The sequence below is a fragment of the Rhodococcus sp. As11 genome, assembly GCF_048957735.1.
Taxonomy (GTDB): domain Bacteria; phylum Actinomycetota; class Actinomycetes; order Mycobacteriales; family Mycobacteriaceae; genus Rhodococcus; species Rhodococcus gordoniae.
Genome location: NZ_JARDJE010000009.1, coordinates 169,871 through 227,541 on the forward strand (window position 1 = coordinate 169,871; position 57,671 = coordinate 227,541).

The 57,671-nt window shown below is 67.5% G+C and carries 47 protein-coding genes, 1 tRNA gene and 1 pseudogene (2 of these 49 running past the window's edge); 21 read left to right on the top strand and 28 right to left on the bottom strand.

The genetic code is table 11. The features are described 5' to 3' along the window. Positions 1–314 carry the end of an aminodeoxychorismate/anthranilate synthase component II gene (locus PV766_RS14370; protein WP_255161944.1) on the top strand. It extends 349 nt beyond the left edge of the window, so only the last 314 of its 663 coding nucleotides appear in the window; its start codon lies beyond the left edge, outside the window; the stop codon is at positions 312–314. 69 nt (positions 315–383) lie between these two features. Here PV766_RS14370 and pknB read toward each other — a convergent pair whose 3' ends face one another. From pknB to PV766_RS14405, 7 genes are all read right to left on the bottom strand, one after another. Continuing rightward, on the bottom strand, positions 384–2,288 hold the full coding sequence (pknB, locus tag PV766_RS14375) for a Stk1 family PASTA domain-containing Ser/Thr kinase (protein WP_421097257.1): 1,905 nt from the start codon (positions 2,286–2,288) through the stop codon (positions 384–386). Continuing rightward, positions 2,285–3,859, bottom strand: coding sequence for a serine/threonine-protein kinase (locus PV766_RS14380; protein ID WP_421097258.1), 1,575 nt, complete (start codon positions 3,857–3,859; stop codon positions 2,285–2,287). The genes pknB and PV766_RS14380 overlap by 4 nt, the downstream gene beginning before the upstream one ends. Before the next feature lies 1 nt (position 3,860). Continuing rightward, on the bottom strand, positions 3,861–5,345 hold the full coding sequence (locus tag PV766_RS14385; RefSeq protein WP_421097259.1) for a peptidoglycan D,D-transpeptidase FtsI family protein: 1,485 nt from the start codon (positions 5,343–5,345) through the stop codon (positions 3,861–3,863). Beyond that, positions 5,342–6,790, bottom strand: a complete 1,449-nt coding sequence (locus PV766_RS14390; protein WP_026002729.1) for an FtsW/RodA/SpoVE family cell cycle protein — start codon at positions 6,788–6,790, stop codon at positions 5,342–5,344. The genes PV766_RS14385 and PV766_RS14390 overlap by 4 nt, the downstream gene beginning before the upstream one ends. Next, the gene (locus PV766_RS14395; RefSeq protein WP_421097260.1) at positions 6,790–8,325 is read right to left on the bottom strand and encodes a protein phosphatase 2C domain-containing protein; all 1,536 of its coding nucleotides are present in this window, start codon (positions 8,323–8,325) and stop codon (positions 6,790–6,792) included. Before PV766_RS14395 ends, PV766_RS14390 begins: the two co-directional genes overlap by 1 nt. Then, a complete protein-coding gene (locus PV766_RS14400) occupies positions 8,322–8,783 on the bottom strand; it encodes an FHA domain-containing protein FhaB/FipA (protein WP_006550946.1) in 462 nt (153 codons plus the stop codon). Before PV766_RS14400 ends, PV766_RS14395 begins: the two co-directional genes overlap by 4 nt. Positions 8,784–8,940: 157 nt before the next feature. Further along, positions 8,941–10,257 (bottom strand): DUF3662 and FHA domain-containing protein, encoded by a 1,317-nt coding sequence (locus tag PV766_RS14405; protein ID WP_255161953.1) that lies wholly within the window; start codon positions 10,255–10,257, stop codon positions 8,941–8,943. A 202-nt stretch (positions 10,258–10,459) separates the two neighbouring features. Here PV766_RS14405 and PV766_RS14410 point away from each other — a divergent pair. Next, positions 10,460–10,542, top strand: a tRNA-Leu gene (locus PV766_RS14410). 310 nt (positions 10,543–10,852) lie between these two features. Here the strand turns inward: PV766_RS14410 and PV766_RS14415 are convergent. Beyond that, on the bottom strand, positions 10,853–11,488 hold the full coding sequence (locus tag PV766_RS14415; RefSeq protein WP_371053425.1) for a pentapeptide repeat-containing protein: 636 nt from the start codon (positions 11,486–11,488) through the stop codon (positions 10,853–10,855). 543 nt (positions 11,489–12,031) lie between these two features. Between PV766_RS14415 and PV766_RS14420 the strand changes: the two genes are divergently transcribed. From PV766_RS14420 to PV766_RS14450, 7 genes are all read left to right on the top strand, one after another. Beyond that, complete coding sequence (locus PV766_RS14420) at positions 12,032–12,673, top strand: dihydrofolate reductase family protein (protein ID WP_421097261.1); 642 nt, start codon at positions 12,032–12,034, stop codon at positions 12,671–12,673. A 45-nt stretch (positions 12,674–12,718) separates the two neighbouring features. Continuing rightward, positions 12,719–12,925: a hypothetical protein gene (locus PV766_RS14425; RefSeq protein WP_006553307.1), complete on the top strand. Its 207-nt coding sequence runs from the start codon at positions 12,719–12,721 to the stop codon at positions 12,923–12,925. Between the two features lie 257 nt (positions 12,926–13,182). After that, a complete protein-coding gene (locus PV766_RS14430; protein WP_064064481.1) occupies positions 13,183–13,539 on the top strand; it encodes a metal-sensitive transcriptional regulator in 357 nt (118 codons plus the stop codon). Between the two features lie 40 nt (positions 13,540–13,579). Further along, positions 13,580–13,786 carry a heavy-metal-associated domain-containing protein gene (locus tag PV766_RS14435; RefSeq protein ID WP_421097262.1) on the top strand — a complete coding sequence of 69 codons (207 nt, stop codon included), beginning with the start codon at positions 13,580–13,582 and terminating at the stop codon, positions 13,784–13,786. Beyond that, positions 13,783–14,745, top strand: a complete 963-nt coding sequence (locus tag PV766_RS14440; RefSeq protein ID WP_421097263.1) for a hypothetical protein — start codon at positions 13,783–13,785, stop codon at positions 14,743–14,745. The genes PV766_RS14435 and PV766_RS14440 overlap by 4 nt, the downstream gene beginning before the upstream one ends. A gap of 26 nt (positions 14,746–14,771) precedes the next feature. Further along, entirely contained in the window at positions 14,772–17,054 is a 2,283-nt protein-coding gene (locus tag PV766_RS14445) for a heavy metal translocating P-type ATPase (RefSeq protein ID WP_129975025.1), read from the top strand. Positions 17,055–17,100: 46 nt separating this feature from the next. Continuing rightward, complete coding sequence (locus tag PV766_RS14450; protein ID WP_129975023.1) at positions 17,101–18,099, top strand: MDR family oxidoreductase; 999 nt, start codon at positions 17,101–17,103, stop codon at positions 18,097–18,099. Positions 18,100–18,114: 15 nt separating this feature from the next. Here PV766_RS14450 and PV766_RS14455 read toward each other — a convergent pair whose 3' ends face one another. The 4 genes from PV766_RS14455 to PV766_RS14470 all read right to left on the bottom strand — a co-directional run bounded on the left by PV766_RS14455 (position 18,115) and on the right by PV766_RS14470 (position 23,061). Then, on the bottom strand, positions 18,115–19,374 hold the full coding sequence (locus PV766_RS14455) for a glycosyltransferase 87 family protein (protein WP_421097264.1): 1,260 nt from the start codon (positions 19,372–19,374) through the stop codon (positions 18,115–18,117). A 275-nt stretch (positions 19,375–19,649) separates the two neighbouring features. Further along, entirely contained in the window at positions 19,650–21,128 is a 1,479-nt protein-coding gene (locus tag PV766_RS14460; RefSeq protein ID WP_371053422.1) for an MFS transporter, read from the bottom strand. Positions 21,129–21,349: 221 nt separating this feature from the next. Next, entirely contained in the window at positions 21,350–21,778 is a 429-nt protein-coding gene (locus tag PV766_RS14465) for a RidA family protein (RefSeq protein WP_129975017.1), read from the bottom strand. A gap of 35 nt (positions 21,779–21,813) precedes the next feature. Beyond that, positions 21,814–23,061, bottom strand: a complete 1,248-nt coding sequence (locus PV766_RS14470; protein ID WP_421097265.1) for an NAD(P)/FAD-dependent oxidoreductase — start codon at positions 23,059–23,061, stop codon at positions 21,814–21,816. A 191-nt stretch (positions 23,062–23,252) separates the two neighbouring features. On the opposite strand from PV766_RS14470, the gene PV766_RS14475 reads away from it, so the two are divergent. After that, a complete protein-coding gene (locus tag PV766_RS14475; protein ID WP_421097266.1) occupies positions 23,253–23,888 on the top strand; it encodes a TetR/AcrR family transcriptional regulator C-terminal ligand-binding domain-containing protein in 636 nt (211 codons plus the stop codon). 41 nt (positions 23,889–23,929) lie between these two features. On the opposite strand, the gene PV766_RS14480 is transcribed toward PV766_RS14475, so the two are convergent. The 5 genes from PV766_RS14480 to PV766_RS14500 form a co-directional block, all read right to left on the bottom strand. Next, the gene (locus PV766_RS14480) at positions 23,930–24,646 is read right to left on the bottom strand and encodes an SOS response-associated peptidase (protein WP_255161967.1); all 717 of its coding nucleotides are present in this window, start codon (positions 24,644–24,646) and stop codon (positions 23,930–23,932) included. Between the two features lie 96 nt (positions 24,647–24,742). Further along, positions 24,743–25,465, bottom strand: coding sequence for an ABC transporter ATP-binding protein (locus PV766_RS14485; RefSeq protein WP_421097267.1), 723 nt, complete (start codon positions 25,463–25,465; stop codon positions 24,743–24,745). Beyond that, complete coding sequence (locus tag PV766_RS14490; RefSeq protein ID WP_421097268.1) at positions 25,441–26,331, bottom strand: ABC transporter permease; 891 nt, start codon at positions 26,329–26,331, stop codon at positions 25,441–25,443. Before PV766_RS14490 ends, PV766_RS14485 begins: the two co-directional genes overlap by 25 nt. Before the next feature lie 25 nt (positions 26,332–26,356). Continuing rightward, positions 26,357–27,706, bottom strand: coding sequence for an LLM class flavin-dependent oxidoreductase (locus tag PV766_RS14495; RefSeq protein ID WP_129975005.1), 1,350 nt, complete (start codon positions 27,704–27,706; stop codon positions 26,357–26,359). A gap of 21 nt (positions 27,707–27,727) precedes the next feature. Beyond that, positions 27,728–28,783: an ABC transporter substrate-binding protein gene (locus PV766_RS14500; protein ID WP_421097269.1), complete on the bottom strand. Its 1,056-nt coding sequence runs from the start codon at positions 28,781–28,783 to the stop codon at positions 27,728–27,730. A gap of 218 nt (positions 28,784–29,001) precedes the next feature. Here PV766_RS14500 and PV766_RS14505 point away from each other — a divergent pair, with 218 nt between their 5' ends. The 4 genes from PV766_RS14505 to PV766_RS14520 all read left to right on the top strand — a co-directional run bounded on the left by PV766_RS14505 (position 29,002) and on the right by PV766_RS14520 (position 34,177). Next, the gene (locus tag PV766_RS14505) at positions 29,002–30,423 is read left to right on the top strand and encodes a wax ester/triacylglycerol synthase domain-containing protein (RefSeq protein ID WP_421097270.1); all 1,422 of its coding nucleotides are present in this window, start codon (positions 29,002–29,004) and stop codon (positions 30,421–30,423) included. Positions 30,424–30,472: 49 nt separating this feature from the next. Beyond that, positions 30,473–31,219, top strand: a complete 747-nt coding sequence (locus PV766_RS14510; protein ID WP_220666333.1) for a Clp protease N-terminal domain-containing protein — start codon at positions 30,473–30,475, stop codon at positions 31,217–31,219. 86 nt (positions 31,220–31,305) lie between these two features. Further along, on the top strand, positions 31,306–31,962 hold the full coding sequence (locus PV766_RS14515; RefSeq protein WP_033098111.1) for a superoxide dismutase family protein: 657 nt from the start codon (positions 31,306–31,308) through the stop codon (positions 31,960–31,962). Positions 31,963–32,059: 97 nt separating this feature from the next. Then, positions 32,060–34,177, top strand: a complete 2,118-nt coding sequence (locus PV766_RS14520) for a catalase (protein WP_421097271.1) — start codon at positions 32,060–32,062, stop codon at positions 34,175–34,177. Positions 34,178–34,289: 112 nt separating this feature from the next. Here PV766_RS14520 and PV766_RS14525 read toward each other — a convergent pair whose 3' ends face one another. From PV766_RS14525 to PV766_RS14550, 6 genes and pseudogenes are all read right to left on the bottom strand, one after another. Then, on the bottom strand, positions 34,290–34,559 hold the full coding sequence (locus PV766_RS14525; protein ID WP_129974995.1) for a YbaB/EbfC family nucleoid-associated protein: 270 nt from the start codon (positions 34,557–34,559) through the stop codon (positions 34,290–34,292). Positions 34,560–34,611: 52 nt separating this feature from the next. Continuing rightward, positions 34,612–35,406: a hypothetical protein gene (locus PV766_RS14530; RefSeq protein ID WP_421097272.1), complete on the bottom strand. Its 795-nt coding sequence runs from the start codon at positions 35,404–35,406 to the stop codon at positions 34,612–34,614. A 4-nt stretch (positions 35,407–35,410) separates the two neighbouring features. After that, the gene (locus PV766_RS14535) at positions 35,411–36,157 is read right to left on the bottom strand and encodes a hypothetical protein (RefSeq protein WP_231913201.1); all 747 of its coding nucleotides are present in this window, start codon (positions 36,155–36,157) and stop codon (positions 35,411–35,413) included. 53 nt (positions 36,158–36,210) lie between these two features. Further along, entirely contained in the window at positions 36,211–38,577 is a 2,367-nt protein-coding gene (locus tag PV766_RS14540; protein WP_421097273.1) for a hypothetical protein, read from the bottom strand. Further along, positions 38,578–38,814: a hypothetical protein gene (locus PV766_RS14545; protein ID WP_421097274.1), complete on the bottom strand. Its 237-nt coding sequence runs from the start codon at positions 38,812–38,814 to the stop codon at positions 38,578–38,580. It lies immediately after the preceding gene. Positions 38,815–38,988: 174 nt separating this feature from the next. Further along, positions 38,989–40,018 (bottom strand): annotated as a pseudogene (locus tag PV766_RS14550) (FAD-dependent monooxygenase). Positions 40,019–40,086: 68 nt separating this feature from the next. On the opposite strand from PV766_RS14550, the gene PV766_RS14555 reads away from it, so the two are divergent. From PV766_RS14555 to PV766_RS14565, 3 genes are all read left to right on the top strand, one after another. Continuing rightward, the gene (locus tag PV766_RS14555; RefSeq protein WP_371053419.1) at positions 40,087–40,650 is read left to right on the top strand and encodes a TetR/AcrR family transcriptional regulator; all 564 of its coding nucleotides are present in this window, start codon (positions 40,087–40,089) and stop codon (positions 40,648–40,650) included. Positions 40,651–40,950: 300 nt separating this feature from the next. Next, entirely contained in the window at positions 40,951–45,546 is a 4,596-nt protein-coding gene (gltB, locus tag PV766_RS14560; RefSeq protein ID WP_371053418.1) for a glutamate synthase large subunit, read from the top strand. Then, positions 45,539–46,990: a glutamate synthase subunit beta gene (locus PV766_RS14565; protein ID WP_421097275.1), complete on the top strand. Its 1,452-nt coding sequence runs from the start codon at positions 45,539–45,541 to the stop codon at positions 46,988–46,990. The genes gltB and PV766_RS14565 overlap by 8 nt, the downstream gene beginning before the upstream one ends. A gap of 172 nt (positions 46,991–47,162) precedes the next feature. On the opposite strand, the gene PV766_RS14570 is transcribed toward PV766_RS14565, so the two are convergent. The 4 genes from PV766_RS14570 to PV766_RS14585 form a co-directional block, all read right to left on the bottom strand. Continuing rightward, the gene (locus tag PV766_RS14570) at positions 47,163–48,146 is read right to left on the bottom strand and encodes an NAD(P)H-dependent flavin oxidoreductase (RefSeq protein ID WP_421097276.1); all 984 of its coding nucleotides are present in this window, start codon (positions 48,144–48,146) and stop codon (positions 47,163–47,165) included. After that, positions 48,143–49,876 carry a class I adenylate-forming enzyme family protein gene (locus tag PV766_RS14575; RefSeq protein WP_421097277.1) on the bottom strand — a complete coding sequence of 578 codons (1,734 nt, stop codon included), beginning with the start codon at positions 49,874–49,876 and terminating at the stop codon, positions 48,143–48,145. Before PV766_RS14575 ends, PV766_RS14570 begins: the two co-directional genes overlap by 4 nt. A 51-nt stretch (positions 49,877–49,927) precedes the next feature. Continuing rightward, positions 49,928–51,121, bottom strand: a complete 1,194-nt coding sequence (locus PV766_RS14580) for an acetyl-CoA C-acyltransferase (protein WP_421097278.1) — start codon at positions 51,119–51,121, stop codon at positions 49,928–49,930. 75 nt (positions 51,122–51,196) lie between these two features. Further along, a complete protein-coding gene (locus PV766_RS14585; RefSeq protein WP_421097279.1) occupies positions 51,197–52,171 on the bottom strand; it encodes a winged helix-turn-helix transcriptional regulator in 975 nt (324 codons plus the stop codon). Positions 52,172–52,318: 147 nt separating this feature from the next. Between PV766_RS14585 and PV766_RS14590 the strand changes: the two genes are divergently transcribed. The 4 genes from PV766_RS14590 (at position 52,319) to PV766_RS14605 (ending at position 56,926) form a co-directional block, all read left to right on the top strand. Beyond that, positions 52,319–53,539, top strand: coding sequence for an acetyl-CoA acetyltransferase (locus PV766_RS14590; protein WP_129974977.1), 1,221 nt, complete (start codon positions 52,319–52,321; stop codon positions 53,537–53,539). A 17-nt stretch (positions 53,540–53,556) separates the two neighbouring features. Next, the gene (locus PV766_RS14595) at positions 53,557–55,074 is read left to right on the top strand and encodes a carotenoid oxygenase family protein (RefSeq protein WP_371053414.1); all 1,518 of its coding nucleotides are present in this window, start codon (positions 53,557–53,559) and stop codon (positions 55,072–55,074) included. Between the two features lie 43 nt (positions 55,075–55,117). Beyond that, positions 55,118–55,888: a hypothetical protein gene (locus tag PV766_RS14600; RefSeq protein WP_421097280.1), complete on the top strand. Its 771-nt coding sequence runs from the start codon at positions 55,118–55,120 to the stop codon at positions 55,886–55,888. Between the two features lie 132 nt (positions 55,889–56,020). Continuing rightward, complete coding sequence (locus PV766_RS14605) at positions 56,021–56,926, top strand: cutinase family protein (RefSeq protein ID WP_421097286.1); 906 nt, start codon at positions 56,021–56,023, stop codon at positions 56,924–56,926. Positions 56,927–56,955: 29 nt separating this feature from the next. Here the strand turns inward: PV766_RS14605 and PV766_RS14610 are convergent, their stop codons facing one another. Further along, a protein-coding gene (locus tag PV766_RS14610; RefSeq protein ID WP_421097281.1) for an SDR family NAD(P)-dependent oxidoreductase crosses the window boundary here: on the bottom strand, positions 56,956–57,671 show its 3' portion. It continues 196 nt past the right edge of the window; only the last 716 of its 912 coding nucleotides appear in the window; the start codon falls outside the window, past its right edge; it ends in the stop codon at positions 56,956–56,958.

The window sequence follows — 57,671 nt, forward strand, 5'->3', positions numbered from 1 at the left end:
CCGGTGCGGGTGTGCTCGCGGGCCTGCCGAACCCGTTCACCGCGACCCGCTACCACTCGTTGACCGTGCTGCCCGAGACGATGCCCGCCGAACTGGAGCCGACCGGTCATACGGAGACCGGGATCGTCATGGCCCTGCGTCACGCCGAGCTGCCGATCCACGGTGTGCAGTTCCATCCGGAGTCGGTGCTCACGCAGGGCGGTCACCGGATGCTCGCGAACTGGCTCACGGTCTGCGGTGAAGCCCCCGACGAGGCGCTCGTCGCCCGGCTCGAGGCGCAGATGGCCCGCGCCCTCGACGGCGGAGCCGCCTGAGCATCCCCGTTCGACGAGAAAGGCGCCGGTCCCTTCGAGGACCGGCGCCTTTCGTGGTTCACGAGCCGCTCAGCGGATACCGAGCACACCGACTCCCACGGTGATGGGCTGGTTCTTCGAGATCTCCGAACCCGGTGGCTGGGCCTGCGTGATCACCGTGCCGACGAGATCGACGTCGAGCGTCGCCTCCCGTGTCTGCTGGAGCTGGGAGGCGTTGCCCGTCCAGCCGGCGCTGCGCAGGGCGGTCAGCGCGTCGGAAACCGAGCGGTTGGTGATGACGGGCATCTCGATGCGGTCGCCGTTGGACACCCGCACGGTCACCGTCGAGCCCTGTTCGGTGGAGGCGCCACCGGCGGGGCTCGTCGACACGACGGTGCCCTCGGTCTCGCTGGAGTCGATCTGCTCGACGACCACCGTGAAGCCGGCACCTTCGATGTTGTCGCTCGCCACCTCGACGGTCTGGCCCACCACATTGGGGACACGCACCAGTTCGGGGCCGGATCCCAGGGTGACGGTGATCGGGCTGTCGCGGTCGACACTCGCGCCTGCGCTGGGGCTCTGGTCGACGACGAGATCCTCGTCGGCGGCGGCCGACGGAGCGCGGCCGACATTCGGGTCGAGCCGCAGACCGACGGCGGACAGCTCCTGGGCTGCGCGTTCCTGCGTCATCCCTTCGAGCCGCGGAATCTGCACCTGCTCGGGCCCGCTCGACACCTCGAGCGTCACGGTCGAGCCTTCCTCGGCCTGGCTCCCGGGCACGGGACGGGTGTTGATGACGTTGCCCTTCGCGACCACCGGATCGCTCTTCTGCTGGATCGAGACCCGGAAACCGGCGTTCTGCAGCCGGCTCTCGGCGACCTCGGCGGGGACGTTGCGGACGTCGGGAACCGCGACCTGGGCGGCCGTCGAACCGGGTCCGAGCGACCAGAGGAAGACACCGACCACGCCGACGACCGCCACCGCGGCGATCCCGAGCAGCACCTTCTTGAGAACCGAACCACCCCCGGAATCGTCGGCGGGTGCTCCGGCCGCACCGGCGGGCGCGACGCGGTTGTACCGGCCGGGGTTGTTGTCGGCGGAGTCGAGCAGCGTGGTGCGGTCCTCGTCGGTCATCACCATCGGCGCGCTCGGACGCTGTCCGCTCAGCACGCGGATCAGGTCGCTGCGCATCTCCGCGGCCGACTGGTAGCGGTTCGCGGGGTTCTTCGCCATCGCTTTGAGGATCACCGAGTCGAGCTCGGGCGGCACGGACGAATTCACCGACGACGGCAGTGGCGGATCCTCCCGCACGTGCTGGTAGGCCACCGCGACGGGCGAGTCGCCCTTGAACGGGGGTTCGCCGGTGAGGATCTCGAACAGGACGCAGCCCACCGAGTAGACGTCCGACCGGGCGTCGACCTGCTCACCGCGTGCCTGTTCGGGCGAGAGGTACTGCGCGGTGCCGATCACCGCGGCCGTCTGTGTCATCGGACTCGCGGCGTCGGAGATGGCACGGGCGATGCCGAAGTCCATGACCTTCACCGCCCCGGCCTTGTTGATCATGACGTTGGCCGGCTTCACGTCGCGGTGCACGATCATGTTGCGGTGGCTGAAGTCCAGGGCCGCGCACACGTCGGCGATGACCTCCATCGCCCGCTTGGGGGTCATCGGTCCGTCGGCGCGCACGAGGTCGCGCAGCGTGTCGCCCTCGACGTACTCCATGACGATGTAGGGCAGCGGTCCGGCCTCGGTCTCGGCCTCACCGGTGTCGTAGACGGCGACGATCGCCGGATGGTTCAGTGCAGCAGCGTTCTGCGCCTCGCGTCGGAAACGCAGGTAGAACGTAGGGTCGCGTGCAAGATCGGCACGCAACACCTTGATGGCCACATCCCGGCCGAGCCGCAGATCCCGCGCGAGATGCACCTCGGACATACCGCCGAAGCCGAGGATCTCACCCAGCTCGTAGCGGGAGGAGAGCTTGCGGGGTGTGGTCATGACGTTCCTTGGGTGTTCGTACCGTTGCTGGTTGCGGATGAATTGTCGTCCCCTCCACCTGCGGCCTCGGGGTCGGTCTCGCTGCCGCCGCCACCCTCCGTGCCGCCCGTGCCGCCGTTGCCGCCACCCGTGGCCTCCGTGGGGGTGGTCGTCGTCGCGGTGGTCGTCGGCTCCGCCGTGGTGGTGGGCTGTGTGGTCGTGGGTGGCACGGTCGTCGGCTCCACCGTGGTCGTCGGCGGCACCGTCGTGGTCGGCGTCGGGGTGGGGACGAAGGTCTCCGTCTCGACGGGCGGTGGCAACGGCACGAACGTCGTCGTGGTGGTCTGCGGCGGCCGGGTCGTCGTGGTGGTGGTCGCGCGGGTCGTGGTGAGCTGTGTCGTCGGCGACGGGGCGCGTGCGGGTTCTTCGTCGTCGCCGCCGAACAGCACGATGCCCAGGGTCACGAGGGCGAGCACGACGGCCGCACCCGCGGCCCAGGCCAGCGCGGTGGGGCTCGGCATACGCCGACCGCGGTCGTCGGCGGGCATACCCGAGGTCGGCGGACCCATCACCGGCGGGCGTCCGGCGGTGGGCGGTTGCGCGGAGCGCGGCACCGACGAGTACGCGGTCTGGTCGTACTGCTGGGTCGGATGCAGTGCACGGGTCGCGGAGGTCGGGGCCGTGGTCCCGGGAACGCCGGGCGGAAGAACCCGGTTGGCGCTGGTCACGGGCGGCACGTTGCCGGGCGGCGGCACGGGCCGGCCCGAGCGCACCGCGGCGACGGCGTTCGCGAATTCGCCACCGTTCGCGTAGCGGTAGGCGGGGTCCTTCGACATCGCGATCTCGATGAGTTCGCGCACCTCGGCCGGAAGATCCGTCGGCAGGGGTGCCGGGGTCTCCTGGACGTGCTTCATCGCGACCGTCACGACGCTGTCGCCGAGGAACGGACGCCGGCCCGACAGCACCTCGTAGCCGACGACGCCCAGCGAGTAGACGTCGCTCGCGGACGTGGCCTCCTGGCCCAATGCCTGCTCGGGCGCGATGTACTGCGCGGTGCCCATCACCATGCCGGTGCGGGTGACCGGGGAGGCATCGACCGCCTTCGCGATACCGAAGTCGGTGATCTTCACCTGGCCCGTCGGGGTGATGAGGATGTTGCCCGGCTTGACGTCGCGGTGGACCACGCCGGCGTTGTGTGCCGCCTGCAGCGCGCGTCCGGTCTGCTCCAGCATGTCGAGCGCATGCGGCAGCGACAGGCGTCCCAGCCGGGACAGGACGGCGTTGAGCGGCTCGCCGTGCACCAGCTCCATCACCAGATAGGCGATGGACTGGCCTTCGGCGTCGGTGGTCTCGCCGTAGTCGAACACCCCGGCGATACCGGGATGGTTGAGCTGTGCGGTGGTGCGCGCCTCGAACCGGAACCGGGCGAGGAAGTCCTCGTCGCCCGACAACTCGGCCTTGAGGACCTTCACCGCGACCCGCCGGTCGAGCCGGGTGTCGAGTCCTTCCCACACCTGACCCATTCCGCCGGTCGCGATGAGCCGCTGGAGACGGTAACGGTCGGCGATCATGGCGCCGCTGCTCAGAGCCATGTCAGCCTCCCTGTAATCCGGCCGAGATGACGGCCCGGCCGATCGGGGCGGCCACCGAGCCGCCGGTCGCGGCGAGAGCTCGGTCGCCGCCGTCCTCCACGAGCACCGCCACGGCGATGCGGGGTTGTTGTGCGGGTGCGAACGCGATGTACCAGGTGTGCGGCGGGGTGTTCCGCGGATCGTTGCCGTGCTCCGCGGTGCCCGTCTTCGACGCGATCCGCACACCCTGGATCGCACCGCCGCCACCGGCGTTGTTCTCGGCGCCGATCATCAGGTCGGTGAGGGTCGCGGAGACCTCCGGCGAGATGGCCTGACCGAGCGACTCGGGTTTGGTCTCCGCGAGTACCGACAGATCGGGGCCTTGGCGCCGGTCGACGAGATACGGCTTCATGCGGACACCACCGTTGGCGATCGTCGCGGCGATCGACGCGTTCTGCAGCGGAGTGAGCGCCACGTCGCGCTGACCGATGCTCGACTGGCCGAGCGCCGCGCCGTCCGGGATGGGGCCGACGGTGCTCGGCGCGACGGGCAACGGGATGTCGAGGGTCTCCCCGATGCCGAGCTTCTCCGCCTGGCCGACGAGGGCCTCGCGTCCGTCGTCGATACCCATCTCGACGAAGGCCGTGTTGCACGACCGCGCGAACGCCTCCCGCAACGTCACCGTCGGTGCGCCACCGCACGCCGCCCCGCCGTAGTTCTCGAGGGTGGTCGCGGTGTCGGGCAGGGTGATCTGCGGTGCCGCGGTGAACTGCGTGTCGGGGGTGACCCCGTTCTCGAGCGCGGCCGCGGTCACCACGACCTTGAACGTCGAGCCCGGAGGATAGGTCTGGGAGATCGCGCGGTTGAGCATCGGCTTGTCGGGATCGGCGTTCAGCTCGTCCCAGGCCTGGGAGGTCGCGGCGCCGTCGTGCCCCGACAGGCGGTTGGGGTCGTAGCTCGGGGTGCTCATCATCGCGAGGATCCTGCCGGTGCTCGGCTCGATCGCGACCACCGAACCCGTGTAACCCTTCGCGGTCAGCTCGTCGTAGGCCACCTGCTGCACCACCGGGTCGATCGTCGACACGACGTTGCCGCCGCGCGGGTTGCGACCCGACACCAGGTCGAACAGGCGACGGCCGAACAGCAGGCTGTCGGAACCGTTGAGCAGCGAGTCCTCGGACCGCTCGAGTCCGGTGCTGCCGTACTGCATCGAGTAGAAGCCCGTCACGGGCGCGTAGGCCAGCGGACTCATCGGCTGGGTCGGCGGTGCCGGGTATTCGCGCAGGTACTTGTAGCGGCTGTCGGTGGGCACCGACACCGCGAGAGCCTGCCCGGCCGCGGCGATCTGTCCGCGCTGACGGGAGTACTCGTCGATCAGCACACGCGAGTTGCGCGGATCGGTGCGGAGATCGTCGGCCTTGATGACCTGCACGTAGGTGGCGTTTGCGAGCAACGCGACGACCATGAACATCACGGCCATCGCGACCTTGCGGAGCGGACCGTTCATTCGCGCCCCATCATTTCGGTCCGGGCCTCGGCGATGGGCGTGGGTGCCTTCTTGCGGGGGATCGCGGGTTGGCGGGCAGCGTGCGAGATCTTCATCAGCAGAGCCAGGAGCAGATAGTTTGCGAGCAGAGACGAGCCACCGTAGGACACGAACGGTGTGGTCAGACCGGTCAGGGGAATCAACTTCGTGACCCCGCCGACCACCACGAACAGCTGGACGGCGAGGGTGAACGACAGGCCGGCGGCGAGCAGCTTGCCGAAGCTGTCGCGCACCGCCAGCGCCGTACGCATGCCGCGGACGACGAGGATCAGGAACAGCAGCAGGATGGCGGCGAGACCGATCAGGCCCAGCTCCTCACCGATCGCCGCGACGACGAAGTCGGTCTTCGCGAACGGCACCTGCCCCGGCCGTCCGCTGCCCAGGCCGGTGCCGGCGACTCCGCCGGTTGCGAGACCGAACAGGGACTGGGAGATCTGGTAGCCGGTGTTGTTGTAGTCGGCGAGCGGATCGAGCCACGTCTCCACACGCACCCGCACGTGGCCGAACATCTGGTACGCCGCGTAGAAGCCGACGGCGAGCAGCGAGAACCCGATGATCAGCCAGCCGACGCGTTCGGTCGCGATGTAGAGCATCACCAGCACGGTGGTGAACAGCAGCAACGACGTGCCGAGATCCTTCTCGAAGACCATCACGCCGATCGAGATGATCCAGGCCGCCAGGATCGGGCCGAGATCGCGGGCCCGGGGGAAATCCATGCCGAGGAAGTGCTTGCCCGCCGTGGTGAACAGATCGCGTTTCGCCACGAGGACCGACGCGAAGAAGATGATCAGCAGGATCTTCGCGAACTCACCGGGCTGGATGCTGAAACCGGGCAGCCGGATCCAGATCTTCGCGCCGTTGACCTCGGAGAAGCGGCTCGGCAGCAGGGCCGGGATCGCGAGTGCCACCAGGCCGACGAGGCCGAGCGTGTAGCTGAAGCGCGCGAGCAGCCGGTAGTCGTGCAGGAACACGAGGACGACGATGAACAATCCGATACCGAGCGCCGTCCACAGCACCTGCTGCGTCGCATCGGGCGACGGTGGCGGCAGACCCATGTAGCGGGCGTTCTCCTGATCGGACAGATCGAGCCGGTGGATGAGCACGAGCCCGAGACCGTTGAGCAGCGCGACGATCGGCAGCAGCAGGGGATCGGCGTACTTCGCGAAGCGCCGGACCGCGAGGTGCGCGGCGAGGAACAGCGCCGCGAACGTCACCCCGTACTTGAGCAGGTCGAGGGTGAGCGCCTGCTCCATCGAGACCTCGACGAGCATCAGCGACACCGTCGTCACACCGATGGCCGCGACGATCAGGGCCAGTTCGGTGTTGCGCCGGGTCGACTGGACCGGAGCCGGGGCGAAACCTCCCGGAGGACTCGGGAAGGCCCCCACACCATGGGACACCGACATCAGGCGCCCACCCTGCAGTTCTGACCGGGGATCTGGGGCGCGGGTTCGGGAGCCGGTTCCGTGTTCGGAGCGGGTTCGCCGGGGGCCGGCTCCCCGGGGGGCGGCGCACCGGGTTGCGACGCCGGTGCGGGCTCACCCGGTTGCGGTGTGGGCTCGCCGGGCGCCGGAGGCTGCACCGCAGGTGTCTCGGTGGGCGGAGTGCCGTTCGGTCCGGGCGCCGGCGTCGGCTCTCCCGGGCCCGGAGCGGGCCCGCCGGGGGTGGGTGCGGGTTCCTCCGGAGTGCACACCGGCAGCAGATCCAGCTCCGCGAGCCGCTGCATCTGCTCGCGGGTGTCGTCGAGCGAACCCGACGGAAGGCCGGCACGGACCTGCTCGCGAGCGGCGGGCCACAGGTCGTCGACGAGCATCACCCGGCACGACGCGCTGTTCGGATCGACGAGCGTGAGGTCGCCCTCGTCGGTGATGCACCCGACGCGCGCCGCCTCCTGCAGCGAGTAGCCGAAGACGTCGCCGGGGATACCGCGCAGCACGGTCACGCGACCGTCGTCGGCGCCGACGTAGTAGTTGTTGCGGATCAACTGCCGGCCGACGAACAGACCGCCGACCAGCACCGCGATCACCACGACGGCGGCGACCGGCCACCACAGGCGACTGCGCTTCTTCTTCGGCGCCGGCTCCGGGGCCTTGTTGATGACCCGCTTGGGGGTGGCGCGCGGTGGCCGCATCGCGGCGGCCCGACCGGCCGCGGTGTTCGGCGGGGGAGTGTCCTCGTCGTCCGCCGATGCGGCACCGGCGACGATGGGATGCGACTGGCCGTAGTCGAGATCGATGACGTCGGCGACGACGACGGTGACGTTGTCGGGGCCGCCGCTGCGCAGTGCCAGCTCGATGAGCCGGTCGGCGCACTCGTCGTGCGTGCCCTGCCGCATGGTGTCGGCGATCGTCTCGTCGCTGACGACGTCGGACAGGCCGTCGGAGCACACGAGGTAGCGGTCGCCGGCGCGGGCCTCGCGCACGGTGAGGGTGGGTTCGACCTCGCTGCCGGTCAGCGCCCGCATGATCAACGACCGCTGCGGGTGCGTGTGCGCCTGCTCCGGGGTGATGCGCCCCTCGTCGACCAGCGACTGCACGAAGGTGTCGTCGCGGGTGATCTGGGTGAGCTGGTCGTCGCGCAGCAGATAGGCGCGGGAATCGCCGATGTGGGCGAGTCCGAGCTTGCTGCCTGCGAACAGGATGGCCGTGAGCGTCGTGCCCATGCCGTCGAGTTCGGGCTCTTCTTCCACCTGATCGGCGATCGAGGCATTGCCTTCGCGGACGGCCGCGGCGAGCTTGCCGAGGAGGTCGCCGCCGGGCTCGTCGTCGTCGAGATGGGCGAGCGCCGCGATCATCAGCTGTGAGGCGACCTCACCTGCTGCGTGACCACCCATGCCGTCGGCGAGGGCGAGCAGGCGGGCGCCGGCGTAGACGGAGTCCTCGTTGTTGGAGCGCACGAGGCCGCGGTCGCTGCGGGCGGCATAACGGAGTACGAGGGTCACGGGCGGAGCTCGATCACGGTCTTGCCCACCCGAACCGGGGTTCCGAGTGGGACACGGACGGCGGTGGTGACCTTCGCGCGGTCGAGATACGTGCCGTTCGTCGACCCCAGGTCTTCGACGTACCAGTCGGAACCTCGGGGCGACAACCGTGCGTGGCGCGTGGATGCGTAGTCGTCGGTCAGCACGAGTGTGGAGTCGTCGGCACGGCCGATGAGAACCGGTTGGGTGCCGAGCGTGATCCTGGTGCCTGCCAGCGCGCCTTGCGTGACCACCAGGTACTTGGCGGTCTTGTTACGGCTCAGCGTCGGCAGCACCGACTGCTTGGGGGAGTAGCGCGGGAGCGGGCGTGCGGCACCGGCATAGATGTCGGACCGGAGCGTGCGCAACACCGCCCATACGAACAACCACAGCAGGAGGAGGAATCCCGCTCGGGTCAGCTGCAGAATCAGCCCCTGCACGGTGCATCCTCCTTCGGGGTAGTAGACCGGTCGTGGTCTTCCGGGTCGTGCGGTCACTCACAATACGGACACCGGACGACTCCATGCAGCGTCCGACGCGCTGCGACACGCGTCGGACGGTATGAAGGGGTCCGGTGGGTCTTTCGATACCGGCTGATCAGAGGATGCGCACGAGGATCTCGGAGTGCCCGGCGCGAATCACGTCACCATCGGCGAGCTGCCAGTCCTGAACGGACGCGCCGTTGACCGTCGTGCCGTTCGTCGAGCCGAGATCGGAGAGCATCGCGACCTGGCCGTCCCAGCGGATGTCGATGTGGCGACGCGAGACACCGGTATCGGGGAGGCGGAACTGTGCGTCCTGGCCGCGGCCGATGATGTTGCTGCCCTCGCGGAGCTGGTAATAGCGGCCGCTGCCGTCCTCGAGCTGGAGGGTCGCGGTCAGCACACGACCGGCCGCCGGCGACTGGTAGCCGCCCTGCTGGTAGCCCTGGTCGTAGCCGGGTGCCGCAGCGGCGTAACCCTGGTCGTAGCCCTGCTGCGCGCCGTACTGCTGGTCGTAGCCCGGCTGTGCGTAGTTCTGCTGACCGTAGGCCTGCTGGTCGTAGCCGCCCTGCTGGTAGCCCTGATCCTGGTAACCCTGGTCGTAACCGGGCTGCGCGTAACCCTGCTGGTCGTAGCCGGCCTGCTGGCCGTACGCCTGCTGGTCGTAGCCGCCCTGCTGCGGGTAGTCGCGGCCGTAGTCCTGGCTGTACGCCTGGGGCTGGGCATCCTGGGCTCCGTAGGCCTGCTGGTCGTAGCCGGCCTGCTGGTAGTCCTGCTCGCTGTAGGCCTGCCCGTACGCCTGCTGGTCGTATCCACCCTGCTGGTCGTAGCCGCCCTGGCCCTGGTCGTAACCGGCGTTCCCGTAGCCCTGGTTGTAGCGCTGCTCCTGGCCGACGTGCGCGTGACCGTTGCGTGCGTACTGCGGTTCCGCCTCGGCGGGGTCACGGCTGGGGTCGTAGCCGGGGTTCTGCGTCATGGGGCCAGCTCCTGGTTCAGAGGTCGCGGGTGGGCGGTTCTGTGGGTTCCGTGGTGACGGAGCACGCGTCGCTGAGCGCCCCGCATCGGGATCTACCGAGCCGCGAGTCCGGAACTGCCCGGTGTGCAGTGCCGACGACGACTCGAAGACGACTTGGATCTCACCGTATGTCTGCCATCCCTGTTCTCGGATGAAGTCCTCAAGGTGACGGGAGAACGCCTTCACAGTCAAGTCCCGATCCGCTGCGAGGGCATTGTGATCGGTTTCGCTGATCGTGATGACGTAATGATTCGGCGCCAGCATATGACCCCGATCGAGCTGTCGGACGCCGTCCGTTGCCTCCTGCTGCAGCGCCGCCTCGACTTCCTGGGGCACGACGCCGCCGCCGAACACGCGGGCGAAAGCGTCGCCGATCGCGGCCTGTAGTTTGCGCTCGAAGCGCTGGGCGATGCCCATGGCGACCCCCTTTCCGTACTCAGCGTGTCGCAATGCAGATCTCGTCACTGCATGGTATCCACTTTTCCCCGGATTCGACCCTGAGGCATGCGGCACGTCTCCGACGGATATCGTCAGCGATCGAGTCGGCGGGGCTCACAGCCGTCTGACCAGGCGAATAGTTGTTTCGCTCCGGTGTGTGTTACTGTTTTCGGCGTTGCTCGGGCGAGTGGCGGAATGGCAGACGCGCTGGCTTCAGGTGCCAGTGTCCTTCGGGACGTGGGGGTTCAAGTCCCCCTTCGCCCACAGTGTGCAGTTCCACGAACTGCGACGGACGAGGCCACGAACTCTTCGGAGATCGTGGCCTCGTTTTCGTTTGCCCGGTCCTGATACCGATGTCCTTCCTGCCCGCGTTGTACTGGGGGCGGTGACGACCCTGTGACCCACACGGCAGCTTGCTCCGAGTACGGGGCGGAGCGACCCGCCGCCGTTGTGGCTGCCGAAACGGATCGTGGACACCGGTACATCCGAGCCCACCACATGCCGGTGTGCCGCCGCATCGGGTTCCCCTGAGCGGGAGGGAGGGCGCGAGTCGCCGCGCCCTCCCTGCACTCGGTCAGTCGTCGAGCCGACTCCGCGGTACCGGTATGCCCGTGGGTACTCGGGTGCGTCGATTGCCGTGCGCGGCGGCGAGTTGCGGTCCCGTGAGATACAGGGCGAGGGAGAGATCGGCGTCCTCCACTCGCGCACCGCGCAGGTCCGCGCCGAGCAGGTCCGCCCCCGCGAGGTCGCATCCTCGGAGATCGGCGCCGATGAGCAGTGCGTTCCGCAGGTCGGCGCCGCACAACCGGTGGCCCCGCAGATCGGTTCCGGCGAGGTCGGCGCCCGGGACGAGATCGGGATCGATTCCCTCGTCGTCCGCGAAGTACGAACCCCGCACCTCCGCACTGACCTCCATGAGGACCGGCCGAACGGATGCACGTATCTCGCCGATCTCGAGGGACTCGAGTTCGTCCACGCCCCTGCGAGTCAGGACGGCAAGGGATTCGACGAGCTCCCGCGCGTCGTCCGCGAGCTCCGGATCGTAGGTGCGCTGCTGGGCCTCGAGCAGGTGCCACATCATCTCGTGCAGCTCTTTCACCACGGCGAACGCCGAGAACATCCGGTAGCGGGTGTCGGGTCGGTCCCGCCGACTCACGCCGGCGAACAACCGCTGGGAGACGGCTTGTCCCGCACCGAAACAGTCGAACACCGTACATCCGCGGAAACCACGGGACGGCAGCGTCTCATGGATGGTGCACGCGAAGCGCGCGTCGAGATGCCGGCACGGCGAACCGGCGGGCTTGTCCTCGGCGAAGTCCGACGACCGTGTGAATCCGAAAGCCGTGCAACACAATGCGAAGCAACGGCTGCAGTCGCCCCGGAGGTCGGATCGATGAACGGCCGGTAATGGGGACGAGTGAAGTGATGGGGTGGACATGTGAACTCCGAAAGTCGATTCCGATGCATGAAGGACTGCACGATGGGATCGGGGAACCCTGGCGCGGGTTCCCTCTCGGGGCACACGGAATCACCGCCGCCTGCAGGCGCGGTTCACGGATGGCGCGGGACATCTGTCTCACGGATACACGGTGCTGATCACTGGATACGAAAATACCAGTCGGCACGTGCAGTGTCGCCGGGCCGTTCGGCTGTCGCCGAATCCCTTCGTGATCCGAGCACGATCCGATGAGTTCGCGCGGCTCACGAGGTCTTCCTCTTCGTACCGGTGCGATCGGGATGCGAGGAGAAGAGAGTGGGCCAGTTGCTGCGAGTACAGAACTTCACCGTGTCGAGCGACGGGATCGGCGCGGGGAAGGACCAGAGTGTCGAGAGTCCCTTCGGCCTGGATCCGAGCCCGATGTTCGAGTGGGCCGGAGCCACGGCGAGTTGGAACCTGCGCACCGAGCCCGGTGGGAGCCGCGGACTCGACGACTACTTCATCCGGGATTTCTCCTGCAACATCGGTGCGGAGATCATGGGGCGCAACAAATTCGGCCCCCAGCGGGGTCCCTGGAAGGACCACGAGTGGCAGGGCTGGTGGGGCGATGAGCCGCCGTTCCACACCCCGGTGTTCGTGCTGACCCATCACGAACGTCCGTCCTTCACCCTCTCCGACACCACCTTCCACTTCGTGAACGGTGAGCCGGCCGCGGTGCTCGATCAGGCCCGCGCCGCCGCGCAGGGCAAGGACGTCCGCCTCGGGGGTGGCGTCTCCACCATCCGGCAGTTCCTCGACGCCGATCTGGTCGACACCATGCACGTGGTGGTGTCGCCGGTGCGGTACGGCGCCGGCCTGAAGCTCTGGGACTCCCCGGACGAACTACGGGATCGTTTCCACCTCGAGGTCGTGCCCAGCACGAGCGGGGTGATGCATCACCTGTTCTGGAGGAAGTGAACACCCGGGGGCGGCGCATAATGGGGGTGTGGCTAGGAGGTCGTCATGCGTGCTCTGAGTGGCCTACTGGATGTCGTGCTCGGACTTCTCACCGCCCTGCTCGGCACCGTCCTGGGGATCGTCGCCGCGGTGGTGATGCTCCTGGGTGCGGTGTTGTGCGTGACGATCCTGCTGATTCCGCTGGGCATCCCCGTCATCCGGCTCTCCCGCCGGTTGTTCACCCTCGCCGGGAAGATGATGCACGTGCCGTGACGTCCCGCGACGTATCGACGACGAGGCGCTCGACCACCTCGTGAGGCGTTCGGGCGTGTCGTCCGCAGGCCTGGGAAACCCTTTTCGGATCGGCCCCGCATTCCCCGGAATGCGGGGCCGACGTGTGTATCCCTGGCGATTCCATGTGCCTCTACCTGCGCAGATGCTCTGTCCGTCGTCGTGGTTGTCGTAGATACCCTAGGGGGGTATGGTATCCGGCAGGACGACCGCCGAGCGCACCGACAAGGACGATTCCGATGCCGAACACCACCAGTGAAACCGGGAAGCCCGATACTGCCGATGTCGTCGCGCCCGACGACACGCATCAGCACAGCTACATCGCCAACAACACCAAGGCCGACTACCTCAAGCGACTGCGTCGCATCGAGGGGCAGGCCCGCGGTCTGCAGCGGATGGTCGAGGAAGAGAAGTACTGCATCGACATCCTCACGCAGATCGCGGCGATGAAGAAGGCTCTCGAGGCCGTCGCGCTCGGCCTGCTCGACGAACACATGGCCCACTGCGTGGCCGGTGCCGTGCGCGCCGGTGGCGACGAAGCCGACCTCAAGCTGAAGGAAGCCGGCGACGCCATCGCGCGACTCGTCCGTTCCTGACCGTCCCCACCCGTTCGCGACCCATCACCGAGGAGTACCCATGAGTGAGACCAGCACGTACACCGTCACCGGCATGACCTGCGGGCACTGCGTCGCGTCGGTCACCGAAGAGGTCCAGGAGATCCCCGGCGTCGAGAACGTCGAGGTCGACCTGGCCACCGGTGCCGTCACCGTCACGAGCGCCGAGTCCCTCGACGATGCCGCCGTCGCGGCCGCCGTCGAGGAGGCCGGTTACAGCCTCACATGAACACCCCGGCCAAGCTCGCCGGCTTCGTCGCCGCCGTAGCCGCGGTCTTCGGCATCGCGCTGCTCGTCGGCGCGACCGTCGGCCCGGTGGAGGAGCAGACCGAGAATCCTGCCGCGAGCGCCCACGACGCCGGTCACGGTGACGACACCGCCACCGGCGACGTCGCGGAAACACCTGCTGTGGAAGAAATCCCGGGAGGACTGATGACGTATCGGAACGGTTATGCCCTCGCACTCGCCGAGACGAACCTCGAGTCGGGCGAGGGCAGGAACCTGACATTCGCGATCAACGGTCCCGACGGCGCGCCGGTGACCGACTTCGACGTCACCCACGACGAAGAGCTGCACCTGATCGCCGTGCGCCGCGACTTCACCGGTTTCCAGCACGTCCATCCCGTGCTCGACGAGAACACCGGAATCTGGTCCGTCGACGTCGACCTCACGCCCGGCACGTGGCGGGTCTTCACCGACTTCACACCCACCGGGGGAGAGGCGCTCACGCTGGGCACCGATCTCACGGTGGCGGGCGAATTCGTCCCTGCCGCACCCGAAGCCGACAACCGCACCGCGACCGTCGACGGCTACGAGGTCACCCTGGACGGCGATCTGTCGTCGGGTGGCGACGCGATGCTCACCCTCACCGTGAGCAAGGACGGACAGCCGGTCGCCGACCTGCAGCCCTATCTCGGTGCCTACGGACACCTGGTGGCGCTGCGCGGCGGCGACCTCGCCTACCTCCACGTCCACCCGGACGGAACACCCGGCGACGGCACCACACGTCCCGGCCCCGAGGTCGTCTTCCACACCTCCGTCCCGAGTGCCGGCACCTATCACCTCTATCTCGACTTCCAGCACGACGGAGTGGTCCGTACCGCCGCCTTCGCGCTCACCGCCGACGGCGCCGGAGCCACGCACGAGGAACCCTCCGCGCCGGTCGACCACAGCCATTCCGGCCGCTGACGGCCCATTTTTCCGAGGAGACACACATGACCACGCAGAGTCAGCCGGTCGCCGCCGAATCGATCGAACTCGCCATCACCGGCATGACCTGCGCATCCTGCGCCAATCGCATCGAACGCAAACTCAACAAGCTCGACGGCGTCACCGCGACCGTCAACTACGCCACCGAGAAGGCGAAGGTCACCTACCCCGACGACATGACCCCCGAGGATCTCGTCACGGTCGTCGAGCAGGCCGGCTACGGTGCCGCACTGCCGCCGCCGTCCGCGCAGGCGACCGGCCGGACCGGTGACGTGCCCGAATCCGATCCCGTTGCGCCGCTTCGTCACCGGCTCGTCGTTTCGGCGATCCTGACGGTGCCGGTGATCGCGATGGCGATGATCCCGGCCCTGCAGTTCACCAACTGGCAGTGGCTCTCGCTCACCCTCGCCGCACCGGTGGTGGTGTGGGGTGCCTGGCCCTTCCACCGGGCGGCGTGGATCAACCTGCGCCACGGCACGTCCACCATGGACACGCTCGTGTCGCTGGGAACCCTTGCCGCCCTGGGATGGTCGGTCTACGCCCTGTTCTGGGGAACGGCGGGTGAACCGGGGATGGTCCACCCCTTCGAGTTCACCATCGCGCGGGGCGACGGCAGCGGCAACATCTATCTCGAGGCCGCGGCCGGTGTCACGACGTTCATCCTCGCCGGGCGCTACTTCGAGCAACGGTCGAAGCGACGTGCCGGCGCCGCCCTGCATGCCCTGCTCGAACTCGGAGCCAAGGACGTCGCGGTCCTCGGACCGGACGGGACCACCGAGACCCGGATTCCGGTGGAGCAGTTGGCGGTCGGCGATCTGTTCGTCGTGCGTCCGGGCGAGAAGATCGCCACCGACGGTGTGATCGCACGGGGCACGTCGGCGGTCGACGCGTCGATGCTGACCGGTGAATCGGTTCCCGTCGAGGTCGGTGTGGGCGACAGTGTCGTCGGCGGAACGGTCGACGTCGGTGGACGACTGGTGGTGCGTGCGACCCGCGTCGGCTCCGACACCCAGCTCGCGCAGATGGCGAAGCTGGTGGAGGACGCCCAGAACGGCAAAGCCCAGGTGCAGCGCCTGGCCGACCGGATCTCCGGCATCTTCGTGCCGATCGTGCTGCTGATCGCCGCCGGCACCCTCGGTTTCTGGCTCGGCACCGGCAACGGACCCGCGGCGGCCTTCACCGCGGCGGTCGCCGTGCTGATCATCGCCTGCCCCTGCGCCCTCGGCCTGGCCACCCCGACCGCGTTGATGGTCGGTACCGGTCGCGGCGCTCAGCTCGGCATCCTCATCAAGGGCCCCGAGGTCCTCGAATCGACCCGCTCGGTCGACACCGTGGTCCTCGACAAGACCGGCACGGTCACCACCGGCCGGATGACCCTGCGCGAGGTCGTCGCCGACGACGGTGAGAACGCCGACGAGGTGCTGCGGTACGCCGGGGCACTCGAGTCGGCGTCGGAACACCCGATCGCACGTGCCGTCGGTGATGCGGCCGCGGACAGGTTCGGCGGTCTGCCCGAGGTCGAGGACTTCACGAACGTCGAGGGTCTCGGTGTCCAGGGAGTGCTCGTCGACGGCGACACGAGCCGCGCGGTGCTGGTGGGTCGTCCGACGCTGCTGGCCGACTGGTCGCAGCACCTCTCCGAGAAGCTGCAGCGGGCGTTCGAGCAGGCGCAGAAGTCCGGCGGCACGGCCATCGCCGTCGGCTGGGACGGGAAGGCCCGTGGCATCGTCGTCGTCGCGGACGCGGTCAAGCCGACCTCCGCGCAGGCAATCGCCGAACTGCGGAAACTCGGGCTGCGTCCGATCCTGCTCACCGGCGACAACGCCGCCGTCGCCCACACCGTGGCGGCCGAGGTCGGCATCGACGAGGCCGACGTGATCGCCGACGTGCTGCCCACCGACAAGGTCGACGTGGTCGAGCGACTGCAGCGCGAGGGCGCGGTGGTCGCGATGGTCGGCGACGGTGTCAACGACGCCGCGGCGCTCGCCCGGGCCGACCTGGGCCTGGCGATGGGCACCGGCACCGACGTCGCGATCGAGGCGAGCGACCTGACGTTGGTCCGCGGCGACCTGATGGTCGCGGTCGACGCCATCCGGTTGTCGCGCCGCACGTTGACGACGATCAAGGGAAACCTGTTCTGGGCGTTCGCGTACAACGTCGCGGCACTGCCGCTGGCGGCCGCGGGCCTGCTGAACCCGATGCTCGCCGGCGCGGCGATGGCGTTCTCGTCGGTCTTCGTGGTCTCCAACAGCCTGCGGTTGCGACGGTTCCGCGCCCACGCGGCCTGACCGCTTTCGGCTGCAGCGAGGAGGGCGGCCTGTCAGGATCGGATCCATGACACAGCCGTCCTCCTTCCGTGCCCTGGTCGTCGACGACACCGACGACGGCCAGGTGGCACAGTTCCGCGAACTGACCGATGCCGACCTTCCCGACCACGATGTTCTCGTCGAGGTCGAGTACTCGTCGCTGAACTACAAGGACGGTCTCGTGATCGCGGGGCCGCAGAAGATGGCGCGACGCACCCCGCTGGTCGCCGGAGCCGACCTGGCCGGCACCATCCTCGAGAGCGGCAATCCCGACTGGAAGCCCGGCGACCGCGTCGTCGTCAACGGATGGGGCCTGTCCGAGACCCAGTCGGGCGGGTACACCCGGCGCCAGCGGGTGAAGCCCGAATGGCTCGTGCGCATCCCCGACGCCTTCTCCACCCGCGACGCCATGGCCGTCGGCACCGCCGGATACACCTCCGCCCTGTGCCTCGACGCGCTCGAACGCTACGGCATCGCATCGGACGCGGAACTGCTCGTCACCGGCGCGGCAGGTGGCGTCGGGTCGATCGCCGTCGCGCTCGCCGCCACCGCCGGACACACGGTGGTCGCCGCGACCGGCCGTCCCGAGACCCACGACTTCCTGAGCGAACTCGGTGCGTCGTCGTTCGTCGACCGCGCCGAACTGCAGGGCAAGGGCCGGCCCCTCGGCAAGGAACGCTGGGATGCCGCCGTGGACGCGGTGGGTGGTTCGACGCTCGTGAACGTGCTGTCGCAGATCCGGTACGGCGGTGCGGTGGCCGCATGTGGTCTCACCGAATCGCCGTCGATGCCGGATGCGACGGTGCTGCCGCACATCCTGCGCGGCGTCGCGTTGCTGGGCGTCGACTCGGTGATGGCGCCGGCACAGCTCCGCCGGTCGGCATGGGAGCGCCTCGCCCGCGATCTCCCTGCGAGCATCCTGGATTCGCTGTCGCGCGTCGAACCGCTCTCGGACGTCCCGCGACTCGCCGAGGAGATCCTGGCGGGCAAGGTGCGTGGCCGGGTGGTCGTCGACGTCACCGCCTGACGTCCGGACGAGGGACTACTTCGACGTCTCCGCGTCCGGAAGCGGTTCCGGTGCCACGGTTTCCGGACCGGGGAGACGACCGAAGGCGAGCCAGAAAAGAAACCCGAAGCCGACCGTCACGTAGAGCGTGCCCAGCAGGTGCTGCCATGCGGCCCAGGTGAGTTCGAGGTCGTCACCCGTGGGGAACAGGTGGTGCGGGCCGATCGCGAAGACGAGTGCCACGCCCGTTGCGATCGCCGCGAGCTTCTGCGGATCGGTTGCGCGCCGTGCCGCGGGCGACAGCGTCAGCAGCGCCGGTGCGATCCACACCCAGTGGTGCGACCACGACACCGGCGAGGCCAACAGCACGGCCGTGGCGTTCGCGAGCAGGGCGAGCACGAGATCACCCTGTGCGAGGGCCCGCCGGATGGCCACCACCGCGACCAGCAGCATTACCGCGACGGCGAGCAGCCACAGCACGGAACCCATGAGTTCGGGCGGTCCGAAGCGGGAGATCATCGCCTTGAAGGACTGGTTGGTGGCGAAGTACGCCGCGCCGATCCGGCCGGTGTCGGGCAGGGTGTCGAGCCAGTACTTCGCGGAGGTCGCGGGCATCACGGCGAACGCGAGGGCGGTGAACCCGAAGGTCGACGCGAGGATGGTGGCACTGGTCCGCCGGTCGCGCCGCAGCAGGAACAGCAACAGGAACGCGATGGGCGTGAGCTTGACGGCGGCGGCCAGCCCGATGAGCAGTCCGCGCGGCCACTTCGGGGTCTTCACCAGGACGTCGAGGGCGACGAGCGCCATCAGGACGAGGTTGATCTGCCCGAACGAGATCGTCTCGCGCACGGGCTCGAGCAGCAGCGCTCCGGCGACCGCCACTGCCGTGACGATCCACGCCGTCCGCGCCTCGAAGTCCGGGCGGAGCCGGTCCAGCACGACCCGCAGGGTGACGACGAGCGCCGCGACGGAGACGAGGGTGAAGACGATCTTGCCGAACGTCACGGGAATCAGTGCGAGGGGAGCGAACAGCATCGCCGACAGCGGCGGGTAGGTGAACGGCAACGCGAAGTCGTCGGTCACCGGGGGCATCTGCCCGTAGATGTCGTCGCCGTCGAGCAGAACCCGCGCGCCCATCCGGTAGACCAGGAAGTCGATGAGCTCGCTCCTGACGAGGATCGCGATGAGCACACCGACGGAGACGAGCGACGCGACCGCCACGACGGCAGTGCCTCTTCTTCCGGAGAAGAGCGGAGGCGTCGTCGAGCCGATCGGATCCTGCGGTGAATGTCGCACCCGGCAACTTTAGTCAATTCCGGCAATCGTTCCCGTCCGACGTGGGGAACGACATACGGCCGTCGAGACGATCTCCCGTCGGGCCCTGCGACTCGGACACGACTGCACCGACATCGAGCATCTATGCTTCGCGCCGCTCGAATACGAGAACGGTGACGATGTGCTGTTCCGGGCCGGGTGAGCAGGAGTGACGTGGCGAAGACGATGCGGGGAGCACACGTGTCGCACTCGTGGAGACCCGGGACCCGGAGGACAGCACCGGTACGGCATCCGGGTCAGTCGGACGGGGTGAGCGCGTCCGCTCGGCGGATCATCCGGGGAATGGCGAGTGCGGCCAGTGCTCCGACGAGTGCCGCGCCTGCGACCATCGCGAATCCGATGGAAATGCCCGCGTCGGAATACAGCACGCTCCCGTCGGTCGCGAGAGCGATGTGGGAGTTCAGCATTGCGAATACGAGAACCGGGAGAACAGCGGGGAGGAGGTTGCCCGCCGTGGAAGCGATGGCCCCGGCCGTCGCAAGTTGCTGAGCCGGAACAGCTTCGATGAGCAGGTTCGGTGTCGCTGCGTAGGCCATGCCGCCGCCGAGGCCGACGAGCGCGGCGAGCAGGACGACGACCACTGCCGAATCGTGCGACAACGCGAGTGACAGACTGCCGACGGTGACGACGGTGAGCCCGGCAACGAGCAATGCCTTGGGCCGGATTCGCGGGGCCAGCCCGCCGACGATGAACCCACCGATCAGGGTCATCACGGCTTCGGGAGCATGGAACCAGGCGTACCGGCCGGCATCGGCACCGAACCCGTAGCCGAGACCCACATCGCTCGGAGCCATGATCATCATCGGCAAGATCATCACGAAGGTGGCCATGGCGGCCCACGCGAGACCGGAGCTGAGCGAGGTCAGTGCCACAGGACGTTGCGTCAGGATCGAGAGGTCGATGACGGGATCGCGTAGTACCCGTGCCGACACCGACCAGGCGATCACGAACACCAGCCCACCGATCAGAAAGATGATGGTCGACGGTGCCGCCCACCCCCGGTCCGGCCCGAAGCTGATCGCGAGGAGCAGCCCGCCGAGGCCTGCGCCCAGAAGGGCTGCACCTACGAGGTCGATCGTCGATCGCAGCCGGATCGGCGACTCCTCGGTGGTGGCTCGGATGACGACGGTGAGAAGCGACAGGCCGATGACGAAGAACCAGAAGACCCCGCGGAACCCGAAGTTGTCGATGATCCAGCCTGCCACGAAGGGAGCCGGGATGGCGACCAGGCCCATGCCGGTCGTCGAGATACTCACTGCCATCGCCACCGTCCGTGGCGGGTAGACATCGCGGATCAGCGAGTAGACCAGGAACAGGCACGGGCTGAGAAACCCGGTCAGCGACCAGCCGAGGACGACGATCGCAATGTTCGGAGCCACCGCAGCGATGAGTGCACCGACCGCTGCCAGCGCAACACACCACAGCAGCAGCTTCCGCTTGCCGTGCATGTCGGCGAGCTTGCCGATCAAGGGTGACGAGACCGCCCCGACCAGCAGGAAGGACGTGATGATCCACACCCCCTGGGTGGTTCGGAAGTGACCCGAGATCTGCGGCAGTGCAACGGAAACCATCAGATAGCTGCAGGAGAGCATCTCGAGTACCAGCACCATGGAGAGGAACGAGACCGCCAGTTGTGGCGTCCAGCCTCTTCTACCGGAATGCGGTTCCTTCGACGTCGCGACGAACGTGTCACCGCTGGAGGATGCGAGATCCATGGGGAGGCCTTTCAGGTGGGAGCCCGGATGGATGAAAAGATCGTGCCGGCCACGCCCGGGCCGAGACACGGTGCGGGCGTGGCGGTTCGAAGGATGGAGCAGCACAGGAAATGTCGCGCGGAGTCGCGATCCCGATATCGCCGTCGGGGAGCGGAACCCCCGTAACCGGGGGACTGTGGTGGTTCCTGCCCGCGTATGGACGTGCGAGGAACGGTCGATCGTTATCGAGCGGGCGGTGCGACGGCATCGGCCAGATAGGCCGTCGCTTTCATCTCGACTCGCGGGGACGGTTCCGGTCCCGCGCCGAGTTCAGCGACGCCCACGGCGGTCCACGCCGGGTACGGTTCCCGGACGAACCGTTCCTTGACTGCACTGAAGGCTTCGAGGTCGCCCTCGAGATCGATGTGGAAGGTGACCAACTCGACCAGGTGGGTCCAATCGGCACCCGCGGCCGCGAGCACCCGTTGGAGATTCTCGAATGCGAGGGTGAACTGCGTGGTCGGATCGTCGGGAACGGTTCCGTCGAGGCGCTGGCCGAGTACTCCGGAACAGATGAGGAAGTTGCCTGCGCGCACCGCCGGCGAGATGTGCCACTGCTGATACATGTGCGTGAGTTCTGCCGGGATGACGGGACCGCTCGGGTTCGGCATGGTGTGGGTCGTTTCTGTGTACGGATCCATGGGACTCACACGCCCGCCGGGAGCAGCGGCCGTACCGACTCGGCCTCCACCCAGCGGGCTCGGAAGGCGGCATGCGGAATGCCGTCGGTCCACATTCCATCGAGGGTGAGTCCTGCTGTGAGCCTGCCGATCTCGTCCGCAGCCATGGCGCCGCGCTCGCCTTCGATCGCAACGATCGTGTGGTCGTCCACCCGGTCGATGTAGGGCAACCCTGTGGGGGTCTCGCACACCATGCAGGGCCGGGTATGTGCAGAGCCGAAGTTCTTGCCGGGCAACAGTTCGGTGAGCAACTCGAGCGTGTCGGCGATGTCTTCCCGGCGGCCCCCGGTGCGGACCCAGCGGGCGATCGCCTCGGCGGAGTCGAGCGGGTTGTCGAGAAGGCTCCTGCCGGAGCATTTGAGATACCACCGTCCGTCCGGATATTGCAAGGGCGACATGACGATTCCGCCGAATTCCACTCGTCCGCCGGGAGCCTTCAGGTACATCATGGCAGGAATGTCGAAGTCGGCCGGATCCGGCACTTCGACCAGGACCACCGTCGCACCGTAGGTGAGCATGTCCAGGGGCCGGGGGAGCAGGCCGCTGACGTTGGTGGCGGCTCCGGTCGCGACCACCACCTTCTCGCAGCTCCAGGATGCACCCGAACGACCGGTCACGATCACCCCGCGATCGGACCGATCGATCGTGTCCACGATGTCGCGGATCACCACGGTCCCTCGTTCGGTTGCGGCGGCCAGCTCGGCTCGAACCAGCCCGCGTGGATTGACGATGAAGGCATCATCGCGTTGGACGATGCCGACATGACCCGGTGCGAAGCGCAGCTCCGGGTATTCGCTGCGCAACCGGTCGCTGTCGAGGTGCTCGACGTCGATACCGAGATCGGCGGCATTGGATGCGAGCAGGGCGCGGTTGAACCATGTGGTCACACCGCTGGGCTCCGAGTCGTCCGGCATGACCGTCAGTGAATGTGTGGATGTCGCGAATCGTTCGCCGGTGCGTTCCTGCAGCTCGGGAAACCGGCGGATGGACCGCATCGCCAGAAGGGACGTCATCAGCGGGACCTCGAGGACGTGTGCCAGGCGTCCCTGGTCGTAGTAACCGGCCCACACGCCGTCGTGGTCGGTGAAGTCGGAGGGTTCGTCGGGCCCGACGAGCAGTACCGATGCACCTCGTTCGCTGAGATGCCGGGCAGTGGCGGTGCCGATGGGTCCTGCGCCGACGACCACGACGTCGAAGTGACTTCTCTCGTGCATGGATGCTCCTCCGCAGCCGGTCGGGTACCGGCCTTCCGTTGAAATGACTCGATCGAGATTCCGCAGGCACCGTGTGCTCTGAGAGGCTGGAGGCGGTGTCTGCGGCGATGTGATGTAGATCATCCGCAGCGCCGGTCGCTAAGTCAACATCGTGTGTCGTTAATATTGTGTTTCGAGCGGGGAGAGCGGGAGTGAGCGACAAGCCTGAACGGATTCGGACCGGTGGACGGAGCGAGAAGGTCCGGATCGCGGTCGGTGAGGCATGCCTGGCGTTTCTCGCGGAGGGGCGACTCGACTTCACCACCGTCGAGGTTGCCGCCCGCGCCGGTGTCAGCCGCAAGACCATCTACCGATGGTGGCCCACACACAACGACCTGCTCGTCGAAGCGGTGTCGATGCACGTGCGACAGGTGGCTCCGCCGGACACCGGCGCATGGGAATCGGACGTCCGAGGCTTCGCCGAGTCCATCGCGGAGTACGCAGCAGGCCCGGTCGAGGTCGCCTCGGCGGCACTCATGGCGAGTCATCGCTATCCCGACTTCAACCAACTCGTGCTCGAGCAGTACCGTCCCGTTCTCGAAGCGTGGCGGACGATGGCCCGCCGGGCGATCGAACGTGGAGATGCCAACTCCGACCATTCGCCGGAAGCGATGGTGAACGCGCTGGCCGCGCCGCTGTTCCTGGCGCCGATGATGTTGGGTCGCAAGGCATCGGAAGAGGAGATCGACCGGATCGTCAGGATGGTTCTTGCGGCCACCAGGCCGGACTCGTCCACCGACTCCACGCCTACGCCGCTGCCCGGTACGAGCAGCGACACCTCCGGTTGATGATTCCTGTCCGGCGTGGGGAACGGCAGACGGCCGGTCTTTCACGAATCGACAGGTCGCAGCAGGTCGGGATTGTTGTTGCGCGGTGAATTGACCGCCGTGCTCACCTCGTACGGTTCGAGGCGGGGTTCGGGAATCGAATTCAGGAGGGCATCGACGTCGTCGCGGTCGTTCAGTTCGGGATCGAGCCACGGATCGACGAAGGTGGCGGGGAGGATCACCGGCGAACGTTCGTGGATGTGCCCGGCGGCGTCGGTCGCCGGACGGGTCAGTACGGTGCACGTCCACAACCAGCGGTCGGGATGGTCCTCGGGGAGTTCCGGGTTCGGCCACAGCTCGTAGAGCCCGGCCATGGAGATCGGTGCGTCCGCGTGCAGGAAGAACGGGATCTTCTTCCCGTCCTCGCCTGTCATCCACTCGTAGTAACCGTCGGCCGGCAGCACGCACCGCCGCCGCGCTGCGGCCGCCTTGAAGGCGGGCTTCTGCGTGATCGTCTCGGAGCGGGCGTTGATCATGCGCGACCCGATCTTCGGGTCCTTCGCCCAGAACGGCACCAACCCCCATTTGACCTGCGAGGACACCATACGCACCGGTTCGGCGTCCGGTTCCTCGCGCGGCGCTCGTTCGAGTACGACGTTCACACGCTGGGTGGGGGCGATGTTGTACGAGGGTGGCAGTTCCTCACCCGCGGTCTCGACGGCGTCGTAGGCCGCGAGCAGATCCCCGCGGGTACTGGTGCTGGCATAACGTCCACACACGATGCATCTCCCGTCGGTGACTCCGGAGCGACGAGTCGATTCTCTCGCATCGGTCGCTCCGGAGCGGGCTGCTCCGGCAGAGACAGTGCGGGTCGCTCAGACGGAGAGCTCGACCCCCAGCACCTCGAGCAGTGCGCGCCGGTAGTCGGCCGCCTCGACGACGTGATCGGCCCGCGGGTGCGGCAGGTCTATGTTCAGCTCGACGGCGAACGAGCCGTGATCGAGCACGAGCACACGGTCGGCGAGCGCGATCGCCTCGTCGACATCGTGGGTGACGAGCAGCACCGCGGGCCGGTGCTCGGCGCACAACTCCTGCAACAGACCGTGCATCTTGATCTTCGTCAGTGCGTCGAGGGCGCCGAACGGCTCGTCGGCGAGCAGCAGTTCGGGGTCGCGCACCAGCGACCGCGCGAGCGATACGCGCTGTTGCTCACCGCCGGACAGTTCGGTGGGCCAGGCCTTCTCGCGTCCGGCGAGCCCGACCTCCGCCAGGGCCGTGCGGCCGCGCTCGGCGGCGTCGTCGCCGTCCAGGCCGAGGACGACGTTGTCGAGCACCCGCGCCCAGGGCAGCAGTCGCGAGTCCTGGAAGACCACCGCCCGCTTCTTCGGTACCTCGAGCGTTCCCGATCCCGGCACGCCGTGGTCGAGTTCGGCCAGGGCACGCAGCAGGGTGCTCTTGCCCGACCCACTACGGCCGAGCAGCGCCACGAACTCGCCGGGTGCGATCTCGAGGTCGATGTTGTTCAGGACCGCCCGTCCGTCGAAGCCACGGCTCAGACCCCGGGTGCGTACGGTCAGCTGCCGATCGTCCTGCGCCATGCCAGTGCCTTCCTCTCCGCCGCACGGACCAGCAGGTCGCTGCCGAAACCGAGGATCGCGTAGACCACCAATCCGACGATGATGATCTCGGTCAGGCCGTAGTTGCGGGCCTGGTACATCAGGTAGCCGATACCGCTCGAGGCGTTGACCTGCTCGACGACCACCAAGGCCAGCCAGGAGATGGTCACCGCCAGGCGCAGACCGGTGAAGAAGCCGGGCAGCGCCCCCGGCAGAGCGATGCGACGGACGAACTGGGCGCGGGACAGATCCAGTGTCTCGGCCAGTTCCACGTAGCGGGCATCGATGCCGCGCAACGCCGCGTAGGTGTTGATGTAGACAGGGACGAACACCGACAGGGTGACGAGCAGGATCTTCATCTCCTCGCCGATGCCGAACCACAGGATCGCCAGCGGCATCAACGCCAGCGTGGGGATGGAGCGTTTGATCTGCACCGGACCGTCGATCAGCGCCTCCCCGATGCGCGACAGGCCGGCGGCCAGGGCGAGCACCAGTCCGAGGGTGACGCCGATGACCCCGCCGATCAGGGCGCGCTGGACGGAGGTCCACAGGTTCGACTGCAGTCGCCCGTCGCCGATCAGATCCCATGCGGTGGTGACGACCGTCCACGGCGCCGAGAGGGTCTTCGGGTCGAGCACCCCGGTGGCAGAGGTGACGACCCACAGGACCAGCAGCAGCACCGGACCGATCGCGAGGCCGAACGTGATCGGCTTGCCGGGGGCGAGGTGGCTGCGGGTCGTGCGGGGCGACAGGTCGGCCGTCGCGCCGGGATCGGGCTTCCGGCCGGTGTCGGCGTCACCGGCCGGGCCACTGCCGAAACGCCGGGATTCGACGGTGGAGATGCTCATGGCTCCAGTCCTTTCGTCCGTTCGGTCAGACGCCGGCAGCCGCGAGTGTGCGTGCGTACTGGCTCTCCGGACGCGGCAGGCCGTAATGGTCACGCAGCGTGGTGCCGGTGTACTCGGTCCGGAACAGGCCGCGCTCCTGCAGGATCGGCACCACCTGGGAGGCGAAGGCCTCGAGGCCCTGCGGGTACTGCGGCGGCATGATGTTGAAGCCGTCCGCGGCACCGTCGGTGAACCACTCCTCGATGATGTCGGCGATCTGCACCGGCGTGCCCGCGACGACGTTGTGGCCGCGTGCACCGGCGAGCTTGTGCAGCAGCTGACGCAGGGTCGGCTGCTCGCGCTCGACGATCTTCGCGAAGACAAGACGGCGACTGTTGTCGTTGTCGGTGATGTCGCCTGCGCCGGAGAACAATTCGAACGGCACCTTCTCGTCCAGCTCGAGCCGGGACACGTCGACGCGCCCCATCTTCTGGAGCTGCCCGAGGCCGTATTCGACGATGGTCAGCTCGTTGAACTCGCGATGCAGGTCCTTCGCCTCGGCCTCGGTGGCGCCGATGAACGGGCTCAGGCCGGGCAGGATCTTCACGTGATCGGGGTTACGCCCCGATGCCGCTGCGCGAGTCTTGATGTCGGTGTAGAAGGCCCGGGCGTCCTCGATGCGCTGGTGTGCGGTGAAGATCGCCTCGGCATGGGTGGATGCGAAATTGCGCCCGTCGTTGGAGGATCCGGCCTGCACGAGCACCGGACGCCCCTGCGGCGAGCGGGCCGAACCGAACGGACCGCGCACCTTGACGTAGTCACCGTCGATGTCGGTGCGGTGGATCTTGTCCGGATCGGCGTAGACGCCGGCGACCTTGTCGACGACGAGTGCGTCGTCCTCCCACGAATCCCACAGTTTCACTGCGGCGTCGACGAATTCGCGTGCCCGGGCGTACCGCTCGTGCACGTCGGGGTGCTCCGTGAGACCGAAGTTCGCCGCCGCGGCGTCGGTCGCGGTGGTGACGATGTTCCAACCGGCGCGGCCACCGGAGATGTGGTCGAGCGAGGAGAACAGACGCGCGAGGTTGTAGGGCTCGTAGTAGGTGGTCGATGCGGTGGCGATCAGCCCGAGATGCGTGGTGACCGTGGCCATCGCGACCAGCGTGGTGATCGGCTCGAGACCGTAGTCGGGCCGGTACTTCACCTCGGTGCGCAGGGCCGGGCCGTCGGCGAAGAACACCGCGTCGAGCTTCGCGCCCTCCGCGAGGCGAGCGAGTTCCTGGAAGTAGGTGATGTCGTAGAGGCGCTCGGGCACGCTGAGGGGATGGCGCCACGACGCCTCGTGGTGGCCGGTGGGATAGATGAAGGCGTTGAGGTTCAGCCGGCGGTACGTCATCTTCGGGTTCCCTTCGGAAGGTCAGCTGCGGGTGTGCGACGCGCCGGTCTCGGCGACTGCGGCGGTGACGACCTCGTCGAAGCGCAGGTCGAATGCGTCGGCGGCGTCGACGGGCTTCGGCAGTTCACCGGCGGCATCGATCACGTCGATGGTGTGCTGCTGGATCGCGATGAGCTCGTCGTCGAGATGCGGGAACGTGGTGATCCCGGCGGTGTCGAGGATGCGCTCGCCGTCCTCGACCGTCAGACCCTGACTCTCGACGAAGTAGGCGTCGATGTACGCGTCGCGGTTGTCGTCGGCCCAGTCGATCGCCTTGATGTAGGCGGTGACGTAGGCGCGGACGGCTGCGGCCGTGGCCGGGTCGGACAGGGCCTTCCTGCTCGAGTAGAGGTACGAGATGCCTTCGCTGAGGTCCTCGATCTCGGGACGCGGCAGCGACGTCGCGCCCGGGGTCCGCATGTACCGGGAGAAGACCGGCTCGCTCATCGGAGCGGCGTCGATCTGGTTGGAGCGCAGCGCATCCGGGAAGTCCGGCAACGACATCGGGACGAGGTTCACGTCGTCGACCGACAGACCGGCCTTGTCGAGGCCGCGGAGGACGAAGGCCTGCTGCGAGGTGCCCTCGGCGTAACCGATCCGCTTGCCCTTCAGATCCGCGAGCGTCTCGATGTCCGAGGCGTTCGGGGCGATGCCCATGTTGAGACCGTTGTTCGTCTGGATGGCCGCGACGACCTGCACATCGTCGCCGGCGACGAGGGACTGGACGGTCATGATCTCACCGGCCCACGCGATGTCGACGGCGTCGGCGCGGAACGCCTCGAGGATCGAAGGTGCCCCTTGGAAGGTCGCGAACTCGTACTCGAACGGCACCGCCTCGAGCTGTCCGGAGGCCTCGAGGGGGATCTGCTGGCGCTCACCCTGATCGGCGATGACGAGCTTGGTGCCCGCGGGGACCTCGGTGGGCAGCGCGCTGTCGGAACCGAGGCCCTCGCCCGAGGAACCGGAGCTGCATGCCGCGACCGCGGTCAGAAGGAGCGCGATGACGGCTGTCGATCCGGCACGACGTAGACGAGGCATGGACTTCCTCACGGTTCCGACAACGGGGAGAGGTCTTCGACGGAGTCGAGGACGTCACCGATCCTGGGCGATCCGCCGCCGGGGAACCAGGTTTTGCGTCAGCGTGAGCGAAAGGATCCGTCGCGCATCGGGCCTGCTCGTGGGCCGGTATCGCCGATATCCGTGCTTCGCAGCGATTACCGTGCGAGGGAGAATCGGTGGCAGGGAGGGAGATGCGCATGAGCACGGATGACCGGCGCATGTCGCAGACGGATCTGATGTCCTGGCGGATGGAGTCCGATCCCGTCCTGCGGTCCACGATCGTCGCGGTGGCGTTGCTCGACCGGTCCCCGGACCACGAGCGCTTCGTCCGGATGATGGAGCGCGGCACACGTGCGGTGCCGAGCTTCCGCCGCAAGCTCGCCGACTCCCCGTTCGGGCGGACCCCACCGCGATGGGTGGACGATCCCGATTTCGACCTGTCCTGGCATCTGCGGCGGATCGCCCTCCCACATTCCGGGGGACTGGACGCTGTGCTTCCGCTCGTGCGCGCCGCGGCGATGTCGGCGTTCGACAAGGACCGTCCCCTGTGGGAGGCGACGATCGTCGACGGCCTCGCCGACGGTCGCGCCGCGATCGTTCTCAAGGTGCACCACTCGCTCACCGACGGCATCGGCGGCATTCAGATCGCGAACGAGATGGTCGACTTCGAGCGCGACGGTACCGACCGCGGGCCACTGCCCGAGGATCCGCCGACCTCGGCTCCGGCATCGGCCCTCGCCGATTCCGTGGGTTGGTACCTCTCGACGGCCGGCGAGATGGTGGGGAGGGGTGTGCCGTGGCTCGTGCGTTCCGGTCTGAGGTCGGTGACGAATCCGGTCGCGGCGCTGCGCAGCGTGGTGGACACGGCCCGCTCGACGGCCCGGTTCGTGCAACCGGTGTTCACGACGCTGTCCCCGGTGATGATCGGCCGCAGCACCGTCCGGGAGGTCGCGGCCCTCGATCTGCCGCTCGACGCTCTGCGGCAGGCCGGACGGGCAGCGAACTCCTCGCTCAACGACGCTTTCCTGGCCGGAATCCTGTTGGGGCTGAAGCACTACCATTCCCGGCACGGCGCGCAGGTCGCCGAACTGAGGGCGACGCTGCCGATCAGTCTCCGGCGCGAGAGTGACGCGATCGGAGGAAACCGGATCACCCTGGCGCGGTTCGCTCTTCCCCTCGATGTCGCCGATCCGGTCGCGTCGATGCACCGGGTGGACCGGATCGTCCGGTCGTGGCGGGACGAACCGGCCGTGCCGCTCTCGTCCGCCATCGCGGGTGTGCTGAACGTGCTCCCGGCCGGTGTGCTGGGTGGGATCCTCGAGCACATCGACTTTCTCGCGTCGAACGTCCCGGGTTCCCCGATCCCGCTGTACATGGCCGGTGCGGAGGTGCTGAGGTACTACCCGTTCGCTCCCACCGTCGGTTCGGCCGTCAATATCACGCTGATGTCGCACACGAGCCACTGCTGCATCGGAATCAACGCAGACTCCGCCGCCGTCCCCGACCTGCCCGTCCTCGTCGAGTCGCTGGTGGGGGGCTTCGGCGACGTGCTCGCGGTGGGAGGCGAGGGCACGCGCATCGAGGTCTCGCTCTCCGCTACGACGACCGCGCAAACCTGATCGTCAACCCAAGGTTGACGGGAACCATGCGTCAACTTAGAGTTGACGCATGGAACCCATTCGGCCGTCCCATCCCATCCGGCTCGACGACCTCATCGATGCGATCAAGAAGGTCCACGACGATCCGCTCGAACAACTCTCCGATGCCGTCATCGCGGCCGACCACCTCGGTGAGGTCGCCGATCACCTGATCGGCCACTTCGTCGATCAGGCCCGACGGTCCGGCAAGTCGTGGTCCGAGATCGGGCAGAGCATGGGCGTGTCCAAGCAGGCAGCCCAGAAACGGTTCGTCTCGAAGAGCGACAACGACCTCGACCCCGAGCAGGGGTTCTCGCGATTCACCCCGCGCGCGCAGAACACCGTGATGGCGTCGATGAACGAAGCGCGTGCCACGGGAAGCCCCGAGATCACGCCCGTCCATCTGATCCTCGGTCTGCTCGTCGACACCGAGTCGCTCGCCGCCCGCGCACTCGCGGCCCAGGATGTCGACTTCGCGGCGCTGCGCTCGGCCGCCGTGGCGACGCTCCCCGAACCGTCGAGCGACGTCCCCGAACTCATCCCGTACGACGCGGGTGCCCGCAAGGCCCTCGAGCTGACCTTCCGCGAAGCCCTGCGACTCGGGCACAACTACATCGGCACCGAGCACATCCTCCTCGCGCTCCTCGAACTCGAGAACGGCGACGGCGTGCTCTCGGCGGCCGGCGTGAACAAGAGCGCCGTGGAGAAGAAGGTCGCGGAGGATCTCGCCGCGATCGTCGAGGCACAGAAGGCCGAGGACGGCGAGGCCGGGTCGTAACACCGGGGCAGGACCTGCGCGCCCCCGGCGCGGGCACGTTCCCTGCGGCCAGGTTCGCCGACGGCCCCTCGGGGTACGTCGAAGTCATGAACACACGTCACGCATGTCTCGTCGCGGGCTTCTCCGTCGCCACGCTCGTGGCTGCCGGGTGCAGCAGCGACGACTCGTCCACCGACACCGAGACCACCGTCGAGACCCCACCCACTTCGCTCACGACCACCACCACCGATTCCATGCCCACGCCGCTGCCCGGGATGAGTGGCGACGCCTTCGGGCTCCCGAACGAGGGAGGCGACGACGACAACGCCTTCACCTACGACGAAGCGGCCGTGCCGGTCGGCGCGACCTTCGACGTCGAATCCGAAGAGGAGAACGGCCGGACCACCGTCACCCTCAGGGTGATGGGTCTGCAACCCGATCGGGACTTCGGGGCGCACGTCCACACCCGGCCGTGCGGGCCGAACCCGTCCGATTCGGGGCCGCACTACCAGAACCGGGTCGACCCGGCGGCGAACCCCGACTCCCCGTCCACCGATCCCGCCTACGCCAATCCGCAGAACGAGATCTGGCTCGACATCACCACCGACGCGCAGGGCAACGCCGAGGCGTCCACGACCGTCGACTGGGAGTTCCGCGACGGCGAAGCCAACTCGGTGGTGCTCCACGCACAGCACACCAAGACCGCACCGGGTGAGGCCGGACAGGCCGGCGACCGGCTCGCCTGCATCGACGAGGACTTCTGACCCGACGGCCCCGCCGCCGCGTTTGGCCGCCGTCCTTCCGGGTAGCCGTGGAAAAGACGTGTCCAGCCCCGACGACAGCACACGAATCGGAGTTCCCATGCCCGCCGACACCCCGAAGATCCCCGGTGTTCCTTCGTCCACCGTGCCACCCGTGGAGGAACCCACGACGCCCACGACTCCGCCCGAGCCCAAGCCTGATCAGGCGGAGCCCGAGGTCAGGACGGCCACCGGCACTCCCGCGGATCTGCCGCGCGGCCGTGCCCAGCAGGGCGAGTACCTGACGACGGCTCAGGGGGCGCGGCTGACGGATACCGACCACTCGCTCAAGGCCGGTCGGCGCGGGCCGATCCTGTTGCAGGATCATCACTTCCGCGAGAAGATCACCCACTTCGACCACGAACGCATCCCGGAGCGCGTGGTGCACGCCCGCGGCGCCGGTGCCCACGGCGTCTTCCGCGCGACGGGTGCCGCAAGCTCGATCACGCGTGCCCAGTTCCTCCAGAAGGACGTGGAGACACCGGTGTTCGTGCGGTTCTCGACGGTGCTCGGTTCCCGTGGCTCGGCCGACACGGTGCGCGACACTCGTGGCTTCGCGACGAAGTTCTACACCGAGGAAGGCACTTTCGACCTCGTCGGCAACAACATCCCGGTGTTCTTCATCCAGGACGCCATCAAGTTCCCGGACGTCGTCCACGCGGCCAAACCGCACCCGGATCGCGAGATCCCGCAGGCACAGAGCGCTCACGACACGTTCTGGGATTTCGTCTCGCTCCACACCGAGGCCACGGCGCACACGATGTGGAACATGTCCGACCGCGGCATCCCGCGCTCCTACCGCATGATGGAGGGCTTCGGCGTCCACACCTTCCGTGTGGTCAACGCCGAGGGTGATACCGCGCTGGTGAAGTTCCACTGGAAGCCGCGGCTCGGCGTGCATTCGCTGGTGTGGGAGGAAGCCCAGCTCATCAACGGCTTCGATCCCGACTTCCACCGCCGCGACCTCGCCGACGCGATCGAGGCCGGTGCCTACCCCGAATGGGATCTCGGCGTACAGGTCTTCCCGGACACCCCGGAACAGGTCTTCGAAGGCATCGACCTGCTCGATCCCACCAAGATCGTCCCCAAGGAACTCGCGCCCGTGCAGATCATCGGCACGATGGTCCTCAATGCCAACCCCACCAACTTCTTCGCCGAGACCGAGCAGGTCGCCTTCCACCCGGGCCATCTCGTCCCGGGCATCGACGTCACCGACGATCCGCTGCTGCAGGGCCGCCTGTTCTCGTACCTCGACACACAGCTGACGCGACTCGGTGGACCGAACTTCGGGCAGATCCCGATCAACCGTCCGCACGCTCCCGTCAACGATATGTTCCGCGACGGCTTCCACCAGCACGCCGTCCACACCGGTGTCGCTCCGTACAAGCCGAACTCGCTCGACGCGGGATGCCCGTTCATGGCCGGCATCACCGAGGGGGCCTTCGTCGACCTACCGGTGGAGGTACCGGCGGCGAAGAAGGAACGCGAGGTCTCCCGGTCGTTCGACGACCACTACACACAGGCCCGCCAGTTCTATCTGAGCCTGTCGGACATCGAGCAGGACCACGTGGCCTACGCCTACACGTTCGAGCTGGGCAAGTGCTACGAGCAGACGATCAAGGAGCGGCAGCTGCAGGTCCTGGCGAACATCGACGCCGGGCTGTGCGAGAAGGTGGCCGCCGGTCTCGGTCTGCCGGCCCCGAAGCCGGCCGTCGAGGTCTCCGATCTGCCGCAGAGCCCCGCGCTGGCACAGGTCGGCAAGACGTGGCCCGTGCAGGGTCGGCTGATCGGCATCGTCGCCGACGACACCACCGACGTCGACCAGGTCCTTGCGGCCGTGCAGGCCGTGGATGCGGCCGACTGCGTGCCCCTCGTGATCGCTCCGCACGGCGGGATGCTCGGGGGAGTCGTGCCCATCTCGCGCACCTTCCTCACGGCCCGGTCGATCGAGTTCGACGCGGTGATCATGGCGACCACCGTGCCCGACACGAGAGTCCGGATCCTCGTCGACGAGATGTTCCGCCACCACAAGGCACTGGCCGCGTGGGGGGCCGGGGCAGCGGCGCTGGACGAGCTGAAGGCACCCGGTGTCGAGATCACGGACGGTCCCGAAACGGCCGTTGCGCAGGTTCTGGAGCTGCTGGGTACCCACCGCGTGTGGGAACGAGACATCATGTGACAGACCTCACCTGAACGTGCCTTCCTAAGTTCGGGGGACCCAAGTTATTCTTTCGTTACCTCTGGCCGCAGCTGATTCTTATCGCTGCGGCCAGTTGTTATTTACGGGCCGTTCACCTCGAGGTCAGCTGCCCGATCCCCGAGACGATGCGCCGGATACGCGGGTCGTCGGCCAACTCGACGCGCGCGTAGCGAGCCTGCTCGTCGGCGTCCGCGGACGCGAGGTCGTGGGCGGCGGTAATGCGAGTCGCGAGCACATCCGGCGACCAGTTGTACGCCTCGGGTGGGATCTCGAGGGCGACGATGCGGCCGGTCGGGGTGACGCTGATACGGATGCTGTGGGCCGATCCGTTGCCTACTATCCGTTCGATCGTGTCCTGCACGCGCCTGACGGTGACAGAGGGTTCTTCCGGATACGTCAACATGGTTCCTTTCTCACCAGCCCGGGTAGGCGGGGAGGGTCTCGGGTGGGGTGGGGGAGATGATGGTTTCGGAACTTCTGTAGGGCGGCAAGCTGGGTTCGATGCTGCGACCCCATGCTTCGCATCGATACATCGTTTCGCCCAAGTCGCCCCCGAAGTCGATTCTGAGTCCGGTATCGGTGAACAGATCTTCCGTAGGAGCGGACCATTGGTGCTCGGTGGTGGGGAGAGAAGTCAGGTACTGATCGCTTGGTGTCGGTGGTTCCGGGTCGTGCCTGTGGAGTTGCCCTTCGCGCCGATGTTCCTCGGTGTCACGGGTGAACTCGACAAATTCCTCCTGCCCGGAAAATTGGTTGATGCGATAGTCGCCGTCTCGGACCCTGATGCCCACCTTCGACCATTGGGTGCACACGGTTGCTTTGAACCCAGCCGCCGTATCGAGCACTTGGAGGATGTGCGCCCGAAATGTTCCGACGAGGGATGTTTCCAGCGCAGTTGGGACTTTGCGTGCGTAGGAAGGGACGAGTGCTCCGGCGAACCCGGGATAGGTGGTATCGAGTCCGCCGTAGTGGGCGATGATCATGGATTCGTACGCGGCTCGGGTGAGGATGCTGCGTTGATCCGCAAGGTCGATTCCCGGTTCTGCGGACCACACGAAGGTGGAACTTCGGACCTGTCCGGGTGGTTCGTACTCGGCGGTGATGATGGTCTGGGGCGCAACCGGTGCCGGCGCTCGATCGGGCGTGCAGCTTGCAAGTAGGGATGATCCGACAAGGAATGCTATTGCAGCGCAAATAATTCGGTTCATGTGCTCACCAGCCCGGGTAGGCGGGCAGGGTTTCGGGTGGGGTGGGGGAGACGAGAAACTCGGCCCCGTCATCGGGCACCCCCGGCTCGATGCTGCGTCCCCACTCTTCGCAACGTTTCTTGGCATCGCCGAGATCTGCGCCGAAACTGATCAACCACTCGGTGCCCGCGAAGACGTCCTCCGTCGGCGCGGACCATTGGTGAGTCGCGTCGGCGATGGGAGGAGATGGCGGGCGGGGAGTGGTGCTCGGTGGGAGGTTGGGTCGGACCCGGGCGAGGTCGCGATCCTCAGCGGTGGGGTGGTTGAACTCGACTCTCTCTTCGATGGCCGAGCCATGCACAGTGTGATACTGGCCGTCGTCTCTTCGCACTGCATAGTGTGAGGGCTGAATGCAGACGGTCGCGTTGAAACCCTTTTCTGTCTGATGCACCTGAAGAAGGTGCGCTCGGATCGTGCCCACTAGCGCGCGCGTAGCGATGGTATTTATCCTGCGCGCATACCTGGGATCGATCGCATTGCTGAATCCTGGGTAGGTTGTTTCGATACCTCCGTAGAATGCGATCATCATCGATTCGTGCGATGCCCGGATCAATTTTCCACGGTTATCCAGCAGATCAATTCCGGGCTCCGCCGACCAGACGTAGGTCGCGTTGCGAACCTGCTCCGGCGCTTGGTATTCGCTCGCGTCTACGGGAAGGGAAGGGGATTGCTGCGGTGCCGGCTCGGTTTCCGACGTGCATGCGACAAGCATGAAAACGACTAGAGTGGTAACGAGTTTCCGGTTCCCCCGCGGGCACGTTGTTGTCATGCGCCGTAGTTCCACCTTTCTCCTCCGGCCGGAACAACATCGTTTACGAGCACATCGCGAAATCCGTCGGTGCCGTCCCTCTGGTCTGCGTAGACGATATTTCGGAGGTCGCCCGCTCCGTTCGAGGCAGATCCGAGATACATGTCCTGGGACCCGTAATCGATCCCGTTTTCCGAAATGATGCTGGCAGCTTGATTCGTCAGGACGTGTTCATCGGCTTTGGTGCGTTCAGGGATAGTGTGACCCTCTGCCTGGCTGAAGGGCATGTCCGCTGGATCCACTCTTCCGGCGTCGACCAACGCATTGAGCATGTTGTATCTCCGAGTATTTTCGGCGCCCGTCTCCGTCAGATACATTTCGGAATCGAACCCCTCGACCCCCGACGGATGCCCCACGTATTGCCCTTCAGCATCGACGATTTCGGATTGCAACAAAACCCCTGTCGAGTACACGAGCGGACCCGTGACCACGCCACCCGGCAACGCCGTCACCGCACCGGTGACGAGGGTTTGGGCCACGGCATACGCGTCTGCTCTGGACTGGTTCCGGTTGTCGATCGCCGCCTGCTCGACCAGCTTCTCGTTCTCGTAGGTGCTGCTCAAACCGACCTCGACGAGGCTTTGCAACCGGCCCGAATACGTTCCGTAGCTGTACTTGTTCACACCGTCGAGTTGTTCGAGAGCGAACCGGCGGTCGAAATCGGTGGCCTGCGCGATTGCTGCACCGTTGAGAAGGGCACCTGCCGCGGGGTCGGTGTTCATGAGGGTGAATACGCGCGTCGCCGGGACCGGGCCGAGTTCGCCGAAGCCGCTGGTGGCGGTGGCGTCGTCGACGGAACCGACCATGTCGCCGACGAACGGTGACAGGGCGGTCGCAAAGGAACGGACAGCAACAGGATTGACGTCACCTATGGTCAGGTCGGTTTCCTCCCGGAAGGCACCCGGCATGTGGAGGAAACGGTTGAAGTTGTTGTCGGAGTTCCACTCCGATTCCGGCGCAGACAACACCTCCGCCAAACCGAATGCTGCCTCGCCCGCACGTTCGGCTCGGATTACTGCTGCGGGGTCACCCGGGTCGGCGGGCAACGCGTCGGCAGCGACCCACTCCGTCAGGCCGGCCAGAGTTGCTCCGTCGTCGGCCCATTCGCGGGTGAGCAGCGGAACGAGCACCTCGTCCCTACTGAAGTCCGCAGGGCTGCCGTCGACGTCGGTGCGGGTGAGCAGGTGATACGACGTGTCGGTGTTCCGGGTGGCGAGGTCGAGGAATGTGCTTGCCGTGTGGTCGTAATAGGAAGGGTCGGGGGTGGGGACGATGTGGGGATCGGCATAGGTGGGGATGCCCGCCATATATCCGGCGACCCGGCTCATCTCGATACCCATCTCGGTGCCGGGTCGATACTGCGGGTTGGCATCGCCGAGTATCGCGCCGAGTCGATCCAGCCGATCCAGTGGTTCACGGGGATGCTCGGCGTTCGGGTCGGGCTCGTAGCCGTATCGAATGGTGTCCCTGATGTCCTGCGGCACCGACTCCCACGACCCGCCGTATTCGGGATTCGACAGAATGAGCAGACCGTTACCGAGACCGTCGGCCCAGCGCGCCGCGTCGGGCTTGCCTTCGGCTTCCCATGTCTTGTACGTCTCGTACAGGTTCGCCAGTTCGTCCTCGTCGAGGCTGTTGTAGAAGGCGTCGAGGTACTCGATGCTCGCACCCGACGGTAGCGACAGGGTGCGTCCGATGCGTTCGAGATCGGTATCGCGTGCAGCCCCGGATGCTAGGAGCGCAGCGTCGGCAGCGCCGTCCGGAGCATCGATGGAATGTGTGTTCTGGGAACGGAATTCCCCGCCGAATGTGGAGAGCCGGTTGCTGACCTGCTCGAGTCGGGCGGCGGCGTCTCGATCCAGTTCGTCGAATGTGCGCACCGCCGATTTCAGTTGGACCTCGAAGTTCATGGCGGTGTCGTCGAGACCCGCTTGCACGACGAGGTCGGTCTGCGCGTCGCCCGTGTGGGTTCGGGGTGCCTCGACCCGCGCGTCGTCGTGGACGGTGAAGCCGGCTGCAACCGCATTGTCGACGATTCCGACGACGGTGGCGCGGGCGGGAATGAGCGTGTTCGCAGCGTCGCGGAGGGCGTCGACCTGCTCGCTGACAGCGCGGCTGATGCCTTGGCCGGCCGCCCGGTCACTCCACACACGTGCCGCGGCGGCCGCCCCGCCTTCACCGTCCCATCCACCGAATGTGGCGTCCACATCCCGGTCGACGCGGTGGGTCGACTCCCGGAATGTGTTGTTTGCGGACTCGACCGCGTCGGCAGCCGTGGTGAGCGCAGCCGGATCGAGCGAGCGGATCGCGGAAGGAGACGACATCTACAGGAACTTTCCTTCGAAGTCGGATCCGACGGCCGCGAGTTGGCGGCTGAATTCCTCCTCGGCCACCTCGTAGTTCCGTGCGGCCGCTTCGGTGGCCTCGGCCATGCGTCGCAGGCAGTTGGCCATAGCGCGGTAGGCGGTGTCGAGTGGTGCTCCCGCGCGTCCGGCGACACCACCGACCGCTGAGGATGGCATCGCGCCCGCTACCGACTCGAGCGCCGCGGACGGTTCCAACGCGTAGATGGTCTCGGCTTCTCCCTCCAGGGCATGGGCAGGCTCTTCAACGAGTCCGGGTCGACCTTCAGCGCTGACATCAGCTCACCAACTCCTGTCCGGCAGACGTTCCATCAGGGTTGGACGCAGCAGCGTGACGATCGGTTCCCTCGACCGGGTGATTTTCGGAACGTTTCAGGCGATGCGGCCGAATGCTGTGATGGAGGAGTCGCGGAGAGATGTCAGCCGGGACGCGGTCGCGATCCTGGCGACCGCCCGTGACGCGGGCACGAGGAGCTGGGTGCGGCGTCGACGGGCACGGTCGTAGCGCTGCAGAGCGACCGGTACCGGATGCTCGGACAACAGCGTCGCGAGTGTCGTGGCGTCGACGATTGCTTCGCATGCGCCGCGGCCGAGGTTCGGTGCCATCGCATGCGCCGCGTCGCCGATCAGTGCGGTGTTGCCGCGGACGTACGACGGGAGGCGGGGGGGATTCGTACAGGTCGTGGTACATGACGTCGTCGGGGTCGAGGCGGCCGAGGATGTCGCGTACGCCGGGGTGCCAGTCGTGGAAGCGGCCGTGCAGGTCGTCGAGGGTGCCGCCGGTGCCTTCGGCGGTGCGGACGGCGGCGAACCAGTTGGTGAGGTCGCCGTCGCGGTCGGTGATTCCGAAGAGCGCGCCGGGGCCCCAGGTTTCTCCGTGGTTCGTGGTGGAGCCGCCGACCCAGCCGCGCCACGCTCCGTACCCGGTGTGCACGGGCCGGTAGGCCGGACCGAACACCTCGTCGCGTACTGCACTGCCGATTCCGTCCGCGCCGATCATCACGTCGTATCCGGCGAGGGCCGTGAGCGGTGGCGCGGGGGCGTCGAACTTCACGATGTGGTCGGGGAGGCCGGACAGCAGGATGTCGAGGAGGGCGGGCCGGGACACCATGACCGGTGCCCGGCGAAGGTCCCCGACGTGGGCGAGCACCACACCGTCCCAGCGTCTGAGCGTCGCGGAGCGCTGTGTCACCCCGAGTTGTTCCACCCGTCCGCCGACGCCGGCAACTTCGAGTGCGGCCAGGGCAGGAGGCCACATCCCGAGCGCGGTGCCGGTGCGCGGAGGTTCCGGAGATCGTTCGAACACATCGATGTGCCATCCGTGGCGGAGGAGGGTGTTCGCGGCGGTGAGCCCTCCGATTCCGCCGCCGAGGATCGCTGCACTGCCTGGCTTCACGGTCATGTCATGACGGTACTACGTATGTAGTGGACAGTCACTACCCCTGTAGTGATCCTCGTAGAATGCCTCTCGTGACCGACAAACGCGCCACCGTCCTCGACGCCGCAATCGAACTCGTGGGCACCGAGGGACTGCGCGCCCTGACCCACCGGCGCGTGGACACCACCGCGAACGTGCCCGCCGGATCCACCTCCAACTACTTCCGCACCCGGCAGGCCCTCGTCGAAGGAGTGCTCGACCGGTTGCTCGCACGCGACCGGATCGACGCGCAGGCGTTGAGCGGAACCACCGCTCCGGCCTCGGCCCGGGAGCTCGAAGATCTGATGCACGGTTACGTGATGTTCGTGACCGGCCCCGACATCGTCCGGACCCGGGCGCGGTTCGCGATGTTCGTCGAAGCGATGGCAACGCCGGAACTGCGGGCCGGAGTGGATGCGCGCCGAGGCGAACTCCGGACGTGGGTCCGCAGCATGCTCGAGGCCCTCGGCGCGGACGATTCCGCCACGGGCGCGCGGCTTCTCATCGACTATCTGGACGGTGTCATCCTGCATCGCTGCACGGCCGGAACGGACGAACCCGACCCGCGTCCCGGCATCGTTCTCGCCGTGCGTGCGGTGCTTCGAACCGCGGCGTGACGGGTACGATTCGGTCACATTACGTCGACGTTTCCGCAGATCAGGGGCCGGATAGGGAACACTGGCTTGCGCTACCCCCCGCCACCTGGCATATCGTTCGATTCGAAGACGGTGGGACCACGACGTCCCACCGGTCGCCGGGTCCACGCTCGCGCTGCCGAAAAGGCACCCGCACCGTCGCGGATGAGCGGATACTGGCGATGTCGAAGGTATCGGGCACCCGGCCGATACCCGTCTACGGCAGTAGATGGCCATCAGCGCTGCTGGTCGTCGGTGCTATCGCATCAACGAAGGCTAGGTATGACTCATCTCCCCGGGCCTCGAGGGCTCTACCACCCGGCGAACGAGCACGACTCCTGTGGCGTCGCGTTCGTCGTCGACATGCACGGTCGTCGCAGTCGCGACATCGTGGAGAAGGCGATCACCGCCCTGGTGAATCTCGAACACCGCGGTGCAGCGGGAGCGGAACAGAACACCGGCGACGGCGCCGGCATCCTGATCCAGGTCCCCGACGCCTACTTCCGTGAGGTCGTCGACTTCGATCTTCCCGCCGAAGGCGCATACGCGACCGGTATCGCGTTCCTGCCCAAGGACACGGCCAAGGCCGACGCCGCGGCCGCCGAGGTCGATCGCATCGTCGCCGAGGAGGGCCTCGAGGTCCTCGGCTGGCGCGAGGTGCCGATCGACGAGTCCGAGCTGGGTTCCATGGCCAAGGACGCCATGCCCACCTTCCGGCAGATCTTCATCGCCTCCGGCGCCCGCGCGCTCACCGGCCTCGAGCTCGAGCGCCGCGCGTACGTCGTGCGCAAGCGCACCGAGCACGAGCTCGGCCACCACGGTGCGGGCGAGGACGGTCCCGGCAGCGAGACCGTCTACTTCCCGAGCCTGTCGGCGTCGACCTTCGTCTACAAGGGCATGCTCACCACGCCCCAGATGAAGGGCTTCTACCGCGACCTGCAGGACGAGCGCGTCGTCTCGGCTCTCGGCCTCGTGCACTCGCGTTTCTCCACCAACACGTTCCCGTCGTGGCCGCTCGCGCATCCCTTCCGTCGCGTCGCGCACAACGGTGAGATCAACACCGTCACGGGCAACGCCAACTGGATGCGCGCCCGTGAGGCGCTCATCGACACCGAGGTCTTCGGTGGCCGCGACAAGCTCGAGAAGATCTTTCCGGTCTGCACACCGGGCGCGTCCGACACCGCACGTTTCGACGAGGTGCTCGAACTGCTGCACCTCGGTGGTCGCAGCCTGCCTCACGCCGTTCTCATGATGATCCCCGAGGCATGGGAGCGCCACGACTCGATGGATCCGGCCCGTCGCGCGTTCTACGAGTACCACGCGGCCCTCATGGAGCCGTGGGACGGACCGGCCTCGGTGTGCTTCACCGACGGCACCGTCATCGGCGCTGTGCTCGACCGCAACGGCCTGCGCCCCTCGCGTGCCTGGGTCACGGACGACGGTCTCGTCGTCATGGCCTCCGAGGTGGGTGTGCTCGACATCCCCACCGAGAAGATCGTCAGCAAGCGTCGCCTGCAGCCGGGCCGCATGTTCCTCGTCGACACGGCCAAGGGCCGCATCGTCGAGGACGAGGAGATCAAGCGCGAACTCGCCGCCGAGCATCCCTACGAGGAATGGGTCGCCGACGGCGTCACCCGCCTCGAGGATCTGCCCGAGAGCAAGTACACCTACATGTCGCACGAGCGTGTGGTGTTGCGTCAGCAGGTCTTCGGTTACACCCGCGAGGAAGTCGACCTGCTCGTCAAGCCCATGGCGGCCTCCGGGGCGGAAGCGCTCGGCTCGATGGGCACCGACACGCCCATCGCCGTGCTGTCGTCGCGTCCGCGTCAGTTGTTCGACTTCTTCTCGCAGCTGTTCGCGCAGGTGACCAACCCGCCGCTCGACGCGATCCGCGAGGAGATCGTCACCAGCATGGGCGGCATGCTCGGCCCCGAGGGCGACCTGCTGAACCCGACCGAGGCCTCGTGCCGGCAGATCCTCATCGGCGCGCCGGTCATCGACAACGACGACCTGCAGAAGCTCATCCATGTCAACGACGAGAAGCAGTTCCCCGGCTTCTCCAGCGTCATCATCCGCGGTCTGTACCCGGTCGCGGAGGGCGGTGAGGGCCTGCGTCGCGCGCTCGCCTCGATCCGCGAGCAGGTCTCGCAGGCCATCGAGAAGGGCGCACGCCTGATCGTGCTGTCCGACCGTGAGTCGGACGAGAAGCTCGCGCCGATCCCGTCGCTGCTGCTGACCTCCGCGGTGCATCATCACCTCGTCCGCGAGAAGACCCGCACCCAGGTCGGTCTGCTCGTCGAGGCGGGCGACGCCCGCGAGGTCCACCACATCGCCGCCCTGTGCGGTTTCGGTGCGGCCGTGGTCAACCCGTACATGGCGTTCGAGAGCATCGACGAGCTGCTGCAGAACGGCGACCTGCCCGGGGGCATCACCCTCGAGAAGGCCATTGCCAACTACATCAAGGCGGCCTCGAAGGGCGTGCTCAAGGTGATGTCCAAGATGGGCATCTCCACGCTCGCCTCCTACACCGGTGCCCAGCTGTTCCAGGTCATCGGCCTGTCGCAGGAACTCGTCGACGAGTACTTCACCGGTCTGCAGTCGCAGCTCGGCGGCGTGGGTCTCGACGAGATCGCCGCGGACGTCGCGGCCCGCCACCGGACGGCCTTCCTCGATCGCCAGTCCGAGCGCGCGCACCGCGAGCTCGAGGTGGGCGGCGAGTACCAGTGGCGCCGCGAGGGCGAGTACCACCTGTTCAACCCGGACACGGTGTTCAAGCTCCAGCACGCGACCCGCACCGGCCAGTACTCGATCTTCAAGGAATACACCAAGCTCGTCGACGACCAGTCGGAGCGGCTCGCGTCGCTGCGAGGTCTGTTCGAGTTCAAGAAGGGCGTGCGTCCGCCGGTGCCGCTCGACGAGGTCGAGCCGGCGAGCGAGATCGTCAAGCGCTTCTCCACCGGCGCGATGAGCTACGGCTCCATCTCGGCCGAAGCGCACGAGACCCTTGCGATCGCGATGAACCGTCTCGGTGGCCGCTCGAATTCCGGTGAGGGCGGGGAGCATCCCAGCCGCTTCGTCCCGGACGAGAACGGTGACTGGCGGCGCTCGGCGATCAAGCAGGTCGCGTCGGGTCGATTCGGTGTGACCGCGCACTACCTGAGCAACTGCACCGACATCCAGATCAAGATGGCGCAGGGCGCGAAGCCCGGTGAGGGTGGTCAGCTCCCGCCGCACAAGGTGTACCCGTGGGTCGCCGAGGTGCGTGGCTCGACGCCGGGCGTGGGCCTGATCTCGCCGCCGCCGCACCACGACATCTACTCGATCGAGGATCTCGCGCAGCTGATCCACGACCTGAAGAACGCCAACCCGCAGGCCCGTATCCACGTGAAGCTGGTCTCCGAGCTCGGTGTCGGCACGGTCGCCGCGGGTGTGTCGAAGGCACACGCCGACGTCGTGCTCATCTCCGGTCACGACGGTGGTACCGGCGCGTCGCCGCTGACCTCCCTCAAGCACGCGGGTGCTCCCTGGGAGATCGGTCTGGCCGAGACCCAGCAGACGCTGATGCTCAACGGTCTGCGCGACCGCATCGTCGTGCAGGTCGACGGCCAGATGAAGACCGGCCGCGACGTGGTCGTCGCCGCGCTCCTCGGTGCCGAGGAGTTCGGTTTCGCGACCGCACCGCTGGTGGTCTCGGGCTGCATCATGATGCGCGTCTGCCATCTCGACACCTGCCCCGTGGGTGTCGCGACGCAGAACCCGGTGCTGCGCAAGCGGTTCACCGGCAAGCCCGAGTTCGTCGAGAACTTCATGCTCTACATCGCCGAAGAGGTGCGCGAGTACCTCGCCGAGCTCGGTTTCCGCAGCCTCGACGAGGCCATCGGCCAGGTGGACGTCCTCGACACCCGCAAGGCCGTCGAGCACTACCGCGCGTCGAAGCTCGATCTGTCGCCGCTGCTCGAGAAGGTCACCTCCCCGATCTTCGGCGAGCAGGACATGTACTGCACCAAGGAGCAGTACCACGCCCTGGACAAGGCGCTCGACAACGAGCTGATCGCAAAGGCGCAGCCGGCTCTGGAGTCGGGTACGGCGATCTCGTTCGACACCCCGATCACCAATGTCAACCGCACCGTCGGCACGATGCTCGGCCACGAGCTCACCAAGAAGTACGGTGCGGAAGGGTTGCCGGACGACACGATCGACATCACCTTCACGGGTTCGGCCGGCAACAGCTTCGGTGCGTTCGTCCCGCGCGGTATCACGATGCGGCTCAACGGCGACGCGAACGACTTCGTCGGCAAGGGCCTGTCGGGTGGCCGCATCGTCGTGCGTCCGCCGCACAACGCCGCCGAGGGCTTCGTGCCCGAGGACAACATCATCGCCGGCAACGTGATCCTGTTCGGTGCCACCGCGGGGGAGGTCCTCATCCGCGGCATCGCGGGCGAGCGCTTCGCGGTCCGTAATTCCGGAGCCACGGCCGTCGTCGAAGGCGTCGGCGACCACGGCTGCGAGTACATGACGGGTGGCAAGGTCGTCATCCTCGGCAAGACCGGCCGCAACTTCGGTGCGGGTATGTCCGGTGGCGTCGCCTTCGTGTACAACCCGGACAAGGACTTCGAGAACAACCTGAACACCGAGCTGGTCGACCTCGAGGATCTCGCGGGTGAGGACTTCGCCTGGCTCAAGGGCGCCGTCGAACGGCATCGTGACGAAACGGGCTCCGAGGTCGCAGCCCGCATCCTGGCCGACTGGTCACAACAGGTCAGCCACTTCGCGAAGGTCATGCCTCGCGATTACAAGAAGGTACTCATGGCTATCAAGGACGCCACCATCCGTGGTGCGAACGTGGACGAGGCGATCATGGAGGCTGCTCGTGGCTGATCCCACCGGTTTCCTCAAGCACGGTTCCCGCGAGACGCCGGTTCGCCGGCCCGTCCCGCTGCGGCTCCTCGACTGGAAGGAAGTCTACGAGCCGTTCCCGCTCGAGACCCTCCGGACCCAGGCGAGCCGCTGCATGGACTGCGGTATCCCCTTCTGCCACAACGGTTGCCCGCTCGGAAATCTCATCCCCGAGTGGAACGACCTCGCCTACAAGGGCAAGTGGGAGGACGGCATCGAGCGTCTCCACGCCACGAACAACTTCCCCGAGTTCACCGGCCGGCTCTGCCCGGCGCCCTGTGAGGCGTCGTGCGTGCTCGGCATCAACCAGGACCCGGTGACCATCAAGCAGGTCGAGGTCGAGCTGATCGAGAAGGCATTCGACGAGGGCCGCGTCAAGCCGGTCCCGCCGTCGAAGCTCACCGGTCGTAAGGTGGCCGTCGTCGGTTCCGGCCCTGCGGGACTGGCTGCGGCACAGCAGCTCACGCGTGCCGGTCACTCGGTGACGGTATTCGAGCGGGCCGACCGTATCGGCGGCCTGCTCCGTTACGGCATCCCCGAGTTCAAGATGGAGAAGCACTTCATCGACCGCCGTCTCGCGCAGATGGAGGCCGAGGGCACCGTCTTCAAGTCGGGCGTGAACGTCGGTGTCGACATCACCGCCGACGAGCTGCGCGAGCAGTTCGACGCCGTGGTGCTCGCCGGCGGAGCGACCGTCGCCCGTGATCTGCCGATCCCCGGCCGCGAACTCGACGGCATCCATCAGGCGATGGAGTTCCTGCCGATCGCCAACCGCGTGCAGCTCGGCGACCTGCCGGCCCCGACCATCACGGCCGAGGGCAAGAAGGTCGTCATCATCGGCGGCGGCGACACCGGTGCCGACTGCGTCGGCACCTCGCACCGTCAGGGTGCGGCGAGCGTCCACCAGTTCGAGATCATGCCGCGGCCGCCGGAACAGCGAGCCGACTCGACCCCGTGGCCGACCTACCCCCTCATGTACCGCGTCTCGTCGGCACACGAGGAGGGCGGCGAGCGTGTCTTCTCCGTCAACACCGAAGAATTCCTCGGCAAGGACGGCAAGGTCACCGCACTGAAGGCGCACGAGGTGACGATGGTCGACGGTCGCTTCCAGAAGGTCGAAGGAAGCGACTTCGAGCTCGAGGCCGACCTGGTGCTGCTCGCGATGGGCTTCACGGGTGCCGAGAAGCCGGGCCTGCTCACCGATCTCGGTGTCGACTTCGACCAGCGCGGCAACGTCGCCCGCTCGACGGAGTGGGCCACGAACGTCGACGGTGTCTTCGTCGCCGGCGACATGGGACGCGGGCAGTCGCTCATCGTCTGGGCGATCGCCGAGGGTCGCGCGTGCGCCGCTGCGGTGGACAGCTTCCTCGAGGGCGAGTCGGCGCTGCCGGTGCCGATCACGACCAGCACTGTTCCACAGCGCTGAGCAACACCGGGTACGTGGAGCGCTGAGCTCCGAGAGATCGAGTGCTCCGGTGTCGTAGCGCTTGATGCGGTGGGACAGCGGGGCCGCACACCGAAAGGGTGTGCGGTCCCGCTTCCGCATGCGGTGTGAATGCTTCGGAGGTCAGGCGTCGACGAGCGGGTGCTCGGAAGATTCACCTTCCCGATCGGGTCCGCATCGCCGGCAGATCGGTGAACCGTGCTCGCGCGGCGTCGTACTCGGCCGCCAGCTCGTCGACGACCTCGGAGACCGTCCCCATTCCGTCGATGACCCCGAGGCCCTGGCCTGCCGCCCAGACGTCCTTCCATCGGCCCTGCACGCTCTTCGTGGCGTCGTAGTCGCGGGTCGCCGGTGCCGTGAGAGCGTCCGGATCGAGGCCGTTGGCGATCAGGCTCGGCCGCAACCACGAGGCGGGGGTTCCCGTGATCCCGGCGCTCACCACCAGATCGTCGGGTCCGTGCTCGATGACCATCCGCTTGTACTCCGGCGGAGCCATGCTCTCGGCGGTGGTGAGGAACCGGGTGCCCATGTAGACGAGGTCCGCCCCGGCCGCCACGGCACCGGCCACACCCCATCCGTCGGCGATCCCACCGCCGATCACGACGATCCCGTCGAAGAACATGCGTACCGACGAGACGAACGCGAACGGGGACAGATGGCCGGTGTGTCCGCCCGCCCCGGCCGAGATGCAGGCCATACCGTCGACCCCGAACCCGGCGGCCTTGCGGGCGAGACGCACCGAGGCCACGTCCGCCAACACCAGGCCGCCGTAGCCCTTGACCGTGTCCATGACCGGCTCCGGAGAACCGAGAGCCGTGATGACCACGGGTGGACGGTATTCCGCGACCAGCCGGAGGTCGTCGGCGAGACGGGCGTTGGTGCGGTGGGTCACGAGGTTCACCGCCCACGGCGCCGTGGGCGATACCGAGGAGGAGATCCCCTCCGAGATCGTGCCCATCCACTCGTCGAGTTCTGCGGTCGTCCGGCAGTTCGGTGTCGGGAATGCCCCGACGATTCCCGATGCAGCGGCGGCGATCACGAGATCGGGGCCCGAGACCAGGAACATCGGTGCCGCGACGATCGGCAGCCGTAGTCCCGTGAGCGGGGCCGTGCGGTCGGATCGAGAGGTGACGGTCACCGCTCGGTCTCCAGTAGTTCGGTGCGGATCTGGCGGCGCAGCAGCTTTCCGACGGCGTTGCGTGGGAGCGTGTCCACGATCCTCAGCTGTTCGGGCAGCTTGAACGACGCGATGTCGTGACGACGGAGATGCTCGACGAGATCCTCCAGCTTCGGATTCGCGCCCTCGGCCGGAACCACGACGGCACAGCACTTCTCACCGAGCACCTCGTCGGGGACACCCACGACCGCGACCTCCGCGACGGTGGGATGTTCCTGCAGCAGTCCTTCGACCTCCGCGGGCGCGATGTTCATGCCGCCACGGATGATGATCTCCTTGAAGCGGTCGACGAACCGCAGGTACTCGCCGTTCTCGCCGCACAACTCGAACACATCACCGCTGCACAGGAATCCGTCCTCGTCGAACGGTGACGACGCCGCGGTGCCCTCGAGATATCCGGCAAACACCGTCGGTCCCTTCAGTCGCAGTTCGCCGCGACCGCCGGTCGAGGTGACGATCCCTCCCGTCTCGGGATCGACCAGTTTCACCTCGGTGTGGCGGGCGAGATGCGCGACCCACTCCTTGTTCCGCGCCGCATAATTGGGGAGGTGCTCGGCACGCAGTTCGGGATCGGGAATGTCATCGGGCGCACCGAGCAAGCAGAGACCCTCGTTGGACCCGAAGAAGTTGATCACCTCGATCCCGTGGTCGTTCTGCCACGCCGCGACGACGGACGGCGCCAGGGGAGCGCCACCGGCGCCGACGCGCTGGAGCGACGACAGGTCGAAGGCTGTGCGCAGCTTGTCGTTCTGCAGCAACATCGTCAGGATCGCCGGGGCCGTGATGGTGTGGGTGGCCCGGTGCTGCTGGATCTGTGCCAGGTAGACACCGATGTCGAGCGGGTGATGGTGGACGAGATGCCCGCCGCCGATCAGCCAGGGCAGCAGCGCGGCCGCGAAACCGGCCATGTTCACCAGCGGGAAGGGGTTGAGCAGAACCGAGTCCTCGTTCGTCTCCATCGCGTCCTGGACGCCGTAGCCCACGGCGAGCCAGTCGGCATGGCACCTCGGAATCCCTTTGGGGGAGGCTTCGGTACCGCTGGTCCAGCAGATGGTGATCTCGTCGGCGATCGTGTGCTCGAGGCCGGCGGCATGGGCGTCGGCCGCGTCGGCCTGATCCGCCGAGACCGGTACGTCCCCGATCTCGACCGCGCCGTCGGGTACGTGCGGACCGAACGCGAAGACTGTGTGCAGGCTGTCGTATTCACCGACGAGATCGAGGGCGTCGGACGCGAACTCCCGGTCGCCGAGCCGGCCGACGGTGACCACGGCTGCCGCCTTCGTGGCAGCGACGATGCCGGACAGCTCGTGACGACGGTACGAGGTGGGCATCGGTGTCGCCACGGCGCCGAGACGCCACAGCGCGAGGTAGGTCGCGACAAGCGATATGGAATTCGGAACCTGAACGGAAACAACGTCATTCGTTCCCACGCCGTGCGCGTACAGTACGGCTGCGATCTGCCGCACGTAGTCGTCGAGCTCGCGCCAGGTCGATGATCGGGGCGCCGCACCGGTCAGATCCCCGAGATTGGTGGGATCGGTCGTGGCGGGCCGATCGGGTCGGCGCTCCACCCAGGAGGCGAACAGATCCGTCACCGTTTCGGGCCGCCACCAGCTACGTGCCAGATGATCGGCAACCTTGTCGGCGGGGTGACAGGTGCGGCGTGAGCGGGTCAGGGGCAACTGGGACATCGGTCGGCCTTTCTCAGGAGTATCCGATTTCGGGGGGATTGCCGGATCTGCTCAGACGCGGCGCAGGACGAGGCTCGCGCCGAGACCGAGGGCGGCGGGGATGGTGACGAGTGCGTGTTCACCGCCGGTCCGCTCGAGCCGGTCGAGGGCCTGGGCGACGAGGATGCCGCCGGTGGCACCGAGGGGGTGGCCGACCGCCAGAGCCCCGCCGAACGCGTTGACGCAGTCCGGGGCCAGGTTCAGTTCCTCGATCATCATGAGCGGCGTGACAGCGAAGGATTCGTTGGCCTCGACGACGTCGAGATCCCGTGCCGAGATCCCCGCCCGCTCGAGAGCCCGCTTCGAGGCGTCGACGGGAGCGGTGAGAAGCGGCGACCGGACGGCGGTCCGAGCGGTGCCGACGATCTGCGCGCGCGGCTTCCGCGACATCCTGTCGCCGGTTTCGGCGTCACCGATGAGCACGGCGGACGCCCCGTCGGCGAGTTGCGGCGCGGTGGCCACCGTGTGGAGACCCCCCACCGGACGCGGCGCACCCGGCAACCGGCGGGCCACCCGCTCCCAGGACGGATCTTCACCGAAGAGGGCGGGCAACGCCGCGAGTTCCCCGAGTGTCACGTCGGGGCGGACCCCTTCATCGGATTCGAGGGCGATGTCGCCGACCTTCACGGCGATCACAGAGGGGAGGGCGGGTGCCCGAGCGGCGCGTCGGTGTGATGCGACGGCATAGGAATCGAGCATGTCCCGGCCGAAACCGTAACGGGCGGCGGTGAGATCGGCGGACACACCGATGGTGACGAAACCGGTGCGTTCACCGAGGTCCGGATCGGCTGTGAGCGGCGGCGAATCCGCGAACATCGGTACCCGCGACATCGATTCGACTCCGCCGGCAACCACCGCGCGGGCGGCACCCACGGCCACCCGCATCGCCCCGGTCTCCACGGCGTCGAGTCCGGAGCAACACATCCGCGAAACCACGCCACCGGGAACGTGATCGGGCCAACCCGCCCACTGCACCGCGGCGCGGGCGATGTTGCCGGACTGCTCACCGGTGACGGTGCTGATGCCGAGAAGCACGTCGTCGACGATCTCGGAAGCCCCGCATCGTTCGTCGAGTGCCTCGAGCAGGTGGGCGACCAGTTCGACGGGGCGGGTCCCGGCGAGGGTGCCGCTGCTCCGGCGCACGCGGGCCCGGGGGAGCCGGACGGCGTCGTAGATGTAGGCGGGTGTGCTGCTGTTCACTGGCATCGACTCCGACGGACGGTGATTGGTGACCTCAGTCACTACAGATAACGAAGTGATACCGGCCGGTGTCGGATGCTGTCAAGGCCGAGGGTCGGTGACCGCCGATCGGGGAGGTGGGGTGATCGGATCGATTCGCGCCGACGTCCGATCGACCGGACCGTCGCAACCCCGGCACTGGAGTTCCGGAATCAGAAGATTTCCGCACGTCGGATGGCGGACCCGGAGGGGGCTGGGGGCCTGGGGAAACGCCAGCACGGACCATCGGATCAGGAAGACGAACACCCCGAACAGAGCACGGCCGCGATGGGTCAGGCGGTACTCGCGACCGGAGTCGTCGGGCCGTTCCAGGATCTGTGCCTCGCACAGCCGGCCGAGCCGGTCCGTGAGGGTTGTGGGGGAGATGTCGAGTGCCGACCGGAACCGCGCGAAGCGGCGGGTTCCGGCCAGGGCAAGACCCGTGATCGCCCCGCTCCAGCGGTCACCGAGGGCCTCCATGACGGCGTTGAACTGGATGTCCTCGTCGGTTGCACCGCGTGCCGGCCCCCGCTTCGACCGGCGTCGCGCACCCGAGGTCACCGTCCAGACCGCTTCGGCGTCCATGTCGATGTCGGTCTCGTGCGCGGTCACCGGGGCGAGGCACGTCCCGCACCGCACGAGCGCTGGTCCGCGGTGGCCGCACGGAGTGTGGACGAGATCGGGCTGCCAGGCACCCTCCGGGGTCCACTCCCGCTGCCATCCCCAGACACACACCAGGATCGGCCAGGTGGCGTGGCCCAGCTCGGTGAGCAGGTAGTCGTGCCGGTCGGAGCCCGCGGACTGGGGTGATCGCACCAGGACGCCCGCTTCCGTGAGTGCGTTCAGCCGGTCGGCCAGCACCGAGGACGGGGCACCGGTCAGTTCGAGCCAGCGGGTGAAGCGGGTCGTGCCGCTCACGAAGGCGTGCCCGAGCAGTGCCAGCGTCAGCCGGTCGCCGAGGAGATCGAGTGTCGCCGCGAGCGGATTGACGGCCGACCTCGTGTCGGCGTCCTTCGGCGCTGCGTCGTTGCGGTACACGTCCGGGCCTCCTCGCGACTCTTGCGAGCCGCACACCTAAATGCTTCAATAACTGTACTAAATGGTGCGGCGGGACAGTGCCCCGCAGAAACCCACTCTCCAACATCGAACCTCGCCACGTCGACCGGATACGGAAAGCGAGACGACATGACATCGACCCAGGTGTGGATCGCCGGTGGTCACCAGACCGACTTCGCGCGGAACGTCACCCGAGAGGGCCTCGACATCGGTGACCTCACTGCCGAGGTCGCACGAGGAACCCTCGCGGACGCCGGTATCGAGCCGGACGAGGTAGACGTCGTCCACGTCGGCAACGCCTTCGGGCAGCTCTACACCGGGCAGGGACATCTCGGTGCGATGCCGGCCTCGGTGATCCCCGAGCTGTGGCACGTCCCCGCGAGCCGCCACGAGGGCGCCTGTGCGTCCGGTTCGCTGGCGATCCTCGCCGCGATGGCCGACCTCGAATCCGGGCGGTACGACTGCGCACTCGTCCTCGGCGTGGAGATCGAGAAATCCGTACCCGGTGACATCGGATCGAACTACATGAGCCCCGCCTCCTGGGTCGGGCACGAGGGGCAGGACGCGAAGTTCATCTGGCCCTACATGTTCGCCCGTATCGCGGACGAGTACTCGGCCCGCTACGGGCTCGACCCGGCGCATCTGTGGGCGATCTCCGAGCTGAACATCCGCAACGCGCGGCGTAATCCCCACGCCCAGACCCGCATCCGCGACTACGCGCCGGAGTGCTTCACCGCCGACGACACCGCGAACCCGATCGTCGAGGGCAGCCTGCGCAAGATCGACTGTGGCCCGCTCACCGACGGTGCTGCGGGACTCGTGCTCGTCAGCGCCCGCTACGTCGCCCGTCACCCCGACTTCGACTCGCGGGCCCGCTCGCGGATTCTCGGCTGGGGGCACCGCACCGTCGGGCTCGGCCTCGACGACAAGCTCGCCCGCACTTCGGCCGACGGCCTGATGTTCCCGCACCTGCGAGCCACCATCGACGATGCGTTCGACCGGGCCCGCATCGATCGTGTCGACGATCTCGACCTCATCGAGACGCACGACTGCTTCAGCATCAGCGAGTATTTCGCGATCGACCACTTCGGTCTCACCGCGCCGGGCGAAAGCCGGCGTGCCGTCGAATCCGGCGACCTCGAGATCGGCGGCCGGATGCCGGTCAACCCCAGCGGCGGTCTCCTCGGCGGCGGGCATCCCGTGGGCGCGACCGGCGTGCGCATGGCTCTCGACTGCCACCGACAGGTCACCGGTACCGCCGGTGGCTACCAGGTCGACGGCGCCCGGCGCGCGGCCACCCTCAACTTCGGTGGCAGTACGACCACCACCGTGTCCCTCATCATCGGCTGATTCCCCAAGGAGTAGCGATGGACCTCGAGATCCTCGGCCGGGCACTGTCCACGCTCCCGGCCGACGACGACCACCCCTATCGGACCGGACCGTGGCGACCTCAGGTCACGGAACACCGTGCCGACGACCTGGATGTGATCGGGGAGCTTCCCGACGACCTGGACGGCGTGTACATCCGCAACACCGAGAACCCGGTGCACCCGGCCCAGCAGGGCTTCTACCACCCCTTCGACGGGGACGGCATGGTTCACCTCGTCGGATTCCGTGACGGAGAGGCGTTCTACCGCAACAGGTTCGTCAGGACCGACGGTTTTCTCGCCGAACAGGAGGCCGGCCGTGCCCTGTGGGCCGGTATCGCGGAGAACCCGGCGAAGTCGGAGCGTCAGGACGGCTGGGGTGCCCGGGGCAGGATGAAGGACGGTTCGAGCACCGACGTCGTCTTCCACAACGGTGTCGCGCTGACGAGCTTCTGGCAGTGCGGCGATCTCTACCGGATCGACCCGATCTCCCTCGAGACTCTCGGCAAGGCCGACTGGAACGGTGCCTTCCCATTCGGCCTCGGTGTCTCCGCGCACCCGAAGTCGGATCCGCACACGGGGGAGATGCTGTTCTTCAACTACGGCACCGACGCCCCGTACATGCACTACGGCGTCGTCGACTCGTCCGACAAGCTCGTCCACTACACGGACATCGACCTGCCCGGTCCGCGCCTGCCGCACGACATGGCGTTCACTGAGAACTACGCGATCCTCAACGACTGCCCCTTGTTCTGGCTCCCCGAGGCCCTCGAGGTCGGAAAGTACGTCACCCGTTTCCACCCCGACATGCCGATGCGGCTCGGCGTCCTCCCGCGGCGAGGGGACGGCAGCGGGATCGTGTGGTTCGATGCGGACCCGACCTATGTCCTGCACTGGACCAACGCCTACGAGGAGGGCGACGAGGTCGTGCTCGAGGGCTTCCACCAGGAGACTCCGGAGCCGCCGGATCCCGGTACCGGCTCGCTCTACGACCGCATGTTCCGCTTCCTGGCCCTCGACCACATGGGGACCCATCTGCACCGCTGGCGCCTGAACATGCGTACGGGCACGGTGACCGAGGAACGGCTCTCGGAGCGGATCACCGAGTTCGGCATGATCAATCCCCTCCACTCGGGCCGGCGGAACCGCTACGTCTACGCCCCCACCGGGGTGCCGGGCAAGTTCCTGTTCGACGGTCTCGTCAAGCACGACACCGAGACCGGAGCCGAGGAGTACTACCCGCTGGGCGACGGCGTGTTCGGCAGCGAGACGGTGATGGCACCCCGCAGCGGATCGACGGGTGAGGACGACGGCTATCTCGTGACCATGACCGTCGACATGAACCGCGACCTGTCCGAATGCCTCGTCTTCGACGCACAGCGACTCGCCGACGGACCGTTGGCGCGTATCCGGCTGCCCGAGCGGATCAGCTCCGGTACCCACTCGACGTGGGCGGCGGGCGCGGAGATTCCGGGATGGCGCACCACCGACCGCCCGGAGGACGCTCTGCGCTTGTGACATTTCCGTGTCGCCGGGCGTCGCACCCGTTATGGTTCTGCGCATGACGGCTACGAGACGTGCACTGGCGACGGTCGTGATGGGTGTGGGTGCCGCCGTTGCTGCCGTCGCGGCGGCTCCTGCTGCGGCCGCCGACCCTGCGGACGCATGCATCCGGAACGGCGGCGGTCTGGTCTCCGTCGACGGAGCCGACCCCGTCCCACCGGTGTTCGGCTTCGACGGCCCCCGGCTCCTCGGGTTGCAGGGCGGCGCCGGCAACGCGTGCATCACCAATGTCGGCCCCGGCACGGTGACCGTCACGCATCCCGAGGGACGTGTCCCGGGCCGCACGGAGGTCTCCACCGCGATCGTCGAGATGCGGGTCGACGGCGGTCTCGGCAACGTCGCGGTCACCAACGTCGGTACCGGTGCGGTCACGGTGCGCCGGACGGAGGTCACGCCCGAGCCCGCCGAGGCCGCCGCACCCGCGCCGGTCCCCGGTGTGCCCGAGATGATCCTCGACGCGGGAACCGACGGCGTGTTCGTCACCAACGTCGGGACGGGAGGCGTCATGGTCGTCGACCGTGCGGTGGCGCCTCCGGAGCTTCCGGCGCCCCCGCCGCCTCCGCCGGGTGCGGTGATCACCGATCCGTTCAGCGGAAACATCTATGTGACAAACCTCTTCGGGCCCGACATCGTCGTTGCGGAACCCGTGCCGACCGCCGGTGGGAGCGTGGTCGAGCGTCCCGTGCCGGGAACCGCGATCGACTACGGGACGGGCAACGTCTTCGTGACGAACATCGGCGGGGGACAGGTGACCGTCGTCCGCGGCTGACACCGCTCTAATCGTCGTCACAACGTTCCGGACTCGGATACATCACACGCAGTTCACGAGTATGTCATCCTTCTACTCGATACTGCCGGGGAGGGTTCGGCACCAGGACAGTAGCGGGGCGGGGACATGGCTATGAGAAGAGCGTGGGCGGCAACGGTGGCCGCAGTGGCGGCGTGCGCAGCAGTGTTCGTGGCAATGCCTGCGGCGCAAGCGAATCCGCCGGGATGTCCGACGTTGAACGTGATCGCGGTACCGGGAACCTGGGAGACCTCGAATACTCCCGACCCCGCTCGCGGAAACGGCATGCTCGCCCAGGTCACGTCCGGGCTGCCCGCCGGATCCCGCGTCGACTACGTCGTATATCCGGCCACGGCCTTCCCGTGGGAAGGCGACGTGTACGCGGCCTCCCGCAACCGCGCCGTCGACAATGCCCGCGGAATCATCGCGGCGACGGCCGAGCGGTGCCCGCTCACGAACTTCGCCCTCGTCGGGTACAGCCAGGGTGCCGACGCCGCAGGCGATCTCGCCGCCGAGATCGGCACCGGCCTGGGGGTGGTCGGTCCGCACCGGCTCGTCGCGGTGGGCCTGCTGTCCGACCCGCGTCGCTCCGAACTCGACCCGTTCGTCGGCCCGCCCGCCGCCGGCGCCGGTGCGGGAGGCGCCCGCGCAGGAGGCTTCGGATTCGTCACGCCCAACGTGCGCACCATCTGTGCGGTGGGCGACCTCTACTGCTCGACTCCGCCGGAGGACTTCGTCACGCGTATGGCCGGCTTCCTCGCCATGTCGGCGGGAAGCCCGTTCGAGCAGCTCGAGAATTACCGCGACGAGGCGAGCACCCTCTACGACGACATCATGACCGCCGGCGGTATCCCGATGCTGCAGCTGCAGCTCACACCCGAGGCGAACGAGTTGCGCGAGACGAAGATCCGCACCTTCTACGAATCGCAGATCCACCAGGACTACTCCAACTACGTGGTCGACGATCGCGGAACCACCGCCACGCGGTGGCTGCGCGACTGGATCGCTTCGAAGGCCTGACCATCGGCCGCCCGGTCGACATCGAACAATCAGTCGATGTCGAATCGGGCGCCCACGCGCATGACTCGGGGTGCGAAGCGCATCAGCCACTTACGGACCTTCGCACCCGGAGCGACGGTCACCACTGGCCGATTGTGACGGACCGCCCCGACGATCTCCTCGGCCACCTTCTCCGGCGCGATATGCAGGCGCCGGTACATCGCGAGCGTGCGGGTGCGACGCGCGGCCCGCACGTCCCGGTTCGGTGCGACGTACTCGGCCGTCCGGACGAGGTCGGTGTCGACCAGGTCGGGGCACACCACGGTCACGCCGATGCCGTGTTCGAGCAACTCGGCGCGCAGGCACTCCGACAACATGAACACTCCGGCCTTGCTCGTCGAGTAGGCGGCGAGATTGCGTTGTGGCATGAACGCCGCAGCCGACGAGACGTTCACGATGTGCCCACCGGTACCGCGTTCGGTCATCTGTTCCGCGAAGGCGCGGCAGCCGTAGACCACGCCCCAGAAGTTCACGTCCATCACGTGCTCGAAAACGCTCTGCGGGGTGTCGGCGAACGCGCCGATGACACCGACACCGGCGTTGTTGACGAGAACGTCCGCCACCCCGTGCCGCTCGCGGACGGTCTGTGCGAACTCCCGGACCTGCTGCTGGTCGGAGACGTCGAGTTCGTAGGCGTGAGCGCCACCGCCGAAGACGGCCTCCGAGCCTCCGGCGCCGGGAGCCGGGACGTTCACCAGCGCCACCG

Excerpts from the sequence above, each read along its gene's own strand:
- PV766_RS14390 (WP_026002729.1), bottom strand. The coding sequence starts at position 6,790 with ATGTCGGTGTCCCATGGTGTGGGGGCCTTCCCGAGTCCTCCGGGAGGT.
- PV766_RS14600 (WP_421097280.1), top strand. The coding sequence starts at position 55,118 with ATGACGGCTACGAGACGTGCACTGGCGACGGTCGTGATGGGTGTGGGT.
- PV766_RS14465 (WP_129975017.1), bottom strand. The coding sequence starts at position 21,778 with ATGCCGAACCCGAGCGGTCCCGTCATCCCGGCAGAACTCACGCACATG.
- PV766_RS14605 (WP_421097286.1), top strand. The coding sequence starts at position 56,021 with ATGAGAAGAGCGTGGGCGGCAACGGTGGCCGCAGTGGCGGCGTGCGCA.
- PV766_RS14520 (WP_421097271.1), top strand. The coding sequence starts at position 32,060 with ATGCCCGCCGACACCCCGAAGATCCCCGGTGTTCCTTCGTCCACCGTG.
- PV766_RS14530 (WP_421097272.1), bottom strand. The coding sequence starts at position 35,406 with ATGAACCGAATTATTTGCGCTGCAATAGCATTCCTTGTCGGATCATCC.
- gltB (WP_371053418.1), top strand. The coding sequence starts at position 40,951 with ATGACTCATCTCCCCGGGCCTCGAGGGCTCTACCACCCGGCGAACGAG.
- PV766_RS14435 (WP_421097262.1), top strand. The coding sequence starts at position 13,580 with ATGAGTGAGACCAGCACGTACACCGTCACCGGCATGACCTGCGGGCAC.
- PV766_RS14485 (WP_421097267.1), bottom strand. The coding sequence starts at position 25,465 with ATGGCGCAGGACGATCGGCAGCTGACCGTACGCACCCGGGGTCTGAGC.
- PV766_RS14450 (WP_129975023.1), top strand. The coding sequence starts at position 17,101 with ATGACACAGCCGTCCTCCTTCCGTGCCCTGGTCGTCGACGACACCGAC.
- PV766_RS14505 (WP_421097270.1), top strand. The coding sequence starts at position 29,002 with ATGAGCACGGATGACCGGCGCATGTCGCAGACGGATCTGATGTCCTGG.
- PV766_RS14580 (WP_421097278.1), bottom strand. The coding sequence starts at position 51,121 with ATGCCAGTGAACAGCAGCACACCCGCCTACATCTACGACGCCGTCCGG.
- PV766_RS14405 (WP_255161953.1), bottom strand. The coding sequence starts at position 10,257 with ATGGGCATCGCCCAGCGCTTCGAGCGCAAACTACAGGCCGCGATCGGC.
- PV766_RS14385 (WP_421097259.1), bottom strand. The coding sequence starts at position 5,345 with ATGAACGGTCCGCTCCGCAAGGTCGCGATGGCCGTGATGTTCATGGTC.
- PV766_RS14425 (WP_006553307.1), top strand. The coding sequence starts at position 12,719 with ATGCGTGCTCTGAGTGGCCTACTGGATGTCGTGCTCGGACTTCTCACC.
- PV766_RS14445 (WP_129975025.1), top strand. The coding sequence starts at position 14,772 with ATGACCACGCAGAGTCAGCCGGTCGCCGCCGAATCGATCGAACTCGCC.
- PV766_RS14575 (WP_421097277.1), bottom strand. The coding sequence starts at position 49,876 with ATGTCCCAGTTGCCCCTGACCCGCTCACGCCGCACCTGTCACCCCGCC.
- PV766_RS14590 (WP_129974977.1), top strand. The coding sequence starts at position 52,319 with ATGACATCGACCCAGGTGTGGATCGCCGGTGGTCACCAGACCGACTTC.
- PV766_RS14595 (WP_371053414.1), top strand. The coding sequence starts at position 53,557 with ATGGACCTCGAGATCCTCGGCCGGGCACTGTCCACGCTCCCGGCCGAC.
- PV766_RS14380 (WP_421097258.1), bottom strand. The coding sequence starts at position 3,859 with ATGGCTCTGAGCAGCGGCGCCATGATCGCCGACCGTTACCGTCTCCAG.
- PV766_RS14500 (WP_421097269.1), bottom strand. The coding sequence starts at position 28,783 with ATGCCTCGTCTACGTCGTGCCGGATCGACAGCCGTCATCGCGCTCCTT.
- PV766_RS14495 (WP_129975005.1), bottom strand. The coding sequence starts at position 27,706 with ATGACGTACCGCCGGCTGAACCTCAACGCCTTCATCTATCCCACCGGC.
- PV766_RS14515 (WP_033098111.1), top strand. The coding sequence starts at position 31,306 with ATGAACACACGTCACGCATGTCTCGTCGCGGGCTTCTCCGTCGCCACG.
- PV766_RS14510 (WP_220666333.1), top strand. The coding sequence starts at position 30,473 with ATGGAACCCATTCGGCCGTCCCATCCCATCCGGCTCGACGACCTCATC.
- PV766_RS14470 (WP_421097265.1), bottom strand. The coding sequence starts at position 23,061 with ATGCACGAGAGAAGTCACTTCGACGTCGTGGTCGTCGGCGCAGGACCC.
- PV766_RS14490 (WP_421097268.1), bottom strand. The coding sequence starts at position 26,331 with ATGAGCATCTCCACCGTCGAATCCCGGCGTTTCGGCAGTGGCCCGGCC.
- pknB (WP_421097257.1), bottom strand. The coding sequence starts at position 2,288 with ATGACCACACCCCGCAAGCTCTCCTCCCGCTACGAGCTGGGTGAGATC.
- PV766_RS14430 (WP_064064481.1), top strand. The coding sequence starts at position 13,183 with ATGCCGAACACCACCAGTGAAACCGGGAAGCCCGATACTGCCGATGTC.
- PV766_RS14535 (WP_231913201.1), bottom strand. The coding sequence starts at position 36,157 with ATGCTTGTCGCATGCACGTCGGAAACCGAGCCGGCACCGCAGCAATCC.
- PV766_RS14540 (WP_421097273.1), bottom strand. The coding sequence starts at position 38,577 with ATGTCGTCTCCTTCCGCGATCCGCTCGCTCGATCCGGCTGCGCTCACC.
- PV766_RS14440 (WP_421097263.1), top strand. The coding sequence starts at position 13,783 with ATGAACACCCCGGCCAAGCTCGCCGGCTTCGTCGCCGCCGTAGCCGCG.
- PV766_RS14460 (WP_371053422.1), bottom strand. The coding sequence starts at position 21,128 with ATGGATCTCGCATCCTCCAGCGGTGACACGTTCGTCGCGACGTCGAAG.